The following is a 55,833-nucleotide window of genomic DNA, read 5'->3' as shown; positions in this document are numbered from 1 at the left end:
GGTTGGAGAGGGTGTACTCATGGGCACAATAGATGAGGGTGTCGTCGGGCAGGGCGGCGAGCCGTTGCAGCGAGTCATGCATCTGGGCCGGGGTCCCTTCGAACAGGCGACCGCAACCGGCGGAGAAGAGCGTATCACCACAGAACAGCATGCCATGGCCGTGGTAGGCGATGTGGCCCAGGGTATGGCCTGGCACGTGGATAACATCCAGGCTCAGGCCATGCCAGTTGATCTGATCCCCGTCATCGAGCCACTGACCGTGGTGATCGGGCATGGGATCATGTTTGGGACCATAGAGTCTTGCATGGGGGAAGTGAGTGAGCAGGGCGGTGACGCCACCCACATGATCCTGGTGGTGGTGAGTCAGCAGGATGGCGTCGAGTTGCAGCTCCAGCACCGCCAGCCGCTCCAGCACGGGGGCCGCATCGCCAGGGTCGACCACCAGACAGTGATTTTCGTGTCGGATCAACCAGATGTAGTTGTCGTTAAAGGCTGGAACTGTGATCACTGGATACATGAGTCTGCTTCTCTTTATGGAGGGTATCTTATATAACTGGATGGCGTTCGAACCCCAAGTTGAGCCCTATTATGCAGTTGGCACGTACCGAACAACAAATCGAGATCCCGACCAGCTGGTCGGCGCTACCCATGGGGGACTGGGTGGCGGCCGAGATCCAGGAGCGGCTCGACAGCTGGTGCCCACATCTGTTTGGTTATCATCTGCTTAAAGTCGGCGCCCTGAGCGCCGAGCTCTCCTGTGGCTGCTCTTCCATCCGCCATCAGATAGGGGTGGCGACCAGTGGTCGGCTGCTGGATATCCAGGGCGATCCACTGGCCTTGCCGGTACGAACCGGCAGCGTGGATGCCTGTCTGCTCGCCCATTGTCTCGATTTCTCGCCCGACCCCCATCAGGTGCTGCGTGAAGCCGAACGTGTGTTGACCGACGATGGCTGGCTCATCGTCAGCGGCTATAACCCGCTCAGTCTGGTTGGTATCGGTCATTGTCTGCCTTTCCTGCGTCAACATCTGCCCTGGTCGGCTCGCATGTTCACCCCGGCGCGGGTCACCGACTGGTTGCAACTGCTCGGTTGCGAGGTGATGTTTGATGAGCGCTTCGGCTATTCGTTCATGAGCAAGCAGAGCCGGATCGGCTGGTGGCGGGAGAGTGTGGGGCGGGATTACTTCAGACCCTTTGCATCTGTCTATGTGATAGCGGCGCGCAAGCGGCGTTTTCCACTCATCCCGGTGCGCCGTCGCTGGCGTTTGCCTGAGTCGATAGCGGCACCGGGCATGGCGCGTCAGGGCTGGTAACCCATATCCTAGACGAACAACTCGCGACCGCTCGGGTCAAAGACGCTCGTCACCCTTTGACAGGTGGGGTCAGGGTTGATAGCCGGTGTCTTCGGCGAGTTGCTTGCCACTGGCGGCATCGCGCGCCAGCTCATCGCAGCGTTCATTCTCGGGGTGACCCGAGTGTCCCTTGACCCAGAGCCACTCGATCTGATGGCGGGCCACTTCCGCATCCAGCTCCTTCCAGAGATCGACGTTCTTGACCGGCTGACGGTTTGAGGTCATCCATCCCTTCTTCTTCCAGCCGATGATCCACTGGGTGATCCCCTGGCGCACATACTGGCTGTCGGTGGTGAGCCGTACCTGGCAGGCCGCATTGAGGGTGCGCAGCCCCATGATGGCGGCCATCAGCTCCATCCGGTTATTGGTGGTCAGCCGAAAACCACCGGAAATCTCCTTGCGGTGATCGCCATAGACCAGGACGGCACCATAGCCACCCGGGCCAGGATTGCCTAGGCAGGAACCATCCGTGTATAAATCAATGTGTTTTAACATGAGCAATCGATCTTTTTTAGCATGAGTCTTGGGGTAAACTAGCGGGTAAGGCCGAAGTTTGACATAGATTGGATCATGAACACACCCCAACTGAATCGCCAGATCATTCTGGATACTGAAACCACAGGTATGAACACCGCCGGTGGCCCCATCTATCTGGGACACCGCATCATAGAGATCGGCTGTGTGGAGGTGATCAACCGCAAGCTGACCGGCAATCACTACCACGTCTATATCAAGCCGGATCGGCTGGTGGATCCCGAGGCCATCCAGGTGCACGGCATCACGGATGCCTTCCTGGTCGACAAGCCCCCGTTCAGCCAGATCGCCAACGACTTCATCGAGTTCATCCGTGGCGCCGAGCTTATCGCCCACAACGCGCCCTTTGACGTGAGCTTCATGGACTACGAGTTCGGCAAGCTCGGACTCAACTTCAAGACCAAGGATATCTGCAGCATCACAGATACCCTGGCGATGGCGCGGGATCTCTTCCCGGGCAAACGCAACAACCTGGATGTGCTGTGCGATCGCTACGGCATAGACAACTCCCACCGGACCTTGCACGGGGCTTTGCTCGATGCGGAGATCCTGGCCGACGTTTACCTGCTGATGACGGGTGGCCAGACCAAGCTGAACCTGGCCACCGAAAGCCAGGAGAACGAGCGCAATCAGGACACCAGCATCCGTCGACTGGAGAGCAACCGCCCGCCACTCAAGGTCGTGCGTGCCGGCGCCGACATCGAAGCCGTGCACGAGGCGAGGCTGGATCTGGTCCAGAAGAAAGGAGGAGCCTGCCTGTGGCGGCAATGAGCAAGCTATGGAGCGGCCTGCTGCTGCTGACCTCGCTGACGGCCGGGGCCAACGAGGTGTTTGCCCCCTCCGACATTCCCCTGCTCGATAATCGCTTTCGCATCGATTACGGGGTAAAGGAGATCACCTTCATAGTGACGCGCAAGCCGGGTACCCCTTCGGTGATCTTGGTGCGGCCCGATGGCAGCAAGTTGTATGTCGGCAAGGTCACTCCGCCCGAGGTGGGCTGGCTGGCGCTCAAGGATCAGGATCTCATCACCATCCGTGACCCCATGCCGGGTCCCTGGCAGGCCATCGGCGAGGTGGATCCTGAAAACAGGGTACGCATCCTGTCGAACATCAAGCTGGAAACCGATCTGCTGCCGACCCAGCTCTATCAGGGGGAAATCGTCAAGCTCAAGTCCTGGTTGCTGATCGACGATGCCCCGCCCAAGGAGGGTTACTACCTCACGGATCTCGGCATGACGGTGAAGCTGCAGCGCTTCAACGATGCCAAGCAGCAGGGCGAGCCCATTCTGGATGAGGTGCTCGGCCACTATCGCGATGATGGCAAGGGGCTCGACGAGGTGCCGGGTGATGGCATCATGACCGCCAAGGCGGTGCTGGATGTCCCGGCCGGCAAATACAGAGCGCTCTACAGCACCGGCAATCAGGTCTTCTCGCGCGCCCGCTATCAGGATGTGCTGATCTACCCGCTACCGGTCGGTTATACCTTGGCGGCGCCGTCGAAAGAGTACGGTGCCCGGCTCTCCTTCCTGATTGACGGCGATGAGCTGGATCCCGCCTCCGTGATCATCAAGGGCAAGGCAACCAATACCGTAGGGGCCAGCATGGCGTTCAGCGCGGTGGCGACCGAACCCAGGGTGGAGGTCGATCTCTCCGTCATCAAGGAGGTGGGCCAATATGACGTGACGGCCACCCTGTTCGGGACCACCCGCCTGGGCCGCGAGATCCAGGTCACTCTGCCGGTCAAGTCATTCAACATCTTCCCCGTGCTGGCGCCGCCCCCTTCGGCCGCGTCCGCTGCTTCGGCAGCCGTACCCGATCAGGTGAAATTTGAGGAGAAAGAGAGCAGCGGCTGGCTGTTCTGGTTGCTGGGCGGTGTCGGTATCCTGGTGACTCTGCTCGGCGGGGTTGGGTTCATCCTGTTGCAAAAACGCCGGGCATTGCAAAAGGCGATGGCTGCGCAGAAGGCAGAGAATGAGGGGGCCAAATCCGAGGCCAAGCTGGACTTGAACCTGCCCGAGCAGTAAGAGTTTGCCCTGAATGAAAAAGCCGCCCTGTTGAGGCGGCTTTTTCATGTGTAGCGGTTGGCCAGTCGGGGTGAGGGAGGATCAGTGATCCCCGACGTAGATATCCTTGTGCTGATCACGGATCTCGAGGAACTTGTCCAGATTGGCCAGCATCAGCTCCACCAGCTGGGGATCGAAGTGCTGTCCCTTCTCCTCTTCAATCAGCGCCAGTACCTTGTCCAATGGCCACGCCTTCTTGTAGCAGCGATCCGAGCCCAGGGCATCGAACACGTCGGCCAGCGCTACCACTCGCCCTTCGAGCGGTATTGAATCGCCCTTGAGGCCGCGGGGATAGCCGCTGCCATTCCATTTCTCATGGTGGTTGCCGGCTATGGTGGCGCCTATCTGGAACAGCGCCAGATCGCTGCCGGAGAGCATGTCCTGCCCCAGCTGGGCGTGGGTCTTCATGATCTCCCACTCTTCCGGGGTCAGCTTGCCCGGCTTGTGGAGGATGGCATCCGGGATCCCCACCTTGCCGATGTCGTGCAGGGGGGAGGCGCGCTTGATGAGCTCGCTCTGCTCTTCGCTCATGCCGAGCAACTGGCAGAACAGCTCTGTGTAGAGGGCGACCCGCTTGACGTGCAGGCCAGACTCCTTGGAGCGGGTCTCCACCAGCTCACCGATGCGGTAGATGATCTCGCGCTGGTTGTCGGCGATGACCTCGTTGAGCCGGATATTTTCCAGCGCCACTATGATGTTTTCGGTAAACAGGCTCAGCAGGCCCGTGTCCATGTGGCTGAGATGGCGGGTCGTCTCGATATGAAACAGCAGGTGATGACGGGGATTCTGGCAGTAGAGCACCATCTGGTTGCCGTCATAGACGTTGGCGCGATTGGCCATGGCCTGGCGCAAGATCAGGGGTGCATCGACCAGCCGCACGGACGGATGGCCAGGCAGCAGGGGCTCCAGGATCTGATCCCGCACCTCGTAGGCAAACTGCTTTACATCATAGATCTGGGACTCTTCCAGATTGAGCAGGGCACCGAGCTGCTCCTGAGCTCCTTCGACAAACTGGCGCAGCGCCCGTTTCTCGAAGATCCCCTTGGAGGCTTCGATGACCTTCTCCAGCCCCTGGCGATTGCTCTCCAGGGTACGAATATCGCGATATGAACGCAGGCTGGCCCGCAACAGGGTCCGCAGCTTCTGGGAGGTGAGCTCTGTCTTGTCCTTGTAATCGTTGATGTCGTAGTTGGTGACCACATCATCTTCCGGCGCCTGACCCGGTTGTCCGGTTCGCAGCACTATGCGCACCATCTTGTTCTGCAGATCCTCGCGCACGAACTTGACTACATCGAGACCGGCGTGATCGACTTCCATGACAACGTCGAGCAGCAACAAGGCTACATCCGGGGTCTTGGCGAGCAACTCCTTGGCCTGCGCGGCTGAATAAGCATGCAAAAATTCAATGGGTTTGTTATCGAATTCAAACTTGCTCAGGGTGATCTTGGTGATGCGATGCACTTCGGGTTCATCGTCCACAATCATCACCTTCCATCCAGCCTGCTGGTTATCGAGAAGGGGCAGATCGTCATCGTCAATAATCAGGATTTGGTCATCCATCATGCAATCCTGTTTGGGATCCTGTGCTTACATTAACTGCTTCACTAAGGATAGGAAACTTATTGGGAAATAAAATTTGATCTGTGAAATCTCTTTGTTGTCATCGTGATCCAGGCCCATAAAAAACGCCTCCACATGGGAGGCGTTTGACTATTTTCCTGTGGGTCAGGCTGCTCTGTGATAGGCCGATGGCTCAAACAGGGCCTTGTTGGCAACCAGGTCGATGGGGTCAAAATCATCGACGTTGATGGTGCGCAGGCGGCTCTCTTCGGCACGGCGCAGCAAGTCAGCCTCGGTCTGGTTGAGCGCTCCCAGTGCCAGGCCTGCATCTGCCACCTTGTTCAGCTGCATAAACGGACGCTTGATACCGTCAGCCTTGCATACTTTCTCAAACAGCGGTTCGGCAGAGAGCACGTCATCGAGAGCCTGTTCCAGCAGACCGAAGGGGTTGCCCTCTTCGCGGGTCAGATACTGGCCCATGGCCAGACGGCTGCGGGTCTCGCTCGGCGTCTGCAGCAGACGGGCAACCTGGCTGTCCAGCTTGTCGCTCGGGCGCTTCATGTCACGGCCAAGGGGCAGCACTATGACGCGCAGGGCCAAGCCAATCCAGCGGTTCGGGAAGTTGCGCAGCAGCTCGTCGATCGCCTCTTGCGCCTTGAACATGGCATCCTGCAGCGCCCAGTGCAGCAGCGGCAGATCCGCCTGCTGACGACCCTCATCCTGATAACGCTTGAGGGCACTCGAAGCCAGATAGAGCTGACTCAGCACATCGCCCAGGCGGGCGGAGACCCGCTCCTTGCGCTTGAGCTCGCCGCCCAGGGTGCCCATCGCCATGTCTGACAGGAAGGCCAGGTTGGCAGAGAGGCGGGAGAGTTGCTGGTAGTAGCCCTTGGTCTGATCCTTGAACGGTGCGGGCGCAAGGCGAGCACCGGTCAGGCCCAGCCAGAAGCTGCGCACCAGGTTGCTGATGGCAAAGCCGACGTGACTGAACATCGCCTTGTCAAAGTCCTTCAGCGCCTGATCCTTGTCAGGGTGGCTGGCGGCCAGCATCTCCGGCAACACATAAGGGTGGCAGCGAATGGCGCCCTGACCGTAGATGATCATGCTGCGGGTCAGGATGTTGGCACCCTCTACCGTGACGGCGATGGGAGCACCCTGATAGCCACGGGCCAGATAGTTGTTGGGGCCCATGCAGATGGCCTTGCCGCCGTGGATGTCCATGGCATCTATGATGCACTTCTGGGCTCGGTCGGTGAGGTGGTATTTGACGATGGCGGAGATGACCGAGGGTTTTTCCCCCAGATCGATGCCGGTCACCGTCAGATTGGCGGCGGCGCCCATGATGTAGGCGTTGCCACCGAGACGGGCCAGCGGCTCTTCAATGCCTTCCATCTTGCCGATGGGCAGCTTGAACTGGCGACGGATGCGGCTGTAGGCGCCGGTCGCCAGGGCCAGCATCTTGACGCCGCCCGTGCTGTTGGAGGGCAGCGTGATGCCGCGGCCAACCGAGAGGCATTCAACCAGCATGCGCCAGCCCTGACCGGCCATGGCCGGGCCACCTATGATGAAATCGAGCGGCACGAACACATTGTCGCCACGGGTCGGGCCATTCTGGAACGGCACGTTGAGCGGGAAGTGGCGGCGACCGATCTCGACCCCCTTGATGTGGGTCGGGATCAGGGCACAGGTGATCCCCAGCTCCTCGTCTTCACCCAGCAGGTGATCCGGGTCACGCAGCTTGAAGGCAAGACCCAGTACGGTGGCGATGGGAGCGAGCGTTATGTAGCGCTTGTTCCAGGTCAGCCGCATGCCGAGCACCTCTTCCCCTTCCCATTCACCCTTGCAGATGATGCCGAAGTCGGGGATGGAGCCGGCGTCTGAACCCGCTTCAGGGCTGGTCAGCGCGAAGCAGGGGATCTCCTTGCCGATTGCCAGACGGGGCAGGTAGTGGTCTTTCTGCTCATCGGTGCCGTAGTGCTGCAGCAGTTCACCCGGGCCGAGCGAGTTGGGCACTCCCACGGTGGAAGCCAGCACGGCGCTGGCGCCACACAGTTTTTGCAGTACGCAGGACTGGGCATAGGCGGAGAATTCCAGACCACCGTATTTCTTCTTGATGATCATGGCGAAGAACTTGTTGTCCTTCAGGTATTGCCACACCTCGGGGGAGAGATCGGCCCGCTCGTGGGTCACTTCCCAGTCGTTGACCATGCGGCACACGTCTTCAACCGGACCGTCCATGAAGGCTTGCTCTTCGGCTGACAGCACGCTGACAGGGATGGCGTGCAGCTTCTTCCAGTTCGGGTTGCCGGCAAACAGATCGGCTTCCCACCAGGTGGTGCCCGCTTCGATGGCTTCCTTCTCGGTGCGGGACATCTCCGGCATGATGGACTTGTAGAGCTTGAACAGCGGCTTGGTCAGCTGATTGCGGCGAAAATCCACCAGATTGAGGGGGATGGCAATCACGGCGAACAGTGCCCACACCAGCAGGGGGACATGGCCATAGAATGTGCCGGCGACCAAGGCGGCGGCCGTGGCAAGCGTGGATGTGAACAGAGACGCCCGGCGATAAGCCATGGCGCCGATCACCAGGATCACCCCGAACAGAGTGAGGGTCGTCGTCATTTTTCGCTCCTTGCATGAGTTGCCGAAGTTGGGTGAAGAGTGGGTTGGCTGATCCAGAGGTCTGACCTGTTGGATATGGCCCCTGTTGTAATTCATACGCACAAACTTATCAAGCTGTTTACAAGCTTGTTACCTTGGCTCTGTGATCGGCATAACGTCCTGCAGGCGGCATCTTGACGGGCGGGGGGGCGACTCCGGGATTGGCTTGTGCGACAATGACATCGCCCATATTTTGGAAGAGACATCATGTACCAAGAACTGATCCGCAATGAATTGACCGAAGCTGCCGGCGTGCTCCAGGCGTTCCTGGCAGATGAGCAGAATCTGAAAAACATTGAAGCCGCCGCCAGGCTGCTCGCCGACTCCTTCAAGCAGGAAGGCAAGGTGCTCTCCTGTGGCAACGGGGGCTCCCACTGCGATGCCATGCATTTTGCCGAAGAGCTGACCGGCCGCTATCGCGAGAACCGTCCCGGTTATGCCGGCATCGCCATCTCGGATCCCAGCCACCTCTCCTGCGTCTCCAACGACTTTGGCTATGACTATGTGTTCTCCCGTTATGTGGAAGCGGTCGGCCGTCGTGGTGACGTGCTGCTCGGTATTTCCACCAGCGGCAACTCAGGCAACATCCTCAAGGCCATCGAAGCCGCCCATGCCAAAGGCATGAAGGTGATCGCGCTGACCGGCAAGGATGGTGGCAAGATGGCGGGTCTGGCCGACGTCGAAATCCGGGTGCCGCACTTTGGCTATGCCGACCGCATTCAGGAAGTGCACATCAAGGTGATCCATATCCTGATCCAGCTGGTCGAAAAAGAGATGGCCAAGTAAGGCAGCATGTCCAGCCGGGATGTGCGAGCCTCTCCAGGCCATGTCCCGGTTGTGCCTGTCCGATAAGCGGCGGGATCGGCGGTGCTCTGCATCTGGCTGGTCCCGCTGATTGAAAAAGATGGCCCAGTAATTAAGGAGTCCGCTGCTTATGTGCGAACTGCTCGGCATGAGTGCCAATGTGCCGACCGACATCTGCTTCAGCTTTACCGGTCTGATGCTGCGCGGCGGCAAGACGGGGCCACACAAGGATGGCTGGGGGATCACCTTCTATGAGGGGAGGGGGTTTCGCACCTTCAAGGATCCCGAGCCCAGTGCCCAGTCACCGATAGCCAAGCTGGTACAGGCGTTGCCCATCAAGAGCCGCGCCGTGGTCAGTCATATCCGGCAGGCGAACCGCGGCTGCGTGTCGCTGGAAAATACCCATCCGTTCACCCGTGAACTGTGGGGCCGCTACTGGACCTTCGCCCACAATGGCCAGCTGACCGGTTACAAGCGACTCGCCACCGGACGGCACCGCCCGGTGGGGGACACCGACAGCGAGCACGCATTTTGCTGGCTGCTCAACCGGCTGGAGCAGAAATATCCCAAGCGTCCCGCCAACTTCCCTGCCATGTTTCGCCATCTGGCCACCCTGTGCGACGAGTTGCGCGGACTCGGGGTATTCAACATGCTGCTGTCGGATGGGGAATTTGTGATGACCTATTGCAGCAACAACCTGCACTGGCTTACCCGGCGGGCGCCCTTTGGCGAGGCCAGATTGTTGGATGAAGATGTGGCCATCGATTTCCAGAGTGAGACGACCCCGGATGATGTGGTGACCCTGATCGCGACCCGTCCGCTGACCGGCAATGAAGATTGGGTCAGGATGGCGCCAGGCGAGTTCAGCCTGTTTCGGCTGGGTGAGCGCGTATGCGGCAGTCAGGATCGGTAATCATCTGATTTAAATATAAAAAAATACCAGGGTAGAATCCTACCCTGGTTCTTCGCAGCAGCCATACAGGCAAAAGGGATGAGAGAGGTGTTGCTGAGTCGCATCATTCTCACGGCCTCCATTGTTATTTAAATGTTAATTTGTTGGCAACATTTATGTTTCAATCCGACCTGCCTATCGCCACATTACTAGAACCGGATCACATTTTTCGTTTTGCGGCCGTTCGCCGATCGACAAGCAGAAGGTGAGTGAGGGGTGACGCTGTCACGCCGGGCATCTATAGTATGTTCTGTTTGAATACCGCCAAATGAGGGACTTAGGGATGGAATGGTTGGATCAGAAGGTGCTGCGACAGCTGGCGGAAGACATAGGCCAGGAGATGATGCCGGTGGTGATCTCGGTGTTCATCGAGGAAGTGGGAGAGCAGCTCGCCCAGCTGCGACCGCTCTATGAACGGCGGGACTGGCCTGCGCTGGCGCGGCTTGCCCACAGCATGAAATCCTCCTGCGGCAGCTACGGCGCCCAGCTCAGCTACCAGCAGGTGGTGGCACTGGAGCTGGCCTGCAAGCATGAAGATGCCGATGACGTCGCCCGGCTGCTGACCCAGCTGGAGCAATCCCTGCCCCAGGTGCTCTCTCACCTTGCCAACTACCACTGAGCTTGCTGCGCAGGGGGGAACCAGCCGGTTCACCGCTGCGCGTAGCTGCCATCAGCGTTGATTGACCAGTTGCTGGATCACCCGATCCAGCGCCAGCTTGAGTTTCAGTCTGTCGTGGCGATGGGGGAGCTCGGCCTCACCCAGCTCGGCCTGGATCAGGCGGCTGGCCAACTCGGCCGGATACTCCCCTGTGGGCGCCAGAATGGCATCGACACGACCCGTACCGACCCGTGACTCCAGCCAGCGCCATTGGTTGATCAGACTCAGCTGACTGGCGGGGCCATTCTCGGCCACCAGATTGCAGATGAACACCAGCATGGCATCGCTCTCATTGATGGCTTGCGCCACCTCGGCCAGCAGCAGGGGCGGCATGATGGAGGTGAGGAAGCTGCCGGGCCCGAGTATAATCATGTCGGCCTGAGCCAGCGCCTGCACCGCCTCGCGAGTCGCCGGTACTTCCGGGCTCAGGCTCAGGGAGAGCGGTGGCGTATCGAGCTGATCGATGGAGACCTCTCCCAGGATCTGCTTGCCACAGACGGTGTGGGCACACAGGTCGGTGGGAAATTCTGACATGGGTAACAATTGTGACTCTATTTTCAGCATGTCACTGATGAGCTTGATAGCATCAAGAGGGCGTACGCAGAGGTTGTCGAGCGCCAGCAGCATCAGGTTGCCGAGGTTGTGACCCGCCAGCTCACCGCGGCCGGCGAAGCGATATTCAAACAACAGACTGCCGATACTGGGATCCGTCACCAGCTGATTGAGGCAGTTGCGCAGATCTCCCCAGGCGATACACTCCTGGCTCTTGCGCAGGCGCCCAGTGGATCCGCCATCGTCCGTGGTGGCGACTATGCCGGTCAGCCGCTGGCCGAGAAACGAGAGTGAAGAGAGCACGCGGCCCATGCCGTGGCCGCCACCGATGGCGACGACCCGGTCAAAGTCATTGATGTTTTTCTGCCACATGCAGCCGTCCTGTGGTTGGGCTCAATTGAGGGCCATTCTAGCCGATGAAATCAGATAATTGTTTGATAAAGGTATGATTTTTGCTTACCCCCAGCATCATGAACAACTAGGAGATGGTGTTGAACTTTCTGACGGCTCACTCTCTTGAAGAGACCTCCCTGCTGGCTGCCCGGCAGGTCAGTGAGCGGCTGCTCGCTCAATCGCCTCATTCCCCTTCGCTGTTATTGGTCTATTTTACCCAAGCTCATGATGCCGAGGAACTGCGCCATCACCTCAAGCAGCAGTTTCCGACGACCCGACTGATAGGGTGCAGCTCCTGTGGCGGCGTCATGACCCAGGTTGGCCACCACGCCCGTCAGGGGATAGGGCTGGCGGTGGCCGCCCTCTACGATGACAAGGGAGCCTATGGGGTGGCGGGGCAGGCGGGGGATGAGGTGGATATTCGCCAGCTGTTGCGCGCCGCCATCGCCGATGGCGGGCGTCCCGGCGAGCTGCCTCAGCTCATCCTGTTGCACGCCAGCCCGGGTCAGGAGGAGGCGATGCTGGCCAGTATCGAAGCCGAGCTGGGAACGACCGTCCCTGTCGTGGGAGGCTCGGCGGCCGACAACAGTGTCAGCGGTGATTGGCAGTTGTGCTGGGATGAGGGCAGTGCCCGCGAGGGCGTGGTGCTGGCGGTGCTCTATCCCGATTGCCAGCTGGCGTTCCAGTTTCATTCGGGCTATGTCCCGACCGAGCATCGCGGCACCATTACCGCCCTGGCAGGGCGCGAGATCCTCACCATAGATCATGAGCCCGCCGCCGAGGTCTACGCTCGCTGGACCGGGCGAACCACTGCCTGGCCTGTGGGACCCATACTGCGGGATACCACCCTCTCGCCGCTGGCCCGCCAGGTGGGCACCCTGGACGACATGCCCTACTACAAGCTCTCCCATCCCGAGGCGGTGACAGAAGGTGGCGGATTGCGCCTCTTCACCGATACCCGGCTCGGTGAGCGGCTGCTGTTGATGTACAGCAGTCAGGAAGGCTTGCTGCAACGCAGTCTGAATGCGACCCGCATCGAACCCGAGTACGGCATGACCGCCGAGATGCAGCCGTTCGGGGCCCTAGTGATCTTTTGTGCTGGTTGTCGCTTGGCTCTTGGTGATAGCTTATGCCAATTCGTCGATCAATTTCACACCCGGCTGGGGGAGATCCCCTTCATTACCCCGTTCACCTTCGGTGAGCAGGGGCGTCTGCCCCACGGTGAGCTGGCACACGGCAACCTGATGGTATCGAGCGTGATCTTCCTCGACAGCTGATATATGGCGCTGGAAACAAGATGATAGGTAATACGGAATTGGAAGCCCTGGGTGACAAGCTGCAGACCACGCTGGTGGAGCTGGTGCGTTGTCGGGAACGCGAGGCTAAGTACCGCCAGGAGTCGCAGACCCTGCTGTGCGGGGTCGCGACGCTGGCCGATGCCCAGACCCTGGAGCAGGTGCTGGACAGCCTCATCCAGGCGCTCAAGCCCTTCATCGGTTTCGAACATGCGGATGTGGTGGCCTGGGAAGCTGGCAGTGGCATCACCCACCTCAGCACCCAGGATGGCGAGGTGGGACGCCGCTGGCAGCTGACCCCGCTCTTCTCTCGCGCCATCGAGGGGGAGACCCTGGTCATCTATGACCCGACCCAGTTGCCCGAGCTGGCGCCACTGGCCGATGTGGCCGGCTGGGCCAGCGTCATGATGACGGGGTTGCGCGCCCCCGGTTTCTCCGGCGTCCTCATCTGCCGTCACGCCGTGATGGGCACCTTCGATCTCAAGAGCAAGGCTGCGATGCAACGCTGCCGTCCGCTCATCTCCCAGGCGCTGGTCAACATCGCCTATCGGGCTCGCTTGCAGGAGCAGGTCGAGCTCAAGACGCTGGCACTGCAGACCAGCGAGCAGCGTTTTCGCAGCTTCGCCGGCATGGCCTCCGACTGGTTCTGGGAGACGGACACGGAGCACAGGCTCAGCTATGTGTCGGCGCCCGGCTATCAGGGGGATGTGAAAGCGCATCCGCCCGGTCAGAGTCTCTACGATTACGTCTATGATCGGCGGGATCCCGAGTGGGGCAAGTACCGCCGTCTCATCGAGCTGCATCTGCCGGTGCGGGCGGTACGAGCCCAGGTCAGCCTGGCCAGGGGCCCCTGCTGGATGGAGATCAACGCCGAGCCCTGCTTTGACGCCGCCGGTGTCTTCATCGGCTATCGGGGCACGGCGCGGGATGTGGGCAACCAGATCCGCCGCGAGCAGGAGCTGGCCCGGGCACGGGATGAGGCTGAGGCGGCCAACCGTGCCAAGTCGCAGTTCCTGGCCATGATGACCCACGAGATCCGCTCCCCCATGAATGCGGTGCTGGGCATGCTGGATCTGTTGCAACATGCCCAGCTCGAACCTCAGCAGCAGACCCTGCTCGGGCATGCCACCCACTCGGCCCGTCTGCTGCAGACTATCATCGACGATGTGCTCGATTTCTCGAAAATCGAATCCCATACCCTGGAGTTTCATTGCGAGACCCTGCTCCCCACCCAGCTGTGCCAATCCCTGATCGAACCGCTGCAAGAGCGCGCCAGGAGCAAAGGCATAGCCCTGCGCTGGCGGGTGGATGAGGCGGTTCCGCCCCAGTTGCAGGGGGATCCGGTGCGCCTGTCGCAGGTGATCAGCAACCTGCTCGGCAACGCGGTGAAGTTCACCAGCCAGGGCAGCGTCTTGCTGCAACTGGACTGGCACGAGCAACGGCTGCGGGTGTCGGTGACCGATACCGGGATCGGCATCTCGGCCGAGGATCAGGCGCTCCTGTTCGAGCCCTTCTCCCAGGTTGACAGCTCGGCGACCCGCCGTTTCTCCGGGACCGGGCTGGGGCTGGCCATCAGCAAACGGCTGGTGGAGCTGATGGGCGGGGAGATCCGCCTGCAGAGCGCGCCCGGCCAGGGCAGCTGCTTCTGGTTCGAGCTGCCCGGCATGGCGCTGCCGTGCGAGTGCAGCAGCCGGCCCGAGCCGGATCAATTGCCCATTCAGGATCTGGATGTGCTGGTGGTGGAAGACAGCCCGGTCAACCAGCTGGTGGTGTCCCTCATGCTGCAAAAACTGGTGAGCCGGGTACGGCTCGCGGCCAATGGCCTGGAGGCGCTGGCCCAGGTGGCGGAGCTGCAGCCGGATCTCATCCTGATGGACATGCGGATGCCGCAGATGGATGGGCTGGAGGCGACTCGCCGCTTGCGGGAACTGGGCTGCAAGGTGCCCATCGTGGCCTTGACGGCCAATGCCATGGCCGAAGACAGGGCCCGTTGTCTGGCCCAGGGAATGGATGATTTTCTGGCCAAGCCCATCAGCCTGATGCGACTGAGAGAGTGCCTGCAGCGCCATATCAGCCCAGTGTTGCCGGATCGCAGGTAAAAAAAATGGTCAACCTGGGTGGTTGACCAATTCTTCAGCAAATACTGAAGAGAGCACGGGATAAATCGGGTTGTACGATTCTATATGAAAAAGTCGTGCCAACTTTTCAGAACCTGTTTATGCGGCTTGCGGCTGTGTTATTGCTTTTTATCGATCACCGCCGTTTGCAAAATGCGAAATTCTTATTTTCATTGTGGGAATATTCGCATTTTGCAATGTTCTCTTTGACTCACTGTGCGATCAGTCGGCGCAGGAATTGACGGGCCGCTTCGCTATTTTGTTTGGCAATCAACATCTGTTTTTCGTAGATGGGCATGGGCAGAATTTCGAGCCAGCGTTGGCAGAGCCAGGCCGCATCGTCAAACTGCTTGTCCGGGTAGAGCTCATCGAGCTCCGGATACTGCTCGAACACTTCCCGCAGCCGGGTGACCAGCGGTTTGTCACTGAAGTCTGAATGGGCGCTCGGCCAGTTGGGCAGCGCTTCGACCTTGGCCCGGCGCAATCCCATCTCGTCCGTTTCCATCTCATGGATGCAGAAACGTTCCATGCCGAGCACAGTGACGCCGAGCAGGCCGTCATTCAGGGTGTAGAAATCGGTCACCTTCACCCGGGTGCCGACCGGCAGTATGCGCCCGGACTTGCCCGTGGTGGTCGCCTCTTCCATCACTATGCCGAAACCCTGGTCATTGATGAATGACTCTTTGAGCATCTGCAGGTGGCGCGGTTCAAACAAACGCAGCGGAAGCTTGCCACCAGGCAGTATGTGGGAAGGCAAGGGGAACAATGCCAAGGGTTGAAGTTTCATGTTCCGTCCTCCATTGAGTAGTTGCTGAATAGGACAATGCAGCGACTGTGCCAGAGGATGAAAAAGGCCCCGGAATGGGGGTGTTAGTCTCTAAATTGAGTCTGAAATTTATTAATAATCAGATATTTATATTTTTATCTTTTTTGCCAAGGTGATCCCGTAGTCAGCTGAATACGGCCGGATCCTGAGTACTCGCCCCCTGCTCTCTTTGCGTCCTGAATTGAAGCGCATCGCATCTTGCAAAGAGCCAAGTGCAAAATGCGCATGGCCGTTGCGGCGGCGTGCAAGCCGCGTCGCTGGCCTGAGTACAAGGTGCGAGCAGGCAGGGGAGCCTGGTTCGATAAGCGAGAAGATAGAAGCGTGCCGCAGTGACGGATGCGGTGAATCGGCGGGTGAATTCCGCTTCCACACAAGCGGGAGTGTGTGGTCGCCCATCTCGCTTGTTGTGGGGTGAAGGGTGGCGGGTCGGGTGTCGGGCGGATGTAGCGCAGATAAGGAAAGCCCCGACGATGCGGGGCTTTGGTTTTTCTCTCAAGCTGATCAAGGCATGAATAGAGCGAAGCAAGGCGCTCGGTTGCCTGCGTTCATCCACCTCTGCCAGCGCGCGTTAGTTGCGCTGCTCCAGGTACATGACGGCCGCTTCGACGCGGCTCTGGGCCTCGAGTTTCTTCAGCAGACTCTTCACGTGTACCTTGACCGTGCCCTCGGAAATATGGAGCACGGAGGCGACCTGTTTGTTGGAGAGGCCCTTGGCAATCTCGCGCAGGATCTGCATCTCGCGACGGGTCAGGCTCTCCAGCTTCTGCTGCAGATGGTCCAGCTCGTAGATGTTCTCGAGGTAGGGGCGCAGCGGCTCGCTCAGGATCTGCTTGCCGGTCATCACGTCCGCCAGCTGGGCCAGCAGCATCTCTGGCTCGGTATCCTTGAGCAGATAGCCATCGGCGCCGGCCTTGAGCAGGGCGACCACGTCCTGGCGGGCATCCGAGACGGTCAGGATCACCACCCGGGAGGTGACCTCTTCGGTGCGCAGCGCCTTGAGGGTATCCAGACCGGAGAGGCCTTTCATGTTGAGGTCGAGCAGGATCAGATCCGGTTCGGACTCCTTGGCCATGGCGACGGCGTCGGTGCCGTTGGACGCTTCACCGACCACCTCTATGTTCTCTTCCAGGGCCAGCAATTGCACAATCCCTTTGCGCATGAGGGGATGGTCATCCACGACCAGAACACTATATTTCATCTCGTCCATCAGGCATCTCTTGTTAGGCTGGTGGGAAAGGTCAGATGTACGCAGGTGCCTCTGGGCGGCTGCTCACTGATGGTCAGCAGACCATGCAACTTGCTGGCACGCTCATTCATGATGCTAAGGCCATAGTGGTTGACCGCCGAGCTTGCGATCCCTATTCCAACACCGTCATCTGAAATCTGAACCTGAATGTTACCATTGGCGAGGGTCTCACAGCTAACATCAATCACTTGCGCGTTGGCATGTTTGATGGCGTTGAGCACTGCCTCACGGATCAGCTGCAGGATATGGATATGCTGGCCCGCCTCCAGATCCGTATCGGCCAGACCGTAATGGAGCCCGATCTCGGCCTGGGTCTGTGGCTTGAGCTGTTCCAGCATCACCTTGATGGCTTCCCCCAGATTGGCGTCACCTATGCTGAGGCGGAAGGTGCCGAGCAGCTCGCGCAGCTGGGTGTAGGCGCTGCTGAGCCCCTCGTCGATCTGTTGCATGGCGGCCTCTGTCTTGGCGGATTCCCCCTTGGCGAAGGCGCGTTTGAGCAGGGTGGACTGGATCTTGAGATAGGAGAGCGCCTGGGCCAGCGAGTCGTGCAGCTCGCGGGCGATGACGGCTCTCTCTTCCATCAGCAGCAGCCGCTGATGTTGCAGCAGGGTCTGATCCTTGTGCAGCACCTGGGCCAGCAGCATGGAGAAGTTCTTCATCAGCCGCTCGTCTATGGGGTGGCTGCTGATCACGTCAAGCCGGCCGTACTCCTGCTCATCCATCTGCAGATGAAAGCTCACCACTGAGTCGAGATCGCCGGGCCAGCCCTTGCGCCCCGTGATGTAGTCCGGCATGGCGTTGTGTTCGAAGCGGGTCAGCCGTATGTGGTCTATGTGCTGATGGGCCGCGGCCCGCTCCAGCAGCTTGAGCAGGGTGCGCCGGCTCAGCGGCGCCGCATGCAGCTTCTGGGCTGTGCTGTAGAGGAAGGAGAGGGTGTCGTTGGCCTGCTGCAGCTTGGCGGTCTTCTCTTCCACCTTGCTCTCCAGCTCCCGATAGAGTTTGCCCAGCTCGTCGGCCATGGTGACGAAGGCGCCCGACAGCTCCCCCAGCTCGTTCTCGCAATGGGGGGGCAGGGTGAGATCGAACTCCTGGCGCTGGATCTGGCGGGCGCAATAGACCAGCTGGTTGAGCGGTGCCACCACCTGCTGGCGGGTAAACCGCACGGTAAACCAGGCGATGGTGATGATGGAGAGCAGCCCCAGCCCCTCCGCCAGCGCCAGCATGCGCACCTTGAACTCCACGTGGTACTGCATCTGGTTGACGAAGTCGTCGATGGCCGCCACAAACTGCTCAGTGTTGTCTGTGTAGCGTCTGGGGGTGGCATTCTCGATGTGTTCGCGCATCACCTGCCATTGCAGCAACACCTCGCCATAGGTGCGGCGCAGGGAGGCAGGGGTGATCCAGCGCTGGGTCTCCTGCAACTCGGCCGCATGCAGCGTCTGTTCAAACTGATCGAGTCGTCCCAGCACGGGCTGCCCCTGCTCTATCTCGTAGGCCATGCGGTAGGCCTGCATCCGCAGCGAACCCGACAGGTTGATCGCCTTGGCATCGGGCACCGAGTAGAACAGGGTCACCATGGCCACCACGGCGATCAGGCTTGCCATGAACAGAATGAGCACCATGGAGCGCCCGATGGCGCTGCTGACCGAATGCACTTTGAACCACTTTCCCATGCTGATCGTCTTCCTTCGCATCAGACAATAACCCCACAAAGTAGCATGGGAGTGTACTCCAACTTGTGCTAGCATCGAAAAACTAGATGAACTCCGAGCTGTTTTGCCTAAGTCCTTGCGATAGGGGAAAACCGCCGTCAGCCGATGTTCGAGCTGTAAGGGTCAGGAAAGAAATGCCCTGGCCTCCCGTATTTGGAAAGGTGTTTATGTCGCCACTGCAAGATGGTTTTTCCCGTCGTTTTTACTATTTGCGCCTGTCGGTTACCGATGTGTGCAATTTTCGTTGTACCTACTGTTTGCCCGACGGCTATCGTCCCCCGGACGGTAACAAAGAGGGGCGCAAGTCGTTTCTCTCGCTGGACGAGATCCGCCGCATTGTCTCGGGCTTCGCCGCCATGGGCACCCGCAAGGTGCGCCTGACCGGAGGCGAGCCCTCTCTGCGCCGGGACTTCACCGCCATCATAGAGACGGTGGCCAATACCCCTGGCATAGAGAAGGTGGCCATGACCACCAATGGCTACCGCTTGAAAGAGCGCGCCCAGGAGTGGTTCGATGCGGGCCTCACCGCCCTCAACGTCAGCGTCGACAGTCTGGATCCCCGTCAGTTTCACCAGATCACCGGTGAGAACAAGCTGGCGGAGGTGATGGACGGGATCGAAGCGGCGCTGGCCGCCGGTTTCAAATCGGTGAAGATCAATGCGGTGCTGCTCAAGGGGCTCAATGACCATCAACTGGATGCGTTTCTGGCCTGGATCCGGCACAAGCCCATCGAGCTGCGTTTCATCGAGCTGATGCAGACCGGCGAGATGGATACCCTGTTTCAGAACCATCACGCCAGCGGTGACCTCATCAAGCAGCGGCTGCTCGAGAGTGGCTGGGTCCAGCAGTTGCGTGGTGCGGACGATGGTCCGGCCCAGGTCTTCATGCATCCTGAGTCAATGGGGGGCGTGGGGCTCATCATGCCCTACAGCAAGGATTTCTGTGCCGGTTGCAACCGGCTGCGGGTCTCCTCCGTGGGCAAGCTGCACCTGTGTCTGTTCGGTGACAGCGGGGTGGAGCTGCGTGATCTGCTGGCGGCAGACAACCAGCAGGATGCGCTGCAACAGCGCATTCGTGCCGCCCTCACCGGCAAGGCTGCATCCCACCGTCTGCACGAGGGCAATGCCGGCATGACCCCTCATCTGGCCTCCATCGGCGGCTAACCCTCAGGTGGGCTTGAAAAAATAGCCATCGATTAATAAGCAATCCTCAAATGGGGGTATTTTCACCGGCCCCCCTTCTCTCTCTTGACGCCAAGGGTTTGATCCAGCGCAAGAATCCCCCCTGTTTATCTCCCTAGTGGTATATCCCTGACCTTGTCAGGGCCGCAATATACACCCACTCTTATAATAGGTATTGAAAATGCCTGTCATGGGACTCGCTCGTGCGCTATCAACCACCAGAAAGGAGTCGATATGCCGGATGGGGTCAACCTGTCGCGTCGTGGTCTGTTTCGAGGTCGCCTGACATCGAGCGACCCTCAGGTTCAGTTGCCCTGGTCAGTCTCCTGGCCCGAGTTCGTGGCCGACTGCACCCGCTGTGGCGACTGCCTGGCGGCCTGCCCGGAGCAGATCCTGATCAAGGGTGACGGTGGTTATCCTGCGGTGGATTTCCTGCGTGGTGAGTGCACCTTCTGCGGTGATTGCGTCACGGCCTGCAAGGCGCCGGTATTTCGTCCCATGACGGAGGCGCCCTGGCGATACATAGCCCATATTGAAGCCAGCTGTCTGGCCAGTACCCAGGTCTTCTGCCAGCGTTGCCAGGATAGCTGCGAAACCCGTGCGATCCGCTTTTCTCCCGTGCTGGGCCGGGTACCGACCCCCAGCATAGATGCCGCCTCGTGTACCGGCTGTGGCGCCTGCGTAATGGACTGTCCGGTGGGCAGCATCCGGGTCGGCGCACCCAAATCCGAGGATCCAACATGAGTCAGGATGTGTGTGAAGCAGGAGCCACAATGAACCAAGAGTTCCATGTATCGAGCCTGGTGGTGCTGACCCAGCCCTCCCTGCGTCACCAGCTCGCAGAACAGATAGCATCCCTTGAGGGGGCCGAGGTCCACGCCGTCAGTGAGATCGGCAAGCTGGTGGTGACACTGGAAGGGCCAAGCCAGCGCCCCATCATGGATGCCATAGATGCGATAAATGCCATGCCGGGCGTGTTGTCCGCCGCCCTGATCTACCATCAGTTCGATGAGCTCGATGTCGAATGCAAGGAATAGAAACGCCGTGAGGGCGGGGCCGCGAGGTTCGCGATGCCCGATAAAAGCAATAAAGCGCCATGAAGCTGAGCCAGCGCGGCTCGTCACTATGGCTGTCATTGATGTGATTAAGCAATGTGAGGATATGTCATGAAGCTGAGTCGACGCGACTTTATGAAGGCCAATGCGGTGGCTGCTGCCGCGGCCGTGGCCGGAGTCAGTGCCCCCACGCTGGCGGCCAACCTGATCACCAGCACCGACAAGACCGCCATCACCTGGGACAAGGCGCCGTGCCGCTTCTGCGGTACCGGCTGTTCCGTGCTGGTGGGTTCCCAGAATGGGCGCGTCGTGGCGACCCAGGGCGATCCCGATGCACCGGTCAACCGTGGCCTGAACTGCATCAAGGGCTACTTCCTGTCCAAGATCATGTATGGCCAGGACCGGTTGACCCAGCCCATGCTGCGCATGACGGATGGCAAGTTCGACAAGAACGGTGACTTTGCCCCCATCAGCTGGGATCAGGCATTCGACATCATGGCCGAGAAGTTCAAGGCGACCCTGAAAGAGAAGGGGCCGACCGCCGTCGGCATGTTCGGCTCCGGCCAGTGGACAGTGTGGGAAGGCTACGCCGCCGCCAAGCTGATGAAGGCGGGGCTGCGGACCAACAACCTGGATCCCAATGCCCGTCACTGCATGGCCTCGGCCGTAGTGGGTTTCATGCGCACCTTCGGCATGGACGAGCCCATGGGCTGCTACGACGACATAGAGCAGGCCGATGCCTTCGTGTTGTGGGGCTCGAACATGGCCGAGATGCACCCCATCCTCTGGTCACGCATCTCGGATCGCCGTTTGTCCCATCAAGAGGTGCAGGTACACGTGCTCTCCACCTTCGAGCACCGCAGCTTCGAACTGGCCGACAACGGCATGGTGTTCACGCCGCAGACCGACTTGGCGATCCTCAACTACATAGCCAACTACATCATCCAGAACGACAAGGTGAACTGGGAGTTCGTCAACAAGCACACCCAGTTCCGCAAGGGGGTCACCGACATCGGCTATGGCCTGCGTCCGACTCACCCGCTGCAACAGCAGGCGAAGAACCCGGACAGTGGCGACTCCACCCCCATGAGCTTCGATGACTTCGCGAAATTCGTGGCGGATTACGATGTCGACTCGGTTGCCAAGCTCTCCGGCGTCTCCAAAGACAAGCTCGAGAAGCTGGCCCAGCTCTATGCCGACCCGAGCAAGAAGGTGGTCTCCTACTGGACCATGGGCTTCAACCAGCACACCCGTGGCGTCTGGGCCAACAACCTCTGCTACAACATCCACCTGTTGACCGGCAAGATCTCCACCCCGGGCTCGGGTCCCTTCTCCCTGACCGGCCAGCCCTCCGCCTGCGGCACCGCGCGCGAAGTGGGCACCTTCGCCCACCGTCTGCCGGCCGACATGGTGGTGACCGAGCCCAAGCACCGTGCCATCGCCGAGAAGATCTGGAAACTGCCGGAAGGCACCATACCGGAGAAGGTGGGTTACCACGCCGTGCTGCAAAACCGCATGCTCAAAGACGGCAAGCTCAACGCCTACTGGGTGATGTGCAACAACAACATGCAGGCCGGTCCCAACATGAACGAGGAGGGGCTGCCCGGTTACCGCAACCCGGCCAACTTCATCGTGGTGTCTGACCCTTACCCGACCGTGACAGCCCAGGCTGCGGATCTCATCCTGCCCACCGCCATGTGGGTGGAGAAAGAGGGGGCCTATGGCAACGCCGAGCGCCGCACCCAGTTCTGGCACCAGCAGGTCAAGCCGCCGGAAGGGGCCAAGTCCGACTTGTGGCAGCTGATGGAGTTTGCCAAGCGCTTCACCGTGGAAGAGGTGTGGCCGGCCGAGCTTATCGCCAAGATGCCGGAAGTGAAGGGCAAGACCCTGTATGAGGTGCTCTACAAGAACGGTCAGGTCGATCAGTTCCCGAAAGAGCAGAGCAAGGGCGTGCTCAACGACGAGGCTGAACACTTCGGTTTCTACGTCCAGAAGGGGCTGTTCGAGGAGTACGCCAGCTTCGGCCGCGGTCATGGTCACGATCTGGCCCCCTTCGATCAGTACCACGAGGCGCGCGGTCTGCGCTGGCCCGTGGTGGATGGCAAGGAGACCCTGTGGCGCTACCGTGAAGGGTTCGACCCCTACGTGAAAGCGGGCGAGGGGGTGCGTTTCTACGGCAAGCCCGATGGCAAGGCGGTGATCTTCGCGCTGCCCTACGAGCCGGCCGCCGAGGCACCGGACAAAGAGTACGACATGTGGCTCTCTACCGGCCGCGTGCTGGAACACTGGCACACAGGCACCATGACCCGTCGCGTGCCCGAGCTCTATCGCGCCTTCCCGGATGCCGTGCTCTTCATGCACCCGGAAGATGCCAAGGCCCGTGGCGTGCGTCGTGGCGAAGAGGTGATCGTCTCCTCCCGTCGTGGCGAGGTGAAGACCCGGGTCGAGACCCGCGGCCGCAACCGTCCGCCCAAAGGCCTGGTGTTCATGCCCTTCTTCGACGCGAGCCAGCTGGTCAACAAGCTGACCCTGGACGCCACGGATCCGCTCTCCAAAGAGACGGATTACAAGAAGTGCGCCGTCAAGGTCGTCAAGGCATAAGGCGGGGGAGCGCGAGATGAGTCGTAGTCGGCGCCAGTTTCTGGCCGACATGGCCAAGGGGGCCTGCGGTGTGGGCCTGCTTGGTGTGGGGCTCGGCGGCATGGCGCGCCAGCAGGTGCAAGCCGTGCCTGCCCAGGCGCTGCGCCCGCCAGCCGCCCTCGACGAGGCCGAGTTCCTCAGCGCCTGCGTGCGCTGCGGGCTCTGCGTCGAGGCCTGCCCCTACGACACTCTCAAGCTTGCCCGGCTGTTTGAACCCGTGACCACCGGCACCCCCTATTTTGATGCGCGGGCCGTGCCGTGCGAGATGTGTGACGACATTCCCTGCGTGGTGGCCTGCCCGAGCGGGGCGCTGGATCAGGGGATGACCGACATCGATCAGGCGCGCATGGGGGTGGCGGTGCTCATCGATCACGAGACCTGCCTCAACTACCTGGGGCTGCGCTGCGATGTCTGCTACCGGGTCTGCCCCTTGATTGACAAGGCGATCACCCTCGAGCTGCAGCACAATCAGCGCACCGGCAAGCACGCCATGTTTCTGCCCACTGTGCACAGCGACAGCTGTACCGGCTGCGGCAAGTGCGAGCACGCCTGCGTGCTGGAGGAGTCTGCCATCAAGGTGGTACCCCGTCAGCTCGCCAAGGGGGAGCTGGGCCATCACTACCGGCTCGGCTGGGAAGAGAAGCGCAAGGCGGGCAAGTCGCTCATCGGTGAGCGGCTCACCCTGCCGACCCGCAAACCGGAGGGGCTATGAGTCGTTATCCGGGGGCCGAGGCTAGCGCGCGGCTCGGCTGGTGGCGGTCACACCGCTTCCTGCTGCTGCGGCGACTGACCCAGTGCTGCGTGCTGGGGCTGTTCCTGCTGGGGCCGCTGGCGGGCGTCTGGATCCTCAAGGGCAACCTCTCCAGCTCACTCTTGCTGGAGACGGTCCCGCTCACGGATCCCCTCACCCTGCTGCAGTCGGTGGCGGCGGGCCATTGGCCCATCACCACCCTCTGGCTGGGGGCGGCCCTGGTGCTGCTGGGGTACTGGCTGGTCGGGGGGCGGGTGTTCTGCTCCTGGGTCTGTCCGGTCAACCTCATCACGGATGCCGCCGCCTGGGCCAGGGCCCGGCTTGGCCTCAAGGGCAACGGTCAGTTCAACCGCAATACGCGCTACTGGCTGCTGGCCATGGTGCTGGTGGCCCCGGCCATCGCGGGCGTGCTGGTGTGGGAGCTGGTCAATCCGGTCTCGCTCACCCTGCGCGGTCTGCTGTTTGGCATGGGGGCTGGGTGGGCTTTGCTGGCGGTGCTCTTCCTGTTCGACCTCTTTGTGGTGGAGCGGGGCTGGTGTGGTCATCTCTGCCCTGTGGGGGCCTTCTATGCCCTGGTCAACCGGGTCGGGTTCATCAAGATTTCTGCCAGGGGGCGCGAGCGGTGCAGCAACTGCATGGATTGTTATGCGGTCTGCCCCGAGCGCCCCATTCTGCGCGGCCCCGTTCACGGTGCCAAGCGTGGTCACGGGCCCTTGATTGTGGCTCAAGAGTGTACCAACTGCGGCCGTTGCATTGATGTCTGCGCGGAGCAAGTTTTTGAAATCACTGTAGGTTTTGCCGTCAAGGCTGATAAAACGTCGGAGAACAGATAATGAAAAAGCTGATTGGAGCAATGCTGGCCTGCCTGGTGGCGGGGTCCTTGATGGCAGCACAGAATCCCGAAATCACGACGGAGACCGGTGGCATCAAGTCTGAACGGGGCACCACGGATCTCGGGACCGAGGCCGAAGCCGCCCCCATGAAGAACTTTCGCAAGGATGGCGACCTCTACGATCGCCAGTACATGCATCAGCCACCGCTGATCCCCCACGATACCCGCAACTATGAAGTGGACAACAAGGTCAACAAGTGCCTGGCCTGTCACAGCTTCAAGAATGCCAGCAAGATGAAGGCCCCCAAGATCAGCCCGACTCACTTCGAGACCCGTGACGGCATGACCTTGGGGGAGGTCTCGCCCCGTCGCTACTTCTGCCTGCAGTGCCACGTGCCGCAAACGGATGCCAAGCCGCTGGTGGAAAATACGTTTAAACCGGTTGAAGCGCTGAACTGAGGAACCCATAGATGAAATTACCTGGTTTTGTGCAACGACTGTGGACCACCTTCAAGTCTCCTTCCAAGGCTGCCCTCTGGGTGTTGCTGATGATGGGCTTCTTTGGCGGGGTCATCTTCTGGGGCGGTTTCAACACCGCCATGGAAGCCTCCAACACCGAGAAGTTTTGTACCGGTTGTCACGAGATGAAGGACAACGTGTTCGTGGAGTACCGCGACACCATCCACTACGCCAACCGTTCCGGCGTGCGCGCCAGCTGCCCGGATTGCCACGTGCCCCACGAATGGACCTACAAGATCATTCGCAAGGTGCAGGCGTCCAAGGAGCTGTGGGGCATGCTGACCGGCAAGGTGGATACCCGCGAGAAGTTCGAGAGCCACCGCCGCGAGATGGCCGAGCGGGAGTGGAAGCGCATGAAGGACACGGATTCGAGGGAGTGTCGCAACTGCCACAACTTCGAGTACATGGACTTCTCCCTGCAAGGCAAGCGGGGGGCCCAGATGCACTCCACCAGTCTGGCCAGTGGCGAGAGCACCTGCATTGACTGTCACAAGGGCATAGCTCACCAGCTGCCTGACATGACAGGGGTGAAGGGCTTCTAAGGTAGCCAGATCCAGGCCGGGCTTGCCCGGCCTGTTCATATTGCAGCCAACCGCGCCAAAACGGCATTTGTGTGCCCTTTAAATCCCCCCTCTGGCACGAGTTTTGGTAGAATCGGGCCGCCGTGAGTCGCAGCGAGTGACCATGTGGTAAGGGTCATGCCTGCGCAGGTATGGATCCTCCCCGGATCAAGCGCTGCACACCAGGATCCTGGCTACTCTCTTCTTCTCTTTGCTCACGGTCCTTTGTTATCAGGAGCTGCCCATGGGACAGAACATGACCGCATTCATTCCCCTCAAGATCGCCGTGTTGACGGTCTCCGACAGTCGTACCAGCGCCAATGACAGCTCGGGCGACTATCTGGTCTCGGCCGTGACCGACGCCGGTCACCAGCTGGCCGATCGGGCCCTGCTCGCCGACAACCTCTATCAAGTTCGCTCCCGGGTCAGCCAGTGGATCGCCGATGAGGGCATCCAGGTGGTGCTGATCAATGGCGGCACGGGTTTCACCGATCAGAACTGGGTGCCGGAGGCGGTCGGCGTCTTGTTCGACCGCACCGTCAAGGGCTTTGGCGAGCTGTTCCGTCAGCTCTCGTTTGCCGAGATCGAAGGTTCGGCCATGCAGAGCCGTGCCCTGGCCGGGCTCGCCAACCGCACCCTGGTCTGCTGTCTGCCCGGTTCTCCCGGCGCCTGCCAGCTGGGCTGGGAGCAGCTCATCCGGGATCAGCTCGATGCCCGTACCCAGCCCTGCAACTTCGTGACCCATCTCTGAGCCACGAGCCAGGGATCCCAGCACTCTTTCAGCCTTCAAGGGGAACCTGATGAACCTGACCCATCTCAACCAAAGCGGCGAAGCCCACATGGTGGACGTGACCGACAAGCAGGTCACCGAACGTGAGGCCCGCGCCGAGGCTTTCGTCGCCATGGCACCGGAAACCCTGGCGCTGATCCTGAGCGGTCAGCACCACAAGGGGGACGTGTTCGCCACCGCCCGCATCGCCGGCATCATGGCGGCCAAGAAAACGGCGGATCTCATCCCCCTCTGCCACCCCCTGGCCCTTACCCGGGTGGAGGTGGAGATCGAACCTCTGCCGGCGCACAATAGGGTCCATATTCGCACCCTCTGCAAGCTCTCCGGCAAGACAGGGGTGGAGATGGAGGCGCTGACCGCAGCCTCGGTGGCGGCGCTGACCATCTACGACATGTGCAAGGCGGTGCAAAAGGACATGGTGATCGAACAGGTGCGACTGGTGGAAAAAAAGGGCGGCAAGTCCGGCCACTTTCAGTTGGGCGCGAGTGCAGGAGAGCAGGCATGATCAAGGTACTGTTTTTTGCGCAAGTAAGAGAGCTGGTGGCCTGTGACGAACTGAGCCTGCCCTGCGACTACGCTACCGCCGAGCAGCTGCGGGCGACCCTGTGTGAGCGCGGTGACAAGTGGGCACTGGCGCTGGAAGCGGGCAAGCTGCTGGTCGCGGTCAACCAGACCCTGGTGCCCCTCGATACCCCCATCAATGATGGCGATGAAGTGGCCTTCTTCCCCCCCGTGACCGGAGGCTGAGGATGAGCGAGATAACGACCGTGGATCGCACCACTGAGCTGTGGGACGGGGATGAGGCCGCCTTCTTCCCTCTCCTTCCAGTCACGACCGGAGGCTGAGCCATGTCTCAAGCAACCACGACGCCCGTAGATCGCATCCTGGTGCAGCGGGAAGACTTCTCACTGGCCGATGAGTATGCCCGTCTCGCCACCCGCGCCGACAGTGGCGCCATCGTCACCTTCGTCGGCAAGGTGCGCGACTTCAATCAGGGAGATGAGGTGAAGGGGCTGGCCCTCGAGCACTATCCCGGCATGACCGAGAAGGCGCTGGCCGACATAGTGCAGGAGGCACGCCGCCGCTGGTCGCTGCAGGAGTGCACCCTCATTCACCGCATCGGCGAGTTGTTGCTCGGCGATCAGATAGTGCTGGTGGCGGTGAGCAGTGCCCACCGCGATGCCGCGTTTGATGCCTGTCACTTCATCATGGATTTTCTGAAAACCCGGGCACCGTTCTGGAAAAAAGAGCTGACTGCCGAGGGGATTCAACGCTGGGTCGAGGCCAAGGAGAGCGACAGCGCTGCCGCCGCCCGCTGGAAAATTTGACCTGTTCATCGTAGGGGCGCAGGTTCAACGGGAACCTTGCCCCTGTTTTCGGGCCTGGTGAGACCAGACCCACATCAGGAGGAAGGGAATGAAACCGTTGTTATCTGTTGTCATTGCAGGCGTCTGCGCCGCGGCGCTGAACCCCATTGCCGTACAAGCCGACGAGGTGAAGGTGGCCGTGGCCGCCAACTTCAAGGGCACCATAGAGCACATCGGCAAGGAGTTCACCGCCAAGACCGGCCACAGCGTCATCATCAGCTCTGCCGCCACCGGCGTGCTCTACACCCAGATCAGTCACGGCGCGCCGTTCGACCTCTTCCTCTCCGCCGATGTGGCCACCCCCGAGAAGCTGGAGAAAGAGGGCAAGGGCAGCGATCGTTTCACCTATGCCATCGGCCAGCTGGGCTTGTGGAAGAAGGGCGGCCCGGCCCCCGACGAGGCGAGCCTGCGCAGCTGGAAAGGCAACCTCGCCATCGCCAATGCCCGTACCGCTCCCTATGGCGCCGCCGCCATGGCGACCCTGGAGAGCCTCAAGATCGATCCCAAACAGTACCGTCTGCTGACCGGCGCCAACATAGGCCAGACCTGGCAGTTCGTCGATACCGGCAACGCCGAGCTGGGCTTCGTCGCCTGGGCCAATCTGGTGGAGGCGGGCAAAACAGGCGAAGCCTGGGCTGTGCCGAACACGCTGTATCCGGCCATCGAACAGCAGGGGCTGGTGCTGAAGAAGGGCGCCGCCGTCGAGGCGCTGGTCGCCTGGCTCAAGGGACCGGGTCAGGCGCAGATCAAGGCCGCGGGCTATGCCCTGCCCCAATAAGGACATGAGCCTGATGCACAACCAGGAGTGGTCGGCCTTGGGGTCGACCACGCTTTGCCATGAGGATGCACACCATGTCGTTGGCTGATCCCAACCGGGAGCTTGGCGATGAATAAAAGGGATCTGCTGGCGATGACCTGCCTGACTCAGGGTCAGGTCTATCGGGGGATCTGCTCATTCGCAGTGTCTGGTGCTGAACCTGGCGTTGGGAGTGAGTTCGATGAGTGAAGGGGATCTGCAGGCCATCTGGCTCACCCTGAAGCTGGCGGCCAGCACTACCGGCATCCTATTGCTGCTGTCGCCGCCGCTGGCTTGGTGGCTGTCCCGCAGCCAGAACAAGCTGCGGCCCTTGGTGGAGGCGCTGGTGGCCCTGCCTCTGGTGCTGCCCCCCACGGTACTCGGTTTCTATCTGCTGCTCGCCTTCTCACCCTCATACGGCCTAGGTGCCTGGTGGCGTGACACCTTTGGCGCACCGCTTGCCTTCAGCTTTCTCGGTCTGCTGCTGGCCTCCATCCTCTACTCGCTCCCCTTCGTGGTGCAGCCGCTCACCTCTGCTTTCGTCAACATGGGCAACAAGGAGCTGGACGCTGCCGCCACCCTGGGGCTCGGGCCGCTGGAGCGCTTCTTTCACATCATTTTGCCGATGACGCTGCCCAGCTTCGTGATGGCGGCGGCCCTTGGCTTTGCCCACACCCTGGGGGAGTTTGGCGTTGTGCTGATGATCGGCGGCAACATCCCGGGGGAGACCCAGGTGCTCTCCATCGCCCTGTTTGATCATGTGGAGGCGATGGATTACCAAAACGCCCATATTCTGGCTGGCGGCCTGATGGGCTTCTCGCTGGTGATGCTGGTGCTGGTCTATGGCGTATTGCAGCGCCGGCAACGGAGGCTGTTCGGATGAACCCGCCAGCCAATATGTCTCAGGGTCACGCCCTGCAACTTAATGCCAGGCGCGAGTTTGGCGCCTTTACCCTCGACTGCGAACTGGCCCTCGAGCCGGGGGGTATTCTCGGCCTGTTCGGCCCCTCCGGCTGCGGCAAGAGCACACTGCTGCGCATCATGGCCGGGCTGGATCGCCAGAGCGGCGATCGCCTGTGGTGGCGAGGACGTGAACTGGCCGATCTGCTGCCCGAAGCGCGTCGCATCGGACTGGTGTTTCAGGATTCGCGGCTCTTCCCCCATCTGAGCGTGCTGGGCAATCTGCAGCTGGCGGCCCGCAAGGGGCGAGGGCGCTGGCAGCCAGAGGCGCTGGCGGCGCGACTCGGCTTTGCCGAGTTGCTGGCGCAGCCGGCTCATGGCCTCTCCGGCGGCCAGCGCCAGCGGGTGGCACTGGGGCGGGCCCTGTTGGCTGAGCCCGATCTGCTGCTGCTGGATGAGCCTTTTTCTGCGCTGGACAGGCGTAGCCGCATTCATCAGGCCCACGTGCTCAAGGGGTTGCAGCAGGAGAGTGGCATCCCCATGATCTTCGTCAGCCACGCCATGGAAGAGGTGAGCCTGCTGTGCGATCAGCTGGTGTTGCTGGAGGGCGGCCGGGTGGAGGCGCAGGGGCGGCCGAGCGAGATCTTCGCTCGCACCGATCTCTCGCTCGCCAGTCGCGACGATGCCGGTGTGATGCTGGATGCCACCCTGGCCCACTACGATGACGACGAGCAGATGGCGACCCTGCAGCTCGGCGAGCAGCGCCTGCGGGTCACCATGAATCATGTGCCGGACGAGCGCGGCCCCTTGCAGATCAAGGTGGCGGGGCGGGACGTGGTGATCGCCACCGCCCCCATCGAACACTCCAGCCTCTCCAACTGCCTTGTCACTCGTTTGCTGGCGGTGCGCGAGGTGCGCCCCGGCCAGACTCTGTTGCAGTTGGCACTGGGGGAGCAGATACTGCTGGCCCGGATCACCAGCCGCTCCGCCACCCGGCTGGCGCTGGTGCCGGAGCAGCAGATATACGCCTATATCAAGGCGGTCAGTCTGGTCAGCGAAGGCTGAGCCGGCGTCGTTCTGATACATTATGGAGCGGCATCCCTGGTGGGTGCTGGAGGATGCCAGCAAGCTGGCTGGTCACTATCGGGATAAACAAGGCATGGTTCAGGCGATGAGTCGAGGGGCAATGAGCTGATGCGTCGCAATCAGGTGATGAAATCCAACGGTCTTGCCCTGCGCAGTGCGGGGGAGGGCCCCTTGCTGTTGCTGCTGCACGGGCTGGGTTCATCCAGTCTCGACTGGCAGGCGCAGATAGAGCGCTTCTCCGAACACTATCGGGTAGTGGCCCTCGACCTGCGCGGCCATGGTCAGAGCATGCAGGAGGGGCCGTTCGACGTGGCCACTCTGGCTGCCGACGTGGTGCGCTGGCTCGACGAGCAACCGGAGCCCGCCTGGGTTGTGGGTCTTTCTCTGGGGGCCATGGTGGCACTGGAGCTGGCCTTGCAACTTCCTCACAAGGTACGAGGTCTGGTGCTGGTCAACGGTGTTAGCGAGTTTCTGCTGGAAACCCCGAAGGAGCAGGAGCGTTACGCCCAGCGCCTCAAGTGGCTGCGCTGGTTTGGCATGCGCCCGCTCGCCTGGTGGCTCGGGCGCGAGCTCTTCCCCGGCCCGGATCTCGCCCAGGTGCGTCACACCTTCCGGCTGCGCTTCGTGCGCAGCAACAAAAAGAAGACCTATCGGGCGCTGCTCGACGCCTTGCCCGGCTGGTCGGTGCGCGCCCGGCTCGGCGCCATCTGGCAGCCGGTGGCCATCATCTCCACCAGCCACGACTATCTGCCGCTCGCCAAGCGGGTGGAGCAGTTCGCCTCCCTGCCCAACGCCACCATCCACACCCCCAACGGCCACCACGCCTGGCCGGCAGAAGATCCCTCGGGGTTTAATCATTTGCTTCACCGGATTTTAGAAACTCATTAAACTTGTCGCCCTTTAACCAGTGTATGTGTTGGTCCGATTGCCTTGCCAATGGTATAAGGCAAGGCAATCGGACCCATTTTGCTCTATTAACAGGTATTTCCTCATGTCTGAAGTAATTAAAATGGCCATCGATGATGGTTCAACCAATGTCAAGGTGAGCTGGATTGAGAACAAGGTGCTCAAGACCATCATCTCTCCCAACTCCTTTCGCAAGGATTGGAAGAGCGCCGCATTGCGCAAGGACAAGAAGATCTACAACTACGAGATAGGCAATACCAAGTACACCTACGACGCTACGTCGGACAAGTCATTGGCAACCACCCATGTGGAATACCAGTACGACGATCTCAATCTGTTGTCCGTTCACCACGCCTTGCTACAGACCTGTGTCATTCCCTGTGATGTGGCGATTACCGTGACATTGCCCATTACCGAGTTCTACAACCCGGACGATTGCCAGCGCAACGAAGAAAAAATCGAGAAGAAGCGTCGCAACTTGATGCGTGCCATTTCCCTCAACAAGGGAGAGCTGTTCAATATCGTCAGCGTGGAAGTCATGCCGGAGAGCCTGCCTGCGGCGCTCTCCCGTCTGATCGGTTCGGGCTGCAACGAGTTCACCAAGACCCTGGTGATCGATTGTGGCGGTACCACCCTCGATATGGGGATTATCGTCGGCGAGTTTGACGATGTCTCCGATGTCTATGGCAACAACGAGATCGGTGTCTCCATGGTGACCGATGCGACCCGCAAAGCGCTGGCGGCGGCAGACAGTGACTCCAGCTATCTGGTGGCCAACGAGTTCATCAAGCGCCGCCACGACATGAGCTTCGTGCGTGATGTGGTCAATGACGAGAGCCAGATCCCCAAGATCCTCGAGAAGATGCAGAACAAGATTGACGAGCTGGGTACCCAGGTTGCTCATGAGGCGAAGAAGTTTGCCAAGAACCCGAACCGGATCTATCTGGTCGGGGGCGGTGCTTCCCTGATTTATGAGGCGATCAAGGCGGCCTATCCGACCCTGGGAGACAGAGTCGAGCTGCTGGATGATGCCCAGTCTGCGCTGGCTCGCGAGATTTGCCTCTACACCACGGAAGAAGACGAAGTCTATCGCGAGGCTGCCGTGATGGCCGAGGTTGGCGATGAGTAGTCAACTCAAGCGCATGACCTTCTCCATCTACATGGATCCGGGTGCGCTGGAGTCTGATCGCTATGCGGTCGGGGTGTTGCAAAACTGGTATCAACGGGCCCGCAAGATCCAGGATGGCGCAGAGGAGTTTGACTTCTCCAAGAGCCGTTTTCACAAGGATATCTACCTTTCCGGCATGTTCATGTATGTGCTGGCGCCCAATCTGTGCAAGGCCATTGCCAACGCTCTGGGGCCGGAACAGGTGAGCCTGACCACATTGCGTCACGCCTTTGCCAGTTGTGGTTTCAACCTGGGAGAGGGGAGCTCGGCTGCACCACCCGCCGCCGATGTCATGATCGATCAGATAGTGGCACGGTTGCTTCCCCAGTTGGGACAGGGAGATAACGCCTCGTTGGTGGATGAGATCGTCCATCGCCTTGGTCAGCAATCGTCCACCCCCGCTCAGGACAATCTGGTGGATGAGATTGTGAGCCGCTTGGGCGAGCAGCAGCCCACCGAGTTGTGGGATGAGTTGAGGCAGGGGTTGCCGGCCCCTCTCGACCATGATCAGCTGGCCGAGGCGATCGCGGGCAAACTGCCGTCAGCGGCGGTTGAGCAGGATCTGGCGCCGCTCCAGAGTAGTATCCAGCAGCTCTCCCGTCAGCTTGAAGAGCAATCCAGGCTTATTCGCGAGCAGCATCGACTGATCCAGCGACTGGCCAGCGTACCCGGCCGTCAGGTTACGACGGCGGGTGAGGCAGAACCCCTGATCGAGGATCTCTCGAGCCAGGTTGCCAACATGAAGAAGGTCAGGGCCAAGGGCATTTTCTAAGTACTCCGCCTCGATCAAGATGCCGTTATCGTCAGGATCAAACAGATGAAACATGTAGTATGGATGGCATGGTGCGCCTTGCTGCTATCGGGTTGCGCCCAGCAGACCTTCTTCGTGCATGCGGGCAACCCGGGTCAACCAAACAGGGAAGTTAGCCATGATTTTGTACTGGCAGGCATTGGTCAGAGTGAAACGGTCAACGCCTCTTTGGCCTGTCATGGCGACCCGGAAAAGGTCGTTCGTGTGGAAGTGCAGCAGACGCCACTGGATGGTTTGATGGCGGCATTGACGCTGGGAATTTATACCCCGAGAACGGCGCGGGTTTATTGCAATCTTTGATTTTCTGCCACGTGATATAAAGTCTCATACAAAGCCTTGTTGCCATCTCAAGATTTTGGTAATGTGCGCGCATCTTGGAATGTTATCTATTTATGCTATTGATAATAAAGGATAATATTTCTTATGTTGGCACCGGTATAGCCGGAAATAATAAAGTTGTCAGGGATAATAAAATGAAAAAAATGGTATTGACTGCGGCCGTTGCAATGATGATGGCTGGTTGTGCGCAGCAGGGGTTCACAGTGCATTCCGGTAATGCAGTGAAGCCCACCAAGGAAGTGACCCATCATTTCTTCATTTCCGGTCTGGGTCAGAGCAAAACCATAGATGCTGCCGCGGTTTGTAATGGGGCGGATAAAGTGGTCCGTGTCGAAGCACAACACACCTTCGTCAACGGTCTGCTGGGGTTCGTGACCTTCGGGATCTACACCCCGCGTGAGGCTCGCGTTTACTGCGCAGGCTGATTACCCGTCGTATGCACGATGCAAAAAGCCGACCCAGTGGGGTCGGCTTTTTTATTGGCTGCGAGTTATTGGTGACGAGGATCACTTAAGGGTGCGAACAGACAGGGCAGTCGGGGCGTTGGGGCAGCTTCATCTCGCGGAAGGTGCCGGTGAGGCCATCGATCATCAAGAGACGGCCGCTGTAGCTGCGCCCCGTGCCCGCCAGCAATTTTATCGCCTCCAGCGCCTGCAGGCTGCCCACCAGTCCTACCACGGGGGCGAGTACCCCCGCCTCGACGCAGGTAAGGGCCTGCTCGCCAAACAGGGCGCTGAGGCAGGCGTAGCAGGGTTCATCCTCCTGCCAGGTGAAGCTGCACAGCTGCCCCTCCAGCCGGATGGCGGCGCCGCTGACCAGCGGTACCCTGTGCTTGCGCGCGCATTGGTTGAGCAGATTGCGGATGGTCAGGTTGTCGGTACAGTCGAGCACCAGCTGATGGCTGGGTAGCAGGGCATCGAGCAGCGGCTCGTCGGCAACAGAGGCGTGAGTCTCCACCTTGAGCCAGGGGTTGAGCGCGCGCAGGGACTGGGCGGCGGAGTCCACCTTGTAGTGGCCGATGCGCTCATCTGTGTGCAGTACCTGGCGTTGCAGATTGGATAGCTCCACCTTGTCAAAATCCACCAGAGTGAGCTGGCCGACCCCGGCCACCGCCAGATACTGGCTGGCGGCGCAGCCCAGGCCCCCCGCACCTATCACCAGCACGCTGGCCTGCTTGAGCGCCTCCTGCCCCTCGAAGTCGAAGGATTTGAGGATGATCTGGCGGTTGTAGCGCAAGAGCTCGGCGTCCGAGAGAATGTCGCTCACAGCAGCAAGCCCCCGAACGGTTCGACGGTGACGGCTTCACCCGCCGCCACCTTGCCCCGCTCACGTTCAAGCACTATGTAGCAGTTGGCCCGCGACAGTGAGCTGAACACGGCGGAATCCTGGGAGCCTGTGCTGCGCACCTCGAGGCCGTCTGGCCCCTGGCTCAGGATGCCGCGCTGGAAGTCGAGCCGACCCGGCGCTTTTTTCAGAGGCTCGCTGGCGACGGCTTGCAGTTGCAGCGGGCGCTCGAACTGCTGCCCGGCCAGCTTGGCCAGCGCAGGCTGCACCAGTTGATCGAAGGTGACCATGGCGGAAACCGGATTACCCGGCAGACCGAAGAACCAGGCGTTGGGCAGACGACCGAAGGCGAATGGCTTGCCCGGCTTGATGGCCAGTTTCCAGAAGCCGATCTCGCCGAGTTCCTCGAGCAACTGCTTGGTGAAGTCTGCCTCACCGACCGAGACGCCCCCCGTGGTGATCAGGGCATCGGCCTCGCGGTCGGCCTGCAGGAAGGCGGCGCGCAGCTGTGCGGGGTCGTCCGGTATGATGCCAAGGTCGAGGCAGTCGCAGCCCATGCGCGCCAGCATGGCCTTGACCCCGTAACGGTTGGAATCATAGATGTCGCCGTGGGCGAGCGGGGTGCCGACCGGCTTGAGTTCGTCACCTGTGCTGAAGATGGCTACTCGCAGCGGGCGGCGCACGCTGACGGTGGCTATGCCCAAGGAGGCCAGCAGCGGCAGCTCGCGGGGGGTGAGCCGGGTACCGGCGCAGAGCACGCTGGCTCCCTCGCGGATATCTTCACCGCGGCGGCGGATATTCTGGCCCAAGGCGGGTGGCACCAGAAAAGTGATCTTGTCACCGTCGGCCTGGGTTTCCTCCTGCATCACTACCGCATCCGTCCCCTCTGGCACGGGCGCGCCCGTCATGATCCGCACGCAGTGGCCGGCGGGCCACTCCCCCTGATAGGGCTGACCGGCGAAGGCCTTGCCCGCCATGATGAGCGGAGTGCCGGCAGCGAGATCGGCCAGCCGCACGGCGTAACCGTCCATGGCGGCGTTGTCGAACGGAGGCACTGACAAGGGGGAGGCGATATCTGCCGCGAGCACCCGGCCGAGGGCCTGGGGCAGGGGCACTTGCTCCGTGTCGCAGCAGCAGGCGAGTTGGTCCAGCATCCCTTGCAGGGCATAGCTCAGGGGGAGTAGTCCGCTGGTATCAAATCCCATCGTCATTACCTCTTTGGTGTGGTTGAGGGCGGATTATCCCAAAAATCAGGGTGGATGGGCAGGCTTATCAGGAGCCGACACCAGGCTGTCTGGCACAGGGGGGGCGGAAGAGGGATTGTTTGTTGCAATCCTCCCCGTATGGGGGGGCCATCAAGGGGTAAAAGTCGACGGATTGGCATAAAGTCAGGAGACGGACTTGAGTTAGCTTGAATTATGGCAATAATCGCCGTTTACTATTGCGCCATAACAAAGTGCCGTCACAGACAAGGCGGCCATCACAGTCCCGTGGGAGAGGAACAAGATGACGAGCTTAAGCCAGGAAGCCCTGTTGGTCAGGGCAGCCCTCGAGGCCGAGGGCCTCGAGACACCTCTGGTGGCCAATGCACTGGACGGTCAGCAGAAGCGGGAGAAGATCGAAGGCCACATGCGCGCCATCATGGAGACGCTGGGGCTGGATCTGACCGATGACAGCCTGGCGGAGACGCCACACCGCATCGCCAAGATGTACGTGAACGAGATCTTCTCCGGCCTCGATTACAGCACCTTCCCCAAGGTGACAGTGATCGAGAACAAGATGAAGGTGGACGAGATGATCATGGTGCGGGACATCAGTCTCACCAGCACCTGTGAACACCACTTCGTCACTATCGACGGGCTGGCCCATGTGGCCTACATCCCCCGTGGCAAGGTGATCGGGCTGTCGAAAATCAACCGCATAGTGCAGTTCTTCGCCCGCCGGCCCCAGGTGCAGGAGCGACTCACCCAGCAGATCCTGCTGGCGTTGCAGACCCTGCTCGGTACCAAGGATGTGGCCATCAGCATCAAGGCGACCCACTTCTGCGTGAAGGCGCGCGGCGTGATGGACTCCACTTCCTATACCACCACCACCTCTCTCGGTGGAGTGTTCAAGACCCAGCCCGACACCCGTGCCGAGTTTCTGGGCGGCCTGAAAGGCTAGCAGACAGGGGCATGTCGCATCGACATGCCCCTGTTGTCTTCTATCCCCTTTTGCTGTGCCCGACACTTTCGTCAGAAAAGTGCTAAAGCCATGCGCGAATGGGCCGATACAGCTCACCATGCCGGTCTAACGCTGCCCTGGCCATTGCCCTTTCAGGGCAAGGGCGCTTCAGGGGACAGGCCACGGCTACCCCTGGAACTCGCCTCATCCCTGTCATCAGGATGTAGGCGGCTCGATGAACTGCTATGGATGGCAGGTATCCTGATCCGTGCCGGGAAGGCACAGTACAGACGAATACCACTCGCTCACCCATTGCAGGACATGCCATGAACACCATGACCATAGGTAAGAAACTCACCGCAGGCTTTGCGGTGCTCGGCCTGATGATGGCCTTTATCGGCGGCTTCTCGCTGCTGCAGTTTGGCAACATGAACCGGGCCGCTACCGGCTTCACCGACAGCATCCTGCCTGCCGTCGTTCGCACCAGCACCCTGGGTGAGACCATCAATGCCCTGCGCCGCTATGAGCTGGATGTGTTCCTGGTGGCGGACGACCCCCAGCAGAAAGCCCATTACCGCGATGCCAGCGAGCAGAGCCTGCGCGAAGCAGATCGCCAGGTAGCGGCCCACGATGCCACCATCTGGGCGGAGGATCTGGAAGAGCGACGTGCCTTCGACATCGTCAAGGCGGACTGGAGCAAGTACGTCGCCCTGCACCAGCTCATCAAACAGATGCAGGACAACGGCCAGATGGCGGAGGCCCAGCGCATCTTCATGGCGGAGGGGGTCACGCTGTACACCACCCTGTCCAAGTCGGTGGCCGAGCTCATTCGCATCAATCACGGCTATGCCGCCAACTCCCGCGCCCAGGTGGTGGGGGCGTTTGACAGCGCCAAGCTGAGCATCATCATCTCCCTGCTGCTGGGACTGGGGTTGGCGGCCGTGCTCTCCACCGTGCTGACCCGCCAGATCCGCGATCCCCTGGTGATGCTGGCCCGTCAGGCGCAGCGCATCGCGAGCGGTGATCTCGGCAAGGGTGAACTGCAGGAGTGGATCCGCGGCAGTCGCTTCAAGCGTGACGAGCTCGGTCAGCTCGGCACCGCCATCGATCGCATGCAGGGTGCGCTCGCGGATCTGGTGAGTGAAATTGCCGGCTCGGTGAGCCAGCTCAGCAGCGCCGTGGAGGAGGTGAGTGCCATCTCCGAACAGTCCGCCACCGGCATGGCCCGCCAGCAGAGCGAGGTCTCCCAGGTGGCCACCGCCATGAACGAGATGCAGTCCACGGTCAATGAAGTGGCCCGCAATACCACGGATGCCATGAGTGCCGCCAAGGATGCCTCCCGCACCTCGTCCCAGGGCAACCAGGTGGTGCGCAGCGCCATCAGCAGCATCGAAGATGTGTCGGTCAAGATTGAACAGGCGGGCGCCGTGGTGCAGCAGCTGGAGACCGACAGCGCCAACATCAGCATGGTGCTGGATGTGATCCGCGACATCGCCGGTCAGACCAATCTGCTGGCGCTCAACGCCGCCATCGAGGCCGCCCGTGCCGGCGAACAGGGACGCGGTTTCGCCGTGGTGGCGGACGAGGTGCGCTCCCTGGCCCAGCGGACTCAGGACTCCACCGCCGAGATCAGCAAGATGATAGAGCTGTTGCAGAGCCGCGCCGCCGAGGCGGGCAGCGCCATGCAGCTGAGCCGTCAGCAGATGCAGGAGAGCGTCGGGCTGGCGCGGGATGCCGGCAGCAGCATAGATACCATCAATGGGGCAGTCACCCAGATCACCGACATGAACACCCTGATCGCCACCGCGACCGAGGAGCAGAACGCGGTGACCGAGGAGCTCAACCGCAGCATAGTCAACATCCACAATGCCGCGGACGAGAACGCCCAGGGGGCGCAGCAGACCGCCCAGGCTTGCGTCGAGTTGAGCAAGCTGGCGACCTCGCTGCACCATATGACCCAGCGCTTCACCCTCTAGGGGCAGGCCAGCGAGTTGTATGGCTACTAACAACAAGGCCCCGTCCATTGGCGGGGCCTTGTTGTTTCCGACGATCTTGAGCGTGGAGGCTGTCGGCTTGGCCTGCAGCTGCCACTCACCATCAGCTCAGTCCGACGATCTCGCCATCATCATCGATGTCGATATGACGATAGGCCGGCAGGCTGCCGAGCCCAGGCATTGTCATGATGGGGCCCGCCAAGGCATAGACGAAGCCGGCACCGGCGCACAGCTTCACCTCGTCGATGGGCACCTCGAAGTCCGTCGGCACTCCCTTGAGGGCGGGGTCATGGCTGATGGAGAGCGGCGTCTTGGCCACACAGATGGGCAGGTGATCCCAGCCTGCGGCCGAGAGCGCCGCCAGCTGGCGGCGTGCCTTGTCAGAGAGCCGCACACCGCGCCCGCCATAGCCGCACTCCACCAGGGTGGCGAGCTTGGCACACAGGCTCATCTCATCGGGATAGAGCAGCTGGATCTGGCTTGGCATCTCGCAGGCGGCGACCACGGCACGGGCCAGCTCACTGGCACCCGCGCCCCCTTGAGTGAAGGCGCTGGAGATGGCCGTGCCGCAGGCGCCGGCTTGGCGCGCCTCGCGCATCAGCAGATCCAGCTCGGCCTGGCTGTCGGTGGGGAAGCGGTTGACCGCCACCACCACGGGCACACCATAACGGCGGGCATTGGTGATATGCCAGGCGAGGTTGGCACAGCCTTTCTCAAGGGTGGGCAAGTCTTCCCCCAGCAGGCTCTCGGGCAGCGGCTGACCGGGACGGATATCGAGCAGGCCGCTGTTGGCCTTGAGGCCGCGCACCGTGGCCACCAGCACCACGCAGGCTGGCGCTATGCCGGACTGGCGGTGCTTGATGTTGAAGAACTTCTCCAGCCCCATATCGGAGCCAAAACCCGCCTCTGTCACCACATAGTCGGTCAGTTGCAGCGCCATGCGATCGGCGATCACCGAGGAGTTGCCATGGGCTATGTTGGCAAACGGGCCTGCGTGCACCAGTACCGGGGTCTGCTCCGTGGTCTGCATCAGGGTCGGTTGCAGCGCGTCTTTGAGCAGCACAGTCATGGCGCCCGCGACTTCCAGCTGCTCGGCTGTGATGGGGTTGCCCTGGCTATCGAGGGCCAGCTGGATGCGGCCGATGCGCTCGCGCAAGTCTTTCAGATCGCTGGCCAGCGCCAGTATGGCCATCAGCTCGGAGGCGGCTGTGATGACGAAGCGATCCTGGCGTTCAACGCCATCGGCGGCGCCCCCCTGCCCAATCGTGAGGTGGCGCAGGGCGCGGTCATTCATGTCGAGGGTACGCGGCCAGAGGATGTTGGCGGGATCGATATCGAGCCGTGCCAGCCCTGTCCTGGCGGTGAAGTCGGCGCCGAGGCGGGTCTCGTGGAACAGGCGGGCATCCAGCGCGGCGGCCGCCAGGTTGTGGGCGGCGGTGAGAGCGTGAAAATCGCCGGTCAGGTGCAGGTTCATCTCCTCCATCGGCACCACCTGGGCGTGGCCGCCACCGGCGGCACCCCCCTTGACCCCGAACACCGGGCCCAGGCTCGGCTGGCGTATGGTGGCCATGCTGGGCTGGCCTATGTGATTGAGCCCCATGGAGAGACCCAGGGTGGTGACCGTCTTGCCCTCGCCGAGGGGCGTCGGTGTGATGGCGCTTACCAGCACCAGCTTGCCTGCCTTGCCAGCGGGTAGCCTGAGCAGATCCAGGCTGAGCTTGCCCTTGTAGTGACCGTGAGGGCTGAGCAGCCGAGCCGGTATGCACAAGCGCTCGGCCAGCGCATGGATGGGAAGGCGGGGGGACTGGCGGGAGATCTCGATATCGCTTAGCATCAGCACCTCGTTGGCATGTCAGGTCAAATATGCGGCGCAGTCTAGTGGAATCAACAGGGTTATCCAATGAGTAATAACATTTTATCCGGCAGTCGTGAGCTGCATCTAACGCCCATACTGCTGGATCTCAACGCCCTCTACCACCCGCCCAAGCGGCCGCTCACCGCCCTTGGCATCGTCAGCGCCTTCATGCCGCTGTTCGGTTATGGCTGGCAGGCGATGACCCAGGATCCCGAGACCCACTTTCGCCACGAACTGGGCAAGCGCATCAACAAGCACAAGACGGATGAGGCCAATCTCATCCTGATGTTGCAGCTGGCCGGCATGCTCGATTGCCACTGCCTGCACATCGCTCTGCCCTATGCCTTGAGCGAGGAGCAGCTCGCCACCCTGCGGCGCCGCCTGCCGCGCTGGCAACTGATGCAGACCGATCAACTGCTGGTGGCCGAGCTGCCGCTGCCCGCCGATCATACAGCGTCCCCCGAGACCCACTCCTGAACATCAGCCTCGCTTCCCGCCATGGGAGGCGAGGCCGCTTCCATCATCGAACCAATGCCACCGGTTAGACCTCCCGATCCCAGTAGTGGGGAGCGAGATAGCGCTCCTGCACGAACTCGATAAAGCAGCGCACCTTGGCCGAGACGAAACGGCGGTGCGGATAGAGGGCATAGAGCCCCACCTGCCCCTTCTCCCACTCCGGCAGCAGTGACACCAGCTCTCCCGAGCGCAGCGCATCGCCGACGATGAAGGTGGGCTGCAATATGATGCCCTGATGATCGCAGGCGGCCCGGGTCAGGGCCACGCCGTTGTTGGCGCGAAGCGGTCCCTGCGGGCGCACGCTCAGCTGCTCCCCATCCCGCTTGAAGACCCAGTCCGGCTGGGTCAGGGTGTAGATGAGGCAGTCGTGCTGCTTGAGATCCTCCGGGGTCTTGGGAGCGCCCTTGCGGGCCAGGTAGGTGGGGCTGGCACACACCTCCAGCCTCATCATGGCCAGCGGCTTGGCCACCAGGGAGGAGTCCGGCAGGTTGCCGATGCGCAGCGCCAGATCGAACCCCTCTTCCACCAGGGCCACTCGCCGGTCGCTGTACTCTATCTCCAGCTTCAGATCCGGGAAGCGTTCACGAAACAGCGGCAGGGCGGGGGAGAGGTGCAGGTAGCCAAAGTCCATCGGCACCGACAGCTTGAGGGTGCCCTGGGGCTGCTGGTTGTTGCGGGTGAGCTGGCTGTGGGTCTCTTCGAGCTCCGCCAGCAGGGCCTGGGAGCGCTGGTAGTAGAACTGGCCGGCCTCTGTGGGGTTGACCTGACGGGTGGTGCGCGACAGCAAGCGGGTGGAGAGGGACTCCTCCAGCTGCTGCATCAGCTTGGAGGTCATGGCGACCGAGATGCCGAGCTGGTTGGCGGCCTTGGTAAAACTCTGACACTCCACCACCTTGATGAAGGTGCGCATGGCGGCTATCTGGTCCATCTTTCACTCTCAGTTGATAATTATTTTAATAAATCGCTGATTATCTATTCCGATATGGAGGTTAGCATCTTGGGTGTTGTTGTGAACCCCCAATATGAAGGAACGAACGGATGAAAATGACCAAGGCCCTGCTGGCCTCCTGCCTGTTTATGGCGGCCCCCCTGATGGCGGCCGATTACGATGTCGATGCGGCTCACACCACTGTCCAGTTCAAGGTGGGGCACCTCGGCTTCTCCGAGCTGGTCGGTCGTTTCAACACCTTCAGCGGCACCTTCAGCATGGACGATGCCAACCCGGTAGCGGCCAAGGCAAGCTTCGAAATCGACGCCGCCAGCGTGGACTCCAACCACGAGCCGCGCGACAAACACCTGCGCAGCCCCGATTTTCTGGATGTGAAACAGTACCCCAAGATGACCTTCGTCAGCACCGGCTATGAAGGCACCAAGGAGAAGGGCGTGTTGAAAGGCACCCTGACCCTGCATGGCATCAGCAAGCCGGTGGCATTCGAGCTGGTTCACATCGGTGAAGGCAAGGATCCCTGGGGCGGCTATCGCAGTGGCTTCAATGCCTCCACCACCATCAAGCGCAGTGACTTTGGCGTGAGCTACATGTTGCCCGGCATTCCGGACGAGATGAGCATCAACCTGTTCGTCGAAGGCGTGCGCAAGTAATGGGCGCAGCACTCCTGCTACAAACCCTGGCGGCTCCTTTGGGGGCCGCTTTGCTGTCATGGCGCTGGCCACGACTGGGGTATCTATGGGGCGCCCTGGCGCTCTGGCTGGTGGGCTGCCTGCTGGGTGGTGCCTATGGGCTGCCGGTCAAGGCGTGGCAGTGGCTGCCGCTGACCCTGCTGGTGCCGGCGATGGCGGCGCAACTGGCCGACAAGCGGGCCGCGCTCTTGCTGTTCGCGGCGCTCGCCGCCCTGGTGTGGTGGCAGGGGCTCGCCTCTGTGCTGAGCAGTGAGCCTCGCATCTGGCTGGCGCTGCTGCCTGCCATCGTCTGGGTTGGCTGGGCTGATTTGCGCGGTGACAGCCACGAGGGGCTCGGCTTTGCGCTCGGCTTCATCTGGCTGGCGCTGGTGATCGGCATAGACGGCAGCCTGCTGATTGCCCAGCTGGCGGGGGCCCTGGCTGCCTTTGCCGGTTTCCGTGCCCTGCTTGGCGCCTTTGCCGGCGTCAAGGCGGCGCCTGCCGCGCTCGGGTTGGCACTGGCCTTCATGCAGATGCTCGCCTGGCAATACGTGGAAGTGCCGCTTGCGGTCTTGCTGCCGGTCTGGCTGTTGCCGCTGCTGGAGTGGGTCTTGCGCAACAAGCCCTGGATCCAGCGTTGGGTTGTGCTGATCCTGCTGGCGGGAGTCGGCACCGGATTGAGTCTGTGGAAGGTATGGCCCGAGGCCTCTTTGTACTGATTTTTAGCATAAAAAACAGGCAATTAACCCTAAAGTTGACGACTTCGTCATAGTCTGCACAGATAAAGATTGAGCCCCCTTGTGGATTCAGATAAAAAGGATTTTCAATTATCTGGACACACACAGAACCCGGTCATGCCGGGTTCTGTTTGCCTGCTTGTTTGCGGCGCGCTAAGGAGGCCACAGTTGCGCAGTCAAGGATCTGAGCATCTGTTTTTTCGCCATTTCACCGAGCAGGGACGCCTCGACGGTCTCTGCATCCTGCTGGTTACCCATCTGCTTCCCGATCGCCCCCAGTTTATCCAGGCTCTCGATCAAATCGGGCGGATCGGCGCCATCCTGCCCAAACCCAAGTCAGTGCACGGACCGACCCTGACCTGGGCCCAGCAGCACTACCCGGTGCTGCCGCTCAACCGCCAGTGGACCAACACGCCGCAGGGGGTGATAGAGCACATAGCCCCCCTGGTGGCCCCCCATGAACGGTTGATCATTCTGGACATAGGCGGCTACTTTGCCAAGACCCAGGCGACCCTGAGCGAGTATTTCGGCCCCCGTTTCCTCGGGGTGGTGGAGATGACCGAAAACGGCCATCAGCGCTACGAGCAGGAGGTGCTGGCGACCCCTGTCATCTCGGTGGCGCGCAGCCCCCTCAAGCAGGCCGAGGATATCCAGATTGGCCTGAGCGTGGTCTACTCCGCCGAGTCCCTGGCCCGCACCCTCAACCGTACCTTCAACGTCTGTCAGGCCGCCCTGTTCGGCTATGGCAAGGTGGGGCGCAGCATCGCCCGCGAGCTCAGGTGCCGCAACCTGCACCTGGAGCTGGTGGAGACAGACGTGCTGCGCCAGGTGGAGGCGCTCTCCCACGGCTTCAAGCTGGTGGGCAAGGCCGAGGCGCTGAGTCGGGCCGAGCTGGTGATCTGCTCCACCGGCAACGGTGCGCTGGATCTGGCCGACCTGCAGCAATTGCGCCCCGGCGCCATGCTGGCCTCGGTCACCTCGGCCGACGACGAATTCGCATTTTGTCTCTCCCAGCTGCCCTGGCCGAGCGAGGAGGTGTGCCCCCATGTGCTGGCGCTGACCCGGCCCGATGGCAGCACCATCTTCCTGCTCAACCGGGGGGAGGCGGTCAATTTCGTTCACGGCGCCGTCATCGGCGAATACGTCTATCTGGTGCTGGCGGAGATCATCGAGGGGGTACGTCAGCTGGCGCAGCAACCCCTGGTCCCCGGCCTGTTCGATCTGCCGCAGTCCACCATGCGCACCATAGCCCGCCACTGGCTGACCGATTTCCACGGGGTCAGCCAGTGAGCCAGGCGCTGCTTTTTGCTATTGCAGCCGGCATGGCGGGCCATCATTATCCCCATTTCCCGCTGGCCGATTTTTATGGAGTCACCCAATGACAGAGTCGTTAACCCCCATCAGCAAGCCCCGCATCGAGATCCGCTACTGCACCCTCTGTCGCTGGATGCTGCGCGCCGCCTGGCTGGCGCAGGAGCTGCTCTCCACCTTCGACAGCGATCTCGGCGAGGTGGCGCTGGTGCCCGCCAGCAAGGGGGAGTTCCGCATCCTGGTGAATGGTGTGCTGGTGTGGGACAGGGTGGCCGACGAGGGCTTCCCCGAGGCGAAAGAGATCAAGCAGCGGGTGCGCGACGTCATCGCCCCCGAGCGGGATCTGGGTCACTCGGATCGCAAGTCGGCCGCCGAGTAGGCCACAGCACCAATGACAAAGAGAGGGAGGCATAGGCCTCCCTCTCTCGTTGTGGCGTCCGGTCAACGGTCGGCAGCTGTGCTCGGCTTATCTTCGGCGGGGAGGCCGATATAGCGGGCCCGCTTGTGGGGCTTGAGGCGACTTGTGTCCACCCACACCAGGCCGTCGATGCAGTGGTTGAAATCGGGGTCTATGCCGAAATCCATGAACTGTACGCCGCCGGGCTCGCACAGCTCGGAATACTGCTTGTAGAGGGTGGGGATGGCGCAGCCCAGATTGTCGAGCCGGGCCTTGAGCTCCCGCAGATCGGCGGCGTAATCCTGCCCTGCAAACAGCGGCGGTGTGGCGGGGTAGGGGCGGCGCGACGGAGCTAGGGCCAGCTCGGGGGCAAAGTGCTGGCGGTAGAAACTCACCAGCAGATCCTTGGCCGCCGGCGGCAGGCTGCCGGACAGCGACACAGGGCCGAACAGATAGCGGTAGTAGGGATAGCGGGCCAGGTAGGCACCTATGCCGAACCAGAGGTAATCCAGCCCCCGCTTGCCCCAGTAGGCGGGCTGGATGAAGCTGCGGCCCAGCTCGATGGCGAGCTCCAGCCGGGGCAGCAGCTTCTCCTCGAAACCGAACAGGGTATGGCTGTAGAGGCCGGCCAGTCCCTTGCTCGCCATCAGCTCGGCCACGGGGGCGAAGCGGTAGGCGCCTATGATCTCGAGCCGGGCCGGATCCCACAGGATCAGGTGGTGATAGTCATCGTCGAAGGCGTCGAGATCCCGCCGCTTGCCCGAGCCTTCCCCCACGGCGCGAAAGGCTATTTCCCTCAGCCGTCCCAGCTCGCGCAGGATCACCGAATGGCTCAGCTCATGGCGCCGGTAGAGGTAGATCCCCTGACCGTCCGGGGTGTGGCCGAGGGCCTCGCAGGCTTCGATGGCCTGCTTGAGCTGACGGCGCTCCTCCGGCAGGGCTATGGGGGCCTCGGTCGCGAGTTTGCCCCGCTTGCCCTTGCCGATCCGGTAGAGGTGACTGCGCACCAGTTGCGCCGCCGTCTTGGCGGGGAGTCCGGCCAGGCTGGCCGGCGGAATGCGCGCCCCTATGGTGACCGCAATGCGCCCGCCCTGCTGGCGAAACAGCTGTTTGACCAGCAAGAGACCCGCCCAGGCGTTGTTGAGCCAGGCGGCGAGATAGAAACCCAGACCGTTGCGCCCGCCCAGGTGAATGGGCACCAGCGGGGTGCGGGTACGCTGGGCCAGTTTGATGAAGCCCCCCTGCCAGGGGCCATCCTTCACCCCCCTGGGGCCGAGGCGCGACACTTCGCCGGCGGGGAAGATAACCAGCGCCCCTTCGTTCGCCAGGTGTTCCCCCATCGCCAGAATGGCCCGTCGGTCGGTCTTGCCCCCCAGGTTGTCCACCGGCAACAGCAAGGGGCGCAGCGGCGCCAGCTGGGCCAGCAGCTGGTTGGCCACTATCTTGACGTCCGGCCGGATGCGACCTAGCAGGCGCAGCAGTGCCAGCCCGTCCAGCGAGCCTATGGGGTGATTGGCGACGATAATGACCCGGCCCGAGGTCGGTATGTGCTCCAGCTGTATCTCGCTCACCCGGTAGTCAAAATCGAGCTGCTGCAGCGCCTGCTCAACGAAATCGAGTCCGCGCAGATGGGGGTAGCGGCCGGCAAAGTGCTGGAAAGCCTCTTCGTGCAGCAGCCAGCGCAGGCCCCGGCCGAGCAGGGGGCGCAGCGGCGTCTTGTCCGGGAGGTGGGGCAGGTATTGTCGTAGCAGGGTATCGACGCTGAACATGGGCAAAGCTCCGGTGAACCTTTGCCCCAGCATGTGCGGTTTCTGTTCCCGCCATGTGGCAGCGGTATGACGGTTTGATGGCAGGGGCAGGGAATGGCCGTGTTCTGTTCCCGCCCTTGTGCCGCGGGATGATTGCTTGCTAGCAAAGAGGGGAGCCCGCTAACCGGCTCTCCTCTTGGTGGTCATGGTCGCGCTGGCTACCCGATTAACCGCGCCAGGCGGAGGTCAGCCGCACCAGCTCCACCAGGGTGGCGACCGCTTTCTCCATGGATTGCAGCGGGATGAACTCGTGCTTGCCGTGGAAGTTGTGGCCACCGGTAAAAATGTTGGGGCAGGGCAGGCCCATGAAGGAGAGGCGGGCGCCATCTGTGCCACCGCGAATGGGTTTGATCTTGGGCACCACGTCGGCAGCCAGCATGGCGGCCCTGGCCAGCTCGATGATGTGCATGTGCGGCTCTATCTGGCTGCGCATGTTGCGATAGCTGTCGGTCAGGGTGAGCTCGATGCGTGCCTTGGGGGCATCCAGCTGCGAAGAGGCGACCCGCTCCTTGAGCTGGGCCTTGCGGGCGGCGAAGCTATCGTCATCGAAGTCGCGGATGATGTAATGCAGGGTACTCTCCTCCACAGTGCCGCTCATCTGGGCCAGGTGGAAGAAGCCCTCGTAGCCGTCGGTCGCCTCCGGGGTCTGCTCGGGGGGCATGGTGGCGTGGAAGCGGGCGGCCAGGGTCTGGCTGTTGATCATGCTGCCCTTGGCGGTGCCCGGGTGCACGTTGTTGCCGACAAACCGCACAGTGGCGCTGGCGGCGTTGAAGTTTTCATACTCCAGCTCGCCCAGTTCACCGCCATCGACCGTGTAGGCCCATTTGGCCGGGAAGCGGTCCAGCGGGAACAGATCGGCGCCGCGGCCTATCTCCTCGTCCGGGGTGAGGCAGACCCAGACGTCGCCACGGGGGATCTCGGGGTGGGCCTGCAGATGGGCGATGGCGCTGAGGATCTCGGCGATGCCCGCCTTGTCATCGGCGCCCAGCAGGGTAGTGCCATCCGTGGTGATGAGATCCTGGCCCAGGTAGTTTTTCAGGCAGCGATACTGGCGAATGGCCAGCACCTCGTCCCCCTTGCCTAGGCAGATGTCCCCTCCCTGATAGTTCTCGATGATCTGGGGCACCACCTGCTCGGCCTCGTAGTCGGCGGTGTCCATGTGGGCAATCAAGCCGATGGCCGGCGCATCCGGCTGGTTGCCCGGCAGGCAGGCGGTGAGGTAGCCGTGCTCGTCCAGGGTGACCTGGGTCAGCCCCATCTGCTGCATCTCACCTTGCAGGGCGCGGGCGAAGATCAGCTGCCCCTCACTGCTGGGACAGACGGGATTGGTCGCATCGGAGCGGGTATGAAAAGTCACGTAACGCAGAAAACGCTCAAGCAGGGTATCCATTGGCAAGCCTCAAACCTGTGGTGAAGGGCCATTGTGGCCAATCTTGCCGGGGCGCTTATTGCGTCAGCGCAGTTTTTGTCACATTTTTTGGCGAAGATGTGGCGTGAAGCGTGTAAGGTAGAGCAAGCGGTGGCTACTGATATTCCACGCAGAATAAAATAACGAGAAATCGGCATTTTTAAGCGTGTTGTAATTAAGCCCCATCCGGTGTGCGGCGTGGTGTCACAAGGGCTCTGCCCGAGGGGGCCAATCCCGCGCTATTTTCAGGGGCAAGAATGGCCTGCGGGCGAGCCTCGGCATCCCAGTGCCAGCCTCATCGGCAGCAAGATTTGATCGCCTTATTAAAAGCAGTTTTTGAACACTATTTTTTATTGTCACCGCTGGCGGTAAGTGTGTACACTCCGCGCCGATCCAAGGGTAACCCTGAAGCAGGCAGAGGCCGCCAGAAACCTGAAAGATCATACGCCTATAGGGCGAGGCACGCAGAAACGACAGACACTGCTGGGGTATGGTTTCTTTAATACCGGTTAGGCTCCGGTATCAGGGAGAACAACGGACACTCATTATCCATCTGACCGAGTGAGCCAATGGCTCATCATCTTCCCTTGTCATGGGCGGTCACTGGTGTTGAGTTGGGCTGTGGTCGTGGTCGTCCATCAACACGCTTGCGTGCTGGCGTCTTCGCTTTCTTCTTTGAAACCTCCCTTGTCGTCGTGATGCGGCCGAATGATGAACTGACGGCGTGGCTGATGTCGTCTGTCATCAAAGTACCGCGGCGCTGTTTGCGCAGCACCGCATACCGTTGAGCTTGATGTAAAGCCACCAGCCCCACATCAAGACTCGTTACTTCCCAAAATCCACCAGGCAGCCACAGGCTTGCCGCGATGTGCAAAGAGATGGTCTGGATGTGACAGAGAGTCACGGTCGAGGTCAAGCGGCCCTGCGCCGCGGGCTCAGACAGATGACTTTCCAGGCTCCAGCAGGCAGCTTTTGCTCGCCACGCTTTGCACTCGATGGTCTGGATGTGATTGAGGGTAACGAAGGCGGCCACTGGCCGCTCATTTGCGAGGCATAGCCCATGACTAACTGGTCCAGCAAGGACTCCTTGAAGGTCTACAACGTTCCCTACTGGGGTGCGGGTTTTTTCAACATCAATGACGCCGGTCATGTGACCGTCGCTCCCGACAAGTCACGCCCTGACGCACACATCGTCATCTCTGATGCCATCGAACAGCTGCGTCAGTCCGGGCTGACCACCCCAGTGTTGCTGCGCTTCCCCGACATCCTCAAGAGTCGGGTCGATGCGCTGTTCAACGCCTTTGGTCAGGCCATCGAGAAGTCAGGCTATGAAGGGGACTACCTGTGCGTTTACCCGATCAAGGTAAACCAGCAGCGTCGTGTCATCGAGACCATCAGCCAGTCCTACAGCGACAAGCCCCGGCTTGGCCTGGAAGCTGGTTCCAAACCGGAACTGCTGGCCGTGCTGTCCCATCACCATGAGCAAGGCTCGGTGATCGTCTGCAACGGTTACAAAGACCGCGAATATATCCGCCACGCCCTCCTGGGCAACCTGATGGGCCACAAGGTCTATATCGTGGTGGAAAAACCCTCCGAGCTGGAAATGGTGCTGGACGAGTCAGCTCGCCTCAACATCAAGCCCAACATAGGGGTGCGTGCCAAGCTTGCCTCCACCGGCTCCGGCATGTGGGAATCGAGCGGCGGCTCCATGTCCAAATTCGGCCTCTCCGCCTCCCAGATCCTGGCGCTGGTGGAGCGCCTGCGCAGCGTCGGCAAGCTGGATTGCCTGCAACTGCTGCACTTCCATCTGGGCTCCCAGATCGCCAACATCCGTGACATCCAGGGCGGTATCCGCGAGTGCGGCCGCTTCTATTCCGAGTTGCGTCGTTTGGGCGTGCCCATCGACGTGGTCGACGTGGGTGGTGGTCTGGGTGTGGACTATGAGGGCACCCGCTCCCAGAGTCACTGCTCCGCCAACTACAGCCTGTCCGAGTACGCCAACAACGTGGTGTGGGGCATAGGCGATGTGTGCCGCGAGTTCGACCTGCCGCACCCGACCATCATCAGCGAGTCCGGCCGTGCCCTGACCGCTCACCACGCCGTGCTGGTCACCAATCTGATTGGTGCCGAAGGGGTGGAGATGAGCGACATCAGCGCACCGGATGACGACGCCCCCACCATTTTGCAGAACATGTGGAAAGGCTGGCTGGACCTGCGCAGCGAAGATCCCTCCCTGCTGGAGATCTTCCACGACTCGGTGGCGGATCTGGGCGACGTGAACACCCAGTACACCATGGGTCTGCTCAACCTGGAGCAACGCGCCTGGGCCGAGATGCTGCACCAGAACACCTGTCTGGCGCTCAAAGAGCTGCTCAACCCGGTCAACCGCAACCACCGCGCGCTGGCTGACGAGCTCTCCGAGAAACTGGCCGACAAGTGCTTTGCCAACTTCTCCCTGTTCCAGTCCCTGCCGGATGCCTGGGGTATCGGCCAGGTGTTCCCGGTGATGCCGCTGACCGGTCTCGAGCGTCCGCTCAGCCGCCGTGGCATCCTGATGGACATCACCTGCGACTCGGACGGTCAGGTGGAGCACTACGTCGACGGTCTGGGTGTCGAGAGCACGCTGCCGATGCCGGAGTACGCCGAGAACGAAGTGTGCCACGTCGGCTTCTTCCTGGTCGGTGCCTATCAGGAGATCCTGGGGGATCTGCACAACCTGTTCGGTGACACCCACTGCGCGGAAGTGTGGCTCGATGACGAAGGCAAGATGGACATTCGCAACGTGGTGCGCGGCGACACCGTCGATCAGCTGCTGCGTTACGTCAACATAGACCCCTCCGTCATTCGCGAGAACTATCAGCGCATCGTCTCCCACCCGGCGCTGGACGACGCGACCCGCAAGGCCCTGCTCGACGAGCTGGAGCTGGGTCTGCAAGGCTACGCCTACCTGGAAGACGAATAAGCCTCTGGTTTGTTCGCCCCGTCGGTGGACACAAAAAGACGGGAATGAAAAACGGCGCCTTCGGGCGCCGTTTTTGTTGATGGCATCGGGCGCGCGGGAGGCGGGGCGGCCATTGTCATTTGAGTAGTGGATGTTTGCAGTAGGGGGCTCAAGGCCAGGATCCGGCAGATATCGGCCTCAGTCCGCTTCTTCTCTTGATCTGCATCAAGCCTGCTGCGGGCGGGTTATTTTACGGTCAGGAGTGATGTTGGTGGTATGTAACAAAAGGATGTGAATATGGAACTTGAAAGGGACCCGAGATGCTATACCGACGTCTGTATCGACGGTAAGTGGTATCACTATGACCACTGCAGCACGCAAGTTTACATGCTGATGGGGGGCGCGGCACCGAGACTGGAGCTGGCCTGTGAGCCCAGCAGCGAGGAGGAGCTGATCGCCATGCTCCAGCAACTGGCCCGCTTCTGAGCCTGTCTGATGGCCATCGGGCAATGCGCTGCGATGGCCACCTTCTGTTTTTTCCCGTCAGCCGTTCGTCTTGCGGCCAAACAGTTTCTTGCCCATCTCCATCAGGGCGCTCGCCGCGGCGTAGCTGCTGTCTGACTTGCCAACCTCATCGGCCACGTAGAGGAAGTTGGATCTGTACTTCTCCACCGCCTCTTCCCGGCTGTGCGCATCGATAAAATCCTCTTCCACCTCGAACCCCTGCGCCAGCAGCGCCTCTTTCTCAATCAGAAAGGTGGGGGAGGCCATGTCGACAAAGGTGTACTGCTGCCGGTTGGATGCCGGAACGGTAAAAAACTGGTATCTAGCCATCTGCGATTCCTCGCCTGAACGGGTGATAAATGATGTGACCTTCATCTTGTCGAACTGATCCCCGCGCCTCTTGCAGGCAAAAAAGGTAACGTTCGAATCTTGTTGTGGCTGGAGATTACCCTGCTTTCACCGCATCGCACAATGGGTGGCCGATACTTTTTTCGCCAGACAAAACAATGGGCTCTGCCTGGCAGGGCAAACAAAAAAACCAGCCTCATCACGAGGCTGGTGGCAGGGTTGTCGAACGAGCCATCAACCGGGGTCAGAGCACGAAGCTCTGCACCATGGTACGCATCTGCTCGGTGAGCCGGTGGATCTGGCGGGCGGCATCGCGGGCGGCGTTGGCCACCTGCAGCGCCTCGTCGCTGCCATCCGAGATGCGCACCACGTTGCGTTCTATTTCGTTGACCACGGCCCCCTGCTGCTCGATGGCACTGGCGATGACGGAGTTGGTATCGACCATGCGATCCACCTTCTCGGTGATGGCGCCAAAGGCCTGTTTCGCCTCCCGGGCCAGACCGACCCCCTCCTGCGCCTCATGGCTGGCCGACGACATGGCGCTGACCGAGGCGCGGGCGCCGGACTGCAGCTGCTCTATCATCTGCTGGATCTCGACGGTCGCCCCCTGGGTGCGGTTGGCAAGGGAGCGCACCTCGTCGGCCACCACCGCGAAGCCGCGTCCCTGCTCGCCGGCCCGCGCCGCCTCGATGGCGGCGTTGAGGGCCAGCAGGTTGGTCTGCTCGGCGATGCCGCGGATCACGCTGATGACGCCGCCTATCTGGCTGCACCTTTGCTCCAGCTGGCCGATGGCGTCGGCGGTGCGCAGCACCTCGCGGTTGATGTGGTCGATGGCCGCTATGGTGCGCTCGACCACGGCCTCGCCCTGGCCAACCACGGTTTGCGCCTCCTGGGTCATGCGGGCGGCCTGCAGGGCGTTGCCCGCCATGTCGTGGGAGGTGGCCGCCAGCTCCTTGATGGCGGTGGCGACCTGGTGGGTCTCCCCTTGCTGATCGGAAATCACCTCCTGGGAGCGGCAGGTGCGCGCCTCTATGTCGGTGGCACTCTCCACCACGGTAACGCCGTTTTCCCGCACCCGCAGCATCAGGGTGCGCAGCGTCTGCAGCGTCACGTTGTAATCCCGGCTGATGTCAGCCAGCTCATCCTGGCCGACGATCTCGATCTGCTGGCTGAGATCCTGGGCATTGACCCGGGCGGCTATCTCCCGCACCCGGCCCACTGTGCTGCGCAGGGAGAGGTAGGCGCCGATCATCAGATAGAGATAGAGCAGCAGTATGGCGGTCAGCGGCGCCGTCACCCACCAGAAGTTGCGCTGGTTGGCGGCCAGCCGCTGGTGCAGATCCGCCTCCAGCCGCTGGCGCACCTGGCCAGCCAGTGCCGTGATGGCGGTGTCCATGCCATCCCCCAGCGCCAGCACCTCTTTGGTCGAGAGCTGTACCAGCTGATCCTTCATCATCTTGTTTTCCAGGGTATCGACTCCCTGGCGCAGCTGCTGCAACAGGGCATCGGTCTGCTGGCCCAGCTCGGTGCGGTAGGCGGGAGCTATCTGGTAGAGCAGGGTCAAGTCGGCCTCCAGCTCCTGCAGGGTGGCGCTGATGAGATCGAGGCGAAAGCGCAGGCCGCTGTAGCCCTCGGCCTGAAACAGGCCGAAGTCGGCTATGGTGGCGGCCCTGTCCCGCACCTGGGCCAGCAGATCGCGCAATTGGGGCAGCCGCTCGCTGGCCAGGATCACCATGTAGTAGGTGCCAAGCGCCGGATCCTGGATCAGGCTGCTGGCGGCCGTGGTGCTCTTGTAGAGGTGGCGCACCTCGGTCAGCAGCTTGTCGTGGCGCAGGTTGCTCTGCTCCACCTCCAGGGTGAGCGCCTCGCTTTGCAGGCTTGACCAGCCTTGCGCCAGGGCGTCGAAGGCGGGGTTGCTCTGTTTGGTGTCGACGAAGGCGGCCAGGCTGGCCTCCACGGCCCGGGCCGCCGCCTTGACCTCCTCCTCGGTGGCCGGGGCCTGCTCATAGGCGTGCCGGGTGACCAGATTGCGATGGGTCAGCAGCGCCTGCTCGATGGCGGGGACAGGGGCCAGCTTGACCACGCCCGCCAGCTCCCTGCGGGCCAGGTTGTTGTCATCCTGCAATCGCCCCAGCAGGTTGGTCATGCTGTAGGCCAGCGGCAACAGCATCAGGCAGGACCAGAGCAGGAACTTGTATTTGAAGGAGAGCTGATTGCCCAGCCGGATGGCCGGGGTGAAAATCCATTTCATGTGAAGCCTCGATACCCGAAGTGGCGGGTGTGTACCGCGATGGCTGGATATTACCCTTAGCCGGCGAGGTCCGGTGAGACTGGGGTGCAAGTTGTGATCCCCTTGGCTTTTTCGGGGCAGGGCGGGGCTGTATGAGTCAGACAAACGGGCCACCCAGAGGGTGGCCCGTTATCGGTTGAACATTGGGCCGCGCGGCCCGGTTGGCGGCGGGTCAGTTGAACGCCAGGAAGGGCGAGACGCACAGCAGCAGGCCGGTGATTATGATGACGTAAAGG

The 55,833-nt window shown here is 61.3% G+C and carries 55 protein-coding genes and 1 riboswitch (2 of these 56 running past the window's edge); of the genes, 37 read left to right on the top strand and 18 right to left on the bottom strand.

Annotation, left to right across the window (positions count from 1 at the left end):
• Positions 1-517: the 5' portion of a hydroxyacylglutathione hydrolase gene (gloB, locus tag AACQ95_RS08115; protein ID WP_043138498.1), read on the bottom strand. 248 nt of this gene lie to the left of the window's left edge; the window shows 517 of its 765 coding nt (coding positions 1-517); it begins with the start codon at positions 515-517; its stop codon lies beyond the left edge, outside the window.
• 71 nt (positions 518-588) lie between these two features.
• Here gloB and AACQ95_RS08110 point away from each other — a divergent pair, with 71 nt between their 5' ends.
• Positions 589-1,311: a class I SAM-dependent methyltransferase gene (locus tag AACQ95_RS08110; protein WP_043138495.1), complete on the top strand. Its 723-nt coding sequence runs from the start codon at positions 589-591 to the stop codon at positions 1,309-1,311.
• 69 nt (positions 1,312-1,380) lie between these two features.
• On the opposite strand, the gene rnhA is transcribed toward AACQ95_RS08110, so the two are convergent.
• Positions 1,381-1,845: a ribonuclease HI gene (gene rnhA / locus AACQ95_RS08105; protein ID WP_042872419.1), complete on the bottom strand. Its 465-nt coding sequence runs from the start codon at positions 1,843-1,845 to the stop codon at positions 1,381-1,383.
• A gap of 75 nt (positions 1,846-1,920) precedes the next feature.
• Here rnhA and dnaQ point away from each other — a divergent pair, with 75 nt between their 5' ends.
• On the top strand, positions 1,921-2,655 hold the full coding sequence (gene dnaQ, locus AACQ95_RS08100; protein WP_042034628.1) for a DNA polymerase III subunit epsilon: 735 nt from the start codon (positions 1,921-1,923) through the stop codon (positions 2,653-2,655).
• On the top strand, positions 2,652-3,908 hold the full coding sequence (locus AACQ95_RS08095) for a TIGR03503 family protein (RefSeq protein ID WP_043138491.1): 1,257 nt from the start codon (positions 2,652-2,654) through the stop codon (positions 3,906-3,908). Before dnaQ ends, AACQ95_RS08095 begins: the two co-directional genes overlap by 4 nt.
• 81 nt (positions 3,909-3,989) lie before the next feature.
• Here AACQ95_RS08095 and AACQ95_RS08090 read toward each other — a convergent pair whose 3' ends face one another.
• Positions 3,990-5,507 (bottom strand): HD domain-containing phosphohydrolase, encoded by a 1,518-nt coding sequence (locus AACQ95_RS08090; protein WP_241278274.1) that lies wholly within the window; start codon positions 5,505-5,507, stop codon positions 3,990-3,992.
• A gap of 165 nt (positions 5,508-5,672) precedes the next feature.
• Positions 5,673-8,129, bottom strand: coding sequence for an acyl-CoA dehydrogenase FadE (gene fadE / locus AACQ95_RS08085; RefSeq protein WP_241278273.1), 2,457 nt, complete (start codon positions 8,127-8,129; stop codon positions 5,673-5,675).
• A 246-nt stretch (positions 8,130-8,375) separates the two neighbouring features.
• Here fadE and lpcA point away from each other — a divergent pair, with 246 nt between their 5' ends.
• The 3 genes from lpcA to AACQ95_RS08070 all read left to right on the top strand — a co-directional run bounded on the left by lpcA (position 8,376) and on the right by AACQ95_RS08070 (position 10,543).
• A complete protein-coding gene (gene lpcA, locus AACQ95_RS08080) occupies positions 8,376-8,954 on the top strand; it encodes a D-sedoheptulose 7-phosphate isomerase (RefSeq protein ID WP_042872411.1) in 579 nt (192 codons plus the stop codon).
• A 148-nt stretch (positions 8,955-9,102) separates the two neighbouring features.
• Positions 9,103-9,885, top strand: coding sequence for a class II glutamine amidotransferase (locus AACQ95_RS08075; RefSeq protein ID WP_042872409.1), 783 nt, complete (start codon positions 9,103-9,105; stop codon positions 9,883-9,885).
• 322 nt (positions 9,886-10,207) lie between these two features.
• On the top strand, positions 10,208-10,543 hold the full coding sequence (locus AACQ95_RS08070) for an Hpt domain-containing protein (protein WP_043138484.1): 336 nt from the start codon (positions 10,208-10,210) through the stop codon (positions 10,541-10,543).
• A gap of 51 nt (positions 10,544-10,594) precedes the next feature.
• Here the strand turns inward: AACQ95_RS08070 and AACQ95_RS08065 are convergent, their stop codons facing one another.
• On the bottom strand, positions 10,595-11,506 hold the full coding sequence (locus tag AACQ95_RS08065) for a gluconeogenesis factor YvcK family protein (RefSeq protein WP_043138482.1): 912 nt from the start codon (positions 11,504-11,506) through the stop codon (positions 10,595-10,597).
• Positions 11,507-11,619: 113 nt separating this feature from the next.
• Between AACQ95_RS08065 and AACQ95_RS08060 the strand changes: the two genes are divergently transcribed.
• Entirely contained in the window at positions 11,620-12,804 is a 1,185-nt protein-coding gene (locus tag AACQ95_RS08060; RefSeq protein WP_098984474.1) for an FIST signal transduction protein, read from the top strand.
• A 20-nt stretch (positions 12,805-12,824) separates the two neighbouring features.
• Positions 12,825-14,921, top strand: a complete 2,097-nt coding sequence (locus tag AACQ95_RS08055) for a hybrid sensor histidine kinase/response regulator (RefSeq protein ID WP_241278272.1) — start codon at positions 12,825-12,827, stop codon at positions 14,919-14,921.
• Between the two features lie 229 nt (positions 14,922-15,150).
• On the opposite strand, the gene AACQ95_RS08050 is transcribed toward AACQ95_RS08055, so the two are convergent.
• From AACQ95_RS08050 to narQ, 3 genes are all read right to left on the bottom strand, one after another.
• The gene (locus AACQ95_RS08050; RefSeq protein WP_042872396.1) at positions 15,151-15,726 is read right to left on the bottom strand and encodes an LON peptidase substrate-binding domain-containing protein; all 576 of its coding nucleotides are present in this window, start codon (positions 15,724-15,726) and stop codon (positions 15,151-15,153) included.
• 607 nt (positions 15,727-16,333) lie between these two features.
• Entirely contained in the window at positions 16,334-16,972 is a 639-nt protein-coding gene (gene narL / locus AACQ95_RS08045) for a two-component system response regulator NarL (RefSeq protein WP_011705476.1), read from the bottom strand.
• On the bottom strand, positions 16,972-18,684 hold the full coding sequence (narQ, locus tag AACQ95_RS08040) for a nitrate/nitrite two-component system sensor histidine kinase NarQ (RefSeq protein WP_043138475.1): 1,713 nt from the start codon (positions 18,682-18,684) through the stop codon (positions 16,972-16,974). Before narQ ends, narL begins: the two co-directional genes overlap by 1 nt.
• A gap of 79 nt (positions 18,685-18,763) precedes the next feature.
• Positions 18,764-18,903, top strand: a riboswitch (molybdenum cofactor riboswitch).
• Between narQ and moaA the strand changes: the two genes are divergently transcribed.
• From moaA to AACQ95_RS07940, 20 genes are all read left to right on the top strand, one after another.
• Positions 18,891-19,886: a GTP 3',8-cyclase MoaA gene (gene moaA, locus AACQ95_RS08035; protein ID WP_098984473.1), complete on the top strand. Its 996-nt coding sequence runs from the start codon at positions 18,891-18,893 to the stop codon at positions 19,884-19,886. It overlaps the preceding riboswitch by 13 nt.
• A gap of 252 nt (positions 19,887-20,138) precedes the next feature.
• Positions 20,139-20,648, top strand: coding sequence for a ferredoxin-type protein NapF (napF, locus tag AACQ95_RS08030; RefSeq protein WP_043557196.1), 510 nt, complete (start codon positions 20,139-20,141; stop codon positions 20,646-20,648).
• Positions 20,649-20,677: 29 nt separating this feature from the next.
• Positions 20,678-20,941: a chaperone NapD gene (locus AACQ95_RS08025; protein ID WP_043138469.1), complete on the top strand. Its 264-nt coding sequence runs from the start codon at positions 20,678-20,680 to the stop codon at positions 20,939-20,941.
• Between the two features lie 129 nt (positions 20,942-21,070).
• Positions 21,071-23,560, top strand: a complete 2,490-nt coding sequence (gene napA, locus AACQ95_RS08020; protein WP_098984472.1) for a nitrate reductase catalytic subunit NapA — start codon at positions 21,071-21,073, stop codon at positions 23,558-23,560.
• A 16-nt stretch (positions 23,561-23,576) separates the two neighbouring features.
• Positions 23,577-24,311: a ferredoxin-type protein NapG gene (gene napG, locus AACQ95_RS08015; protein WP_043138465.1), complete on the top strand. Its 735-nt coding sequence runs from the start codon at positions 23,577-23,579 to the stop codon at positions 24,309-24,311.
• Positions 24,308-25,183, top strand: a complete 876-nt coding sequence (gene napH, locus AACQ95_RS08010; protein WP_241278271.1) for a quinol dehydrogenase ferredoxin subunit NapH — start codon at positions 24,308-24,310, stop codon at positions 25,181-25,183. Before napG ends, napH begins: the two co-directional genes overlap by 4 nt.
• Complete coding sequence (locus AACQ95_RS08005; protein ID WP_043138461.1) at positions 25,183-25,641, top strand: nitrate reductase cytochrome c-type subunit; 459 nt, start codon at positions 25,183-25,185, stop codon at positions 25,639-25,641. The genes napH and AACQ95_RS08005 overlap by 1 nt, the downstream gene beginning before the upstream one ends.
• Before the next feature lie 11 nt (positions 25,642-25,652).
• The gene (locus tag AACQ95_RS08000) at positions 25,653-26,243 is read left to right on the top strand and encodes a cytochrome c3 family protein (RefSeq protein WP_043138459.1); all 591 of its coding nucleotides are present in this window, start codon (positions 25,653-25,655) and stop codon (positions 26,241-26,243) included.
• Between the two features lie 262 nt (positions 26,244-26,505).
• Positions 26,506-27,012 (top strand): molybdenum cofactor biosynthesis protein B, encoded by a 507-nt coding sequence (gene moaB / locus AACQ95_RS07995; RefSeq protein WP_043138457.1) that lies wholly within the window; start codon positions 26,506-26,508, stop codon positions 27,010-27,012.
• A gap of 49 nt (positions 27,013-27,061) precedes the next feature.
• A complete protein-coding gene (gene moaC, locus AACQ95_RS07990) occupies positions 27,062-27,556 on the top strand; it encodes a cyclic pyranopterin monophosphate synthase MoaC (protein WP_103471903.1) in 495 nt (164 codons plus the stop codon).
• A complete protein-coding gene (gene moaD / locus AACQ95_RS07985) occupies positions 27,553-27,798 on the top strand; it encodes a molybdopterin synthase sulfur carrier subunit (protein WP_043557190.1) in 246 nt (81 codons plus the stop codon). The genes moaC and moaD overlap by 4 nt, the downstream gene beginning before the upstream one ends.
• Before the next feature lie 101 nt (positions 27,799-27,899).
• The gene (gene moaE, locus AACQ95_RS07980; RefSeq protein ID WP_241278270.1) at positions 27,900-28,379 is read left to right on the top strand and encodes a molybdopterin synthase catalytic subunit MoaE; all 480 of its coding nucleotides are present in this window, start codon (positions 27,900-27,902) and stop codon (positions 28,377-28,379) included.
• A gap of 88 nt (positions 28,380-28,467) precedes the next feature.
• The gene (gene modA / locus AACQ95_RS07975; protein WP_241278269.1) at positions 28,468-29,196 is read left to right on the top strand and encodes a molybdate ABC transporter substrate-binding protein; all 729 of its coding nucleotides are present in this window, start codon (positions 28,468-28,470) and stop codon (positions 29,194-29,196) included.
• 220 nt (positions 29,197-29,416) lie between these two features.
• Entirely contained in the window at positions 29,417-30,097 is a 681-nt protein-coding gene (gene modB / locus AACQ95_RS07970; RefSeq protein WP_241278268.1) for a molybdate ABC transporter permease subunit, read from the top strand.
• Positions 30,094-31,179 carry a molybdenum ABC transporter ATP-binding protein gene (modC, locus tag AACQ95_RS07965; protein ID WP_241278267.1) on the top strand — a complete coding sequence of 362 codons (1,086 nt, stop codon included), beginning with the start codon at positions 30,094-30,096 and terminating at the stop codon, positions 31,177-31,179. The genes modB and modC overlap by 4 nt, the downstream gene beginning before the upstream one ends.
• Positions 31,180-31,308: 129 nt before the next feature.
• A complete protein-coding gene (locus AACQ95_RS07960; protein WP_241278266.1) occupies positions 31,309-32,088 on the top strand; it encodes an alpha/beta fold hydrolase in 780 nt (259 codons plus the stop codon).
• A 103-nt stretch (positions 32,089-32,191) separates the two neighbouring features.
• Positions 32,192-33,235 carry a plasmid segregation protein ParM domain-containing protein gene (gene parM, locus AACQ95_RS07955; protein ID WP_241278265.1) on the top strand — a complete coding sequence of 348 codons (1,044 nt, stop codon included), beginning with the start codon at positions 32,192-32,194 and terminating at the stop codon, positions 33,233-33,235.
• Positions 33,228-34,046, top strand: coding sequence for a hypothetical protein (locus AACQ95_RS07950; protein WP_241278264.1), 819 nt, complete (start codon positions 33,228-33,230; stop codon positions 34,044-34,046). Before parM ends, AACQ95_RS07950 begins: the two co-directional genes overlap by 8 nt.
• A 45-nt stretch (positions 34,047-34,091) precedes the next feature.
• Positions 34,092-34,385 carry a Bor family protein gene (locus AACQ95_RS07945; RefSeq protein WP_103471899.1) on the top strand — a complete coding sequence of 98 codons (294 nt, stop codon included), beginning with the start codon at positions 34,092-34,094 and terminating at the stop codon, positions 34,383-34,385.
• 173 nt (positions 34,386-34,558) lie between these two features.
• The gene (locus AACQ95_RS07940) at positions 34,559-34,849 is read left to right on the top strand and encodes a Bor family protein (protein ID WP_241278263.1); all 291 of its coding nucleotides are present in this window, start codon (positions 34,559-34,561) and stop codon (positions 34,847-34,849) included.
• Between the two features lie 85 nt (positions 34,850-34,934).
• On the opposite strand, the gene moeB is transcribed toward AACQ95_RS07940, so the two are convergent.
• Positions 34,935-35,690, bottom strand: a complete 756-nt coding sequence (gene moeB / locus AACQ95_RS07935) for a molybdopterin-synthase adenylyltransferase MoeB (protein ID WP_241278262.1) — start codon at positions 35,688-35,690, stop codon at positions 34,935-34,937.
• The gene (moeA, locus tag AACQ95_RS07930; RefSeq protein ID WP_277604295.1) at positions 35,687-36,913 is read right to left on the bottom strand and encodes a molybdopterin molybdotransferase MoeA; all 1,227 of its coding nucleotides are present in this window, start codon (positions 36,911-36,913) and stop codon (positions 35,687-35,689) included. The genes moeB and moeA overlap by 4 nt, the downstream gene beginning before the upstream one ends.
• A 301-nt stretch (positions 36,914-37,214) precedes the next feature.
• On the opposite strand from moeA, the gene folE reads away from it, so the two are divergent.
• On the top strand, positions 37,215-37,871 hold the full coding sequence (gene folE, locus AACQ95_RS07925; protein WP_042872363.1) for a GTP cyclohydrolase I FolE: 657 nt from the start codon (positions 37,215-37,217) through the stop codon (positions 37,869-37,871).
• Positions 37,872-38,197: 326 nt separating this feature from the next.
• Positions 38,198-39,847, top strand: a complete 1,650-nt coding sequence (locus AACQ95_RS07920; protein WP_241278260.1) for a methyl-accepting chemotaxis protein — start codon at positions 38,198-38,200, stop codon at positions 39,845-39,847.
• Positions 39,848-39,968: 121 nt separating this feature from the next.
• Here the strand turns inward: AACQ95_RS07920 and AACQ95_RS07915 are convergent, their stop codons facing one another.
• A complete protein-coding gene (locus tag AACQ95_RS07915; RefSeq protein ID WP_241278259.1) occupies positions 39,969-41,699 on the bottom strand; it encodes a formate--tetrahydrofolate ligase in 1,731 nt (576 codons plus the stop codon).
• Between the two features lie 66 nt (positions 41,700-41,765).
• Here AACQ95_RS07915 and AACQ95_RS07910 point away from each other — a divergent pair, with 66 nt between their 5' ends.
• On the top strand, positions 41,766-42,197 hold the full coding sequence (locus AACQ95_RS07910) for a hypothetical protein (protein WP_241278258.1): 432 nt from the start codon (positions 41,766-41,768) through the stop codon (positions 42,195-42,197).
• Positions 42,198-42,261: 64 nt separating this feature from the next.
• Here AACQ95_RS07910 and AACQ95_RS07905 read toward each other — a convergent pair whose 3' ends face one another.
• Positions 42,262-43,164, bottom strand: coding sequence for a LysR family transcriptional regulator (locus AACQ95_RS07905; protein ID WP_043557177.1), 903 nt, complete (start codon positions 43,162-43,164; stop codon positions 42,262-42,264).
• Between the two features lie 110 nt (positions 43,165-43,274).
• Here AACQ95_RS07905 and AACQ95_RS07900 point away from each other — a divergent pair, with 110 nt between their 5' ends.
• The 4 genes from AACQ95_RS07900 (at position 43,275) to AACQ95_RS07885 (ending at position 46,280) form a co-directional block, all read left to right on the top strand.
• The gene (locus AACQ95_RS07900) at positions 43,275-43,835 is read left to right on the top strand and encodes a YceI family protein (RefSeq protein ID WP_241278257.1); all 561 of its coding nucleotides are present in this window, start codon (positions 43,275-43,277) and stop codon (positions 43,833-43,835) included.
• Complete coding sequence (locus AACQ95_RS07895) at positions 43,835-44,572, top strand: hypothetical protein (protein WP_241278256.1); 738 nt, start codon at positions 43,835-43,837, stop codon at positions 44,570-44,572. The genes AACQ95_RS07900 and AACQ95_RS07895 overlap by 1 nt, the downstream gene beginning before the upstream one ends.
• 186 nt (positions 44,573-44,758) lie before the next feature.
• Complete coding sequence (locus AACQ95_RS07890) at positions 44,759-45,880, top strand: adenosylhomocysteinase (protein ID WP_241278255.1); 1,122 nt, start codon at positions 44,759-44,761, stop codon at positions 45,878-45,880.
• Positions 45,881-45,968: 88 nt separating this feature from the next.
• Positions 45,969-46,280: a SelT/SelW/SelH family protein gene (locus tag AACQ95_RS07885; RefSeq protein ID WP_241278254.1), complete on the top strand. Its 312-nt coding sequence runs from the start codon at positions 45,969-45,971 to the stop codon at positions 46,278-46,280.
• Between the two features lie 62 nt (positions 46,281-46,342).
• On the opposite strand, the gene AACQ95_RS07880 is transcribed toward AACQ95_RS07885, so the two are convergent.
• The 3 genes from AACQ95_RS07880 to AACQ95_RS07870 form a co-directional block, all read right to left on the bottom strand.
• Complete coding sequence (locus AACQ95_RS07880) at positions 46,343-48,067, bottom strand: lysophospholipid acyltransferase family protein (RefSeq protein WP_241278253.1); 1,725 nt, start codon at positions 48,065-48,067, stop codon at positions 46,343-46,345.
• 205 nt (positions 48,068-48,272) lie between these two features.
• A complete protein-coding gene (gene pepT, locus AACQ95_RS07875; RefSeq protein ID WP_241278252.1) occupies positions 48,273-49,496 on the bottom strand; it encodes a peptidase T in 1,224 nt (407 codons plus the stop codon).
• Positions 49,497-50,091: 595 nt separating this feature from the next.
• Positions 50,092-50,547, bottom strand: coding sequence for a hypothetical protein (locus AACQ95_RS07870; protein WP_157774654.1), 456 nt, complete (start codon positions 50,545-50,547; stop codon positions 50,092-50,094).
• Positions 50,548-50,574: 27 nt separating this feature from the next.
• Between AACQ95_RS07870 and speA the strand changes: the two genes are divergently transcribed.
• Both speA and AACQ95_RS07860 read left to right on the top strand, forming a co-directional pair.
• Positions 50,575-52,476 carry a biosynthetic arginine decarboxylase gene (gene speA, locus AACQ95_RS07865; protein WP_043135196.1) on the top strand — a complete coding sequence of 634 codons (1,902 nt, stop codon included), beginning with the start codon at positions 50,575-50,577 and terminating at the stop codon, positions 52,474-52,476.
• 276 nt (positions 52,477-52,752) lie between these two features.
• Positions 52,753-52,941 (top strand): hypothetical protein, encoded by a 189-nt coding sequence (locus tag AACQ95_RS07860; protein WP_043557171.1) that lies wholly within the window; start codon positions 52,753-52,755, stop codon positions 52,939-52,941.
• A gap of 57 nt (positions 52,942-52,998) precedes the next feature.
• Here the strand turns inward: AACQ95_RS07860 and AACQ95_RS07855 are convergent, their stop codons facing one another.
• From AACQ95_RS07855 to AACQ95_RS07845, 3 genes are all read right to left on the bottom strand, one after another.
• A complete protein-coding gene (locus tag AACQ95_RS07855) occupies positions 52,999-53,289 on the bottom strand; it encodes a hypothetical protein (protein WP_043135197.1) in 291 nt (96 codons plus the stop codon).
• 262 nt (positions 53,290-53,551) lie between these two features.
• Complete coding sequence (locus AACQ95_RS07850) at positions 53,552-55,558, bottom strand: methyl-accepting chemotaxis protein (RefSeq protein ID WP_241278251.1); 2,007 nt, start codon at positions 55,556-55,558, stop codon at positions 53,552-53,554.
• Positions 55,559-55,769: 211 nt separating this feature from the next.
• A protein-coding gene (locus AACQ95_RS07845) for an amino acid permease (RefSeq protein WP_043557169.1) crosses the window boundary here: on the bottom strand, positions 55,770-55,833 show its 3' portion. The gene runs 1,232 nt beyond the window's last position; only the last 64 of its 1,296 coding nucleotides appear in the window; its start codon lies off the right edge, out of view; it ends in the stop codon at positions 55,770-55,772.

The organism is Aeromonas sp. MR19 (assembly GCF_963899305.1).
Lineage (GTDB): Bacteria > Pseudomonadota > Gammaproteobacteria > Enterobacterales > Aeromonadaceae > Aeromonas > Aeromonas bestiarum.
Note: the sequence above shows the minus strand (reverse complement) of the source record. Positions and strands in the feature narration are given on the sequence as shown.

Excerpts from the sequence above, each read along its gene's own strand:
- AACQ95_RS08110 (WP_043138495.1), top strand. The coding sequence starts at position 589 with ATGCAGTTGGCACGTACCGAACAACAAATCGAGATCCCGACCAGCTGG.
- rnhA (WP_042872419.1), bottom strand. The coding sequence starts at position 1,845 with ATGTTAAAACACATTGATTTATACACGGATGGTTCCTGCCTAGGCAAT.
- dnaQ (WP_042034628.1), top strand. The coding sequence starts at position 1,921 with ATGAACACACCCCAACTGAATCGCCAGATCATTCTGGATACTGAAACC.
- AACQ95_RS08095 (WP_043138491.1), top strand. The coding sequence starts at position 2,652 with ATGAGCAAGCTATGGAGCGGCCTGCTGCTGCTGACCTCGCTGACGGCC.
- AACQ95_RS08090 (WP_241278274.1), bottom strand. The coding sequence starts at position 5,507 with ATGGATGACCAAATCCTGATTATTGACGATGACGATCTGCCCCTTCTC.
- fadE (WP_241278273.1), bottom strand. The coding sequence starts at position 8,129 with ATGACGACGACCCTCACTCTGTTCGGGGTGATCCTGGTGATCGGCGCC.
- lpcA (WP_042872411.1), top strand. The coding sequence starts at position 8,376 with ATGTACCAAGAACTGATCCGCAATGAATTGACCGAAGCTGCCGGCGTG.
- AACQ95_RS08075 (WP_042872409.1), top strand. The coding sequence starts at position 9,103 with ATGTGCGAACTGCTCGGCATGAGTGCCAATGTGCCGACCGACATCTGC.
- AACQ95_RS08070 (WP_043138484.1), top strand. The coding sequence starts at position 10,208 with ATGGAATGGTTGGATCAGAAGGTGCTGCGACAGCTGGCGGAAGACATA.
- AACQ95_RS08065 (WP_043138482.1), bottom strand. The coding sequence starts at position 11,506 with ATGTGGCAGAAAAACATCAATGACTTTGACCGGGTCGTCGCCATCGGT.
- AACQ95_RS08060 (WP_098984474.1), top strand. The coding sequence starts at position 11,620 with ATGGTGTTGAACTTTCTGACGGCTCACTCTCTTGAAGAGACCTCCCTG.
- AACQ95_RS08055 (WP_241278272.1), top strand. The coding sequence starts at position 12,825 with ATGATAGGTAATACGGAATTGGAAGCCCTGGGTGACAAGCTGCAGACC.
- AACQ95_RS08050 (WP_042872396.1), bottom strand. The coding sequence starts at position 15,726 with ATGAAACTTCAACCCTTGGCATTGTTCCCCTTGCCTTCCCACATACTG.
- narL (WP_011705476.1), bottom strand. The coding sequence starts at position 16,972 with ATGGACGAGATGAAATATAGTGTTCTGGTCGTGGATGACCATCCCCTC.
- narQ (WP_043138475.1), bottom strand. The coding sequence starts at position 18,684 with ATGGGAAAGTGGTTCAAAGTGCATTCGGTCAGCAGCGCCATCGGGCGC.
- moaA (WP_098984473.1), top strand. The coding sequence starts at position 18,891 with ATGTCGCCACTGCAAGATGGTTTTTCCCGTCGTTTTTACTATTTGCGC.
- napF (WP_043557196.1), top strand. The coding sequence starts at position 20,139 with ATGCCGGATGGGGTCAACCTGTCGCGTCGTGGTCTGTTTCGAGGTCGC.
- AACQ95_RS08025 (WP_043138469.1), top strand. The coding sequence starts at position 20,678 with ATGAACCAAGAGTTCCATGTATCGAGCCTGGTGGTGCTGACCCAGCCC.
- napA (WP_098984472.1), top strand. The coding sequence starts at position 21,071 with ATGAAGCTGAGTCGACGCGACTTTATGAAGGCCAATGCGGTGGCTGCT.
- napG (WP_043138465.1), top strand. The coding sequence starts at position 23,577 with ATGAGTCGTAGTCGGCGCCAGTTTCTGGCCGACATGGCCAAGGGGGCC.
- napH (WP_241278271.1), top strand. The coding sequence starts at position 24,308 with ATGAGTCGTTATCCGGGGGCCGAGGCTAGCGCGCGGCTCGGCTGGTGG.
- AACQ95_RS08005 (WP_043138461.1), top strand. The coding sequence starts at position 25,183 with ATGAAAAAGCTGATTGGAGCAATGCTGGCCTGCCTGGTGGCGGGGTCC.
- AACQ95_RS08000 (WP_043138459.1), top strand. The coding sequence starts at position 25,653 with ATGAAATTACCTGGTTTTGTGCAACGACTGTGGACCACCTTCAAGTCT.
- moaB (WP_043138457.1), top strand. The coding sequence starts at position 26,506 with ATGGGACAGAACATGACCGCATTCATTCCCCTCAAGATCGCCGTGTTG.
- moaC (WP_103471903.1), top strand. The coding sequence starts at position 27,062 with ATGAACCTGACCCATCTCAACCAAAGCGGCGAAGCCCACATGGTGGAC.
- moaD (WP_043557190.1), top strand. The coding sequence starts at position 27,553 with ATGATCAAGGTACTGTTTTTTGCGCAAGTAAGAGAGCTGGTGGCCTGT.
- moaE (WP_241278270.1), top strand. The coding sequence starts at position 27,900 with ATGTCTCAAGCAACCACGACGCCCGTAGATCGCATCCTGGTGCAGCGG.
- modA (WP_241278269.1), top strand. The coding sequence starts at position 28,468 with ATGAAACCGTTGTTATCTGTTGTCATTGCAGGCGTCTGCGCCGCGGCG.
- modB (WP_241278268.1), top strand. The coding sequence starts at position 29,417 with ATGAGTGAAGGGGATCTGCAGGCCATCTGGCTCACCCTGAAGCTGGCG.
- modC (WP_241278267.1), top strand. The coding sequence starts at position 30,094 with ATGAACCCGCCAGCCAATATGTCTCAGGGTCACGCCCTGCAACTTAAT.
- AACQ95_RS07960 (WP_241278266.1), top strand. The coding sequence starts at position 31,309 with ATGCGTCGCAATCAGGTGATGAAATCCAACGGTCTTGCCCTGCGCAGT.
- parM (WP_241278265.1), top strand. The coding sequence starts at position 32,192 with ATGTCTGAAGTAATTAAAATGGCCATCGATGATGGTTCAACCAATGTC.
- AACQ95_RS07950 (WP_241278264.1), top strand. The coding sequence starts at position 33,228 with ATGAGTAGTCAACTCAAGCGCATGACCTTCTCCATCTACATGGATCCG.
- AACQ95_RS07945 (WP_103471899.1), top strand. The coding sequence starts at position 34,092 with ATGAAACATGTAGTATGGATGGCATGGTGCGCCTTGCTGCTATCGGGT.
- AACQ95_RS07940 (WP_241278263.1), top strand. The coding sequence starts at position 34,559 with ATGAAAAAAATGGTATTGACTGCGGCCGTTGCAATGATGATGGCTGGT.
- moeA (WP_277604295.1), bottom strand. The coding sequence starts at position 36,913 with ATGGGATTTGATACCAGCGGACTACTCCCCCTGAGCTATGCCCTGCAA.
- folE (WP_042872363.1), top strand. The coding sequence starts at position 37,215 with ATGACGAGCTTAAGCCAGGAAGCCCTGTTGGTCAGGGCAGCCCTCGAG.
- AACQ95_RS07920 (WP_241278260.1), top strand. The coding sequence starts at position 38,198 with ATGAACACCATGACCATAGGTAAGAAACTCACCGCAGGCTTTGCGGTG.
- AACQ95_RS07915 (WP_241278259.1), bottom strand. The coding sequence starts at position 41,699 with ATGCTAAGCGATATCGAGATCTCCCGCCAGTCCCCCCGCCTTCCCATC.
- AACQ95_RS07910 (WP_241278258.1), top strand. The coding sequence starts at position 41,766 with ATGAGTAATAACATTTTATCCGGCAGTCGTGAGCTGCATCTAACGCCC.
- AACQ95_RS07905 (WP_043557177.1), bottom strand. The coding sequence starts at position 43,164 with ATGGACCAGATAGCCGCCATGCGCACCTTCATCAAGGTGGTGGAGTGT.
- AACQ95_RS07900 (WP_241278257.1), top strand. The coding sequence starts at position 43,275 with ATGAAAATGACCAAGGCCCTGCTGGCCTCCTGCCTGTTTATGGCGGCC.
- AACQ95_RS07895 (WP_241278256.1), top strand. The coding sequence starts at position 43,835 with ATGGGCGCAGCACTCCTGCTACAAACCCTGGCGGCTCCTTTGGGGGCC.
- AACQ95_RS07885 (WP_241278254.1), top strand. The coding sequence starts at position 45,969 with ATGACAGAGTCGTTAACCCCCATCAGCAAGCCCCGCATCGAGATCCGC.
- AACQ95_RS07880 (WP_241278253.1), bottom strand. The coding sequence starts at position 48,067 with ATGTTCAGCGTCGATACCCTGCTACGACAATACCTGCCCCACCTCCCG.
- pepT (WP_241278252.1), bottom strand. The coding sequence starts at position 49,496 with ATGGATACCCTGCTTGAGCGTTTTCTGCGTTACGTGACTTTTCATACC.
- speA (WP_043135196.1), top strand. The coding sequence starts at position 50,575 with ATGACTAACTGGTCCAGCAAGGACTCCTTGAAGGTCTACAACGTTCCC.
- AACQ95_RS07860 (WP_043557171.1), top strand. The coding sequence starts at position 52,753 with ATGGAACTTGAAAGGGACCCGAGATGCTATACCGACGTCTGTATCGAC.
- AACQ95_RS07855 (WP_043135197.1), bottom strand. The coding sequence starts at position 53,289 with ATGGCTAGATACCAGTTTTTTACCGTTCCGGCATCCAACCGGCAGCAG.
- AACQ95_RS07850 (WP_241278251.1), bottom strand. The coding sequence starts at position 55,558 with ATGAAATGGATTTTCACCCCGGCCATCCGGCTGGGCAATCAGCTCTCC.